The organism is Kitasatospora sp. NPDC051164, assembly GCF_044455625.1.
Classification (GTDB): domain Bacteria; phylum Actinomycetota; class Actinomycetes; order Streptomycetales; family Streptomycetaceae; genus Kitasatospora.
The window spans coordinates 199,177-246,366 of the sequence record NZ_JBITFB010000004.1 but is presented as its reverse complement, the minus strand read 5'-3'; the positions used below and the strand labels follow the sequence as shown (position 1 = coordinate 246,366).

The 47,190-nt window shown below is 74.1% G+C and carries 43 protein-coding genes and 1 other RNA gene (1 of these 44 only partly in view); 21 read left to right on the top strand and 23 right to left on the bottom strand.

Going from position 1 to position 47,190, the window contains the following annotated elements:
• Positions 1 to 133: 133 nt before the first annotated feature.
• The 4 genes from ACIBEC_RS08160 to ACIBEC_RS08145 form a co-directional block, all read right to left on the bottom strand.
• Positions 134 to 1,036 carry a hypothetical protein gene (locus tag ACIBEC_RS08160; protein ID WP_360492746.1) on the bottom strand — a complete coding sequence of 301 codons (903 nt, stop codon included), beginning with the start codon at positions 1,034 to 1,036 and terminating at the stop codon, positions 134 to 136.
• A gap of 215 nt (positions 1,037 to 1,251) precedes the next feature.
• The gene (locus ACIBEC_RS08155) at positions 1,252 to 2,271 is read right to left on the bottom strand and encodes an N-acetylmuramoyl-L-alanine amidase (protein WP_360492743.1); all 1,020 of its coding nucleotides are present in this window, start codon (positions 2,269 to 2,271) and stop codon (positions 1,252 to 1,254) included.
• A 7-nt stretch (positions 2,272 to 2,278) separates the two neighbouring features.
• Positions 2,279 to 3,586: a hypothetical protein gene (locus ACIBEC_RS08150; RefSeq protein WP_360492740.1), complete on the bottom strand. Its 1,308-nt coding sequence runs from the start codon at positions 3,584 to 3,586 to the stop codon at positions 2,279 to 2,281.
• Between the two features lie 198 nt (positions 3,587 to 3,784).
• On the bottom strand, positions 3,785 to 4,438 hold the full coding sequence (locus ACIBEC_RS08145) for a class I SAM-dependent methyltransferase (RefSeq protein WP_360492737.1): 654 nt from the start codon (positions 4,436 to 4,438) through the stop codon (positions 3,785 to 3,787).
• 298 nt (positions 4,439 to 4,736) lie between these two features.
• Here ACIBEC_RS08145 and ACIBEC_RS08140 point away from each other — a divergent pair, with 298 nt between their 5' ends.
• On the top strand, positions 4,737 to 5,819 hold the full coding sequence (locus ACIBEC_RS08140) for a Zn-dependent alcohol dehydrogenase (RefSeq protein WP_360492734.1): 1,083 nt from the start codon (positions 4,737 to 4,739) through the stop codon (positions 5,817 to 5,819).
• 152 nt (positions 5,820 to 5,971) lie between these two features.
• On the opposite strand, the gene ACIBEC_RS08135 is transcribed toward ACIBEC_RS08140, so the two are convergent.
• The 4 genes from ACIBEC_RS08135 to lanL form a co-directional block, all read right to left on the bottom strand.
• Positions 5,972 to 6,142, bottom strand: coding sequence for a hypothetical protein (locus ACIBEC_RS08135; protein ID WP_360492731.1), 171 nt, complete (start codon positions 6,140 to 6,142; stop codon positions 5,972 to 5,974).
• Between the two features lie 617 nt (positions 6,143 to 6,759).
• Entirely contained in the window at positions 6,760 to 6,903 is a 144-nt protein-coding gene (locus tag ACIBEC_RS08130) for a VenA family class IV lanthipeptide (protein WP_350630852.1), read from the bottom strand.
• 141 nt (positions 6,904 to 7,044) lie between these two features.
• A complete protein-coding gene (locus ACIBEC_RS08125) occupies positions 7,045 to 9,033 on the bottom strand; it encodes an alpha/beta fold hydrolase (RefSeq protein ID WP_360492727.1) in 1,989 nt (662 codons plus the stop codon).
• Positions 9,030 to 12,059 (bottom strand): class IV lanthionine synthetase LanL, encoded by a 3,030-nt coding sequence (lanL, locus tag ACIBEC_RS08120; RefSeq protein ID WP_360492724.1) that lies wholly within the window; start codon positions 12,057 to 12,059, stop codon positions 9,030 to 9,032. Before lanL ends, ACIBEC_RS08125 begins: the two co-directional genes overlap by 4 nt.
• A 435-nt stretch (positions 12,060 to 12,494) precedes the next feature.
• On the opposite strand from lanL, the gene ACIBEC_RS08115 reads away from it, so the two are divergent.
• From ACIBEC_RS08115 to ACIBEC_RS08105, 3 genes are read left to right on the top strand one after another with little or no spacing between them, the layout of a single operon-like run.
• Positions 12,495 to 13,358, top strand: coding sequence for a Nif3-like dinuclear metal center hexameric protein (locus ACIBEC_RS08115; RefSeq protein ID WP_360492722.1), 864 nt, complete (start codon positions 12,495 to 12,497; stop codon positions 13,356 to 13,358).
• Positions 13,355 to 14,098 (top strand): C4-type zinc ribbon domain-containing protein, encoded by a 744-nt coding sequence (locus ACIBEC_RS08110; RefSeq protein WP_360492719.1) that lies wholly within the window; start codon positions 13,355 to 13,357, stop codon positions 14,096 to 14,098. Before ACIBEC_RS08115 ends, ACIBEC_RS08110 begins: the two co-directional genes overlap by 4 nt.
• A gap of 4 nt (positions 14,099 to 14,102) precedes the next feature.
• A complete protein-coding gene (locus ACIBEC_RS08105) occupies positions 14,103 to 15,239 on the top strand; it encodes a bifunctional RNase H/acid phosphatase (protein ID WP_360492716.1) in 1,137 nt (378 codons plus the stop codon).
• An 87-nt stretch (positions 15,240 to 15,326) separates the two neighbouring features.
• On the opposite strand, the gene yaaA is transcribed toward ACIBEC_RS08105, so the two are convergent.
• Together yaaA and ACIBEC_RS08095 are read right to left on the bottom strand one after the other, a co-directional pair.
• Positions 15,327 to 16,112, bottom strand: coding sequence for a peroxide stress protein YaaA (gene yaaA / locus ACIBEC_RS08100; RefSeq protein ID WP_360492713.1), 786 nt, complete (start codon positions 16,110 to 16,112; stop codon positions 15,327 to 15,329).
• Between the two features lie 10 nt (positions 16,113 to 16,122).
• A complete protein-coding gene (locus ACIBEC_RS08095; RefSeq protein ID WP_360492710.1) occupies positions 16,123 to 16,575 on the bottom strand; it encodes a DUF3995 domain-containing protein in 453 nt (150 codons plus the stop codon).
• Between the two features lie 172 nt (positions 16,576 to 16,747).
• Here ACIBEC_RS08095 and ACIBEC_RS08090 point away from each other — a divergent pair, with 172 nt between their 5' ends.
• The 5 genes from ACIBEC_RS08090 (at position 16,748) to rnpB (ending at position 20,991) form a co-directional block, all read left to right on the top strand.
• Positions 16,748 to 17,086 (top strand): hypothetical protein, encoded by a 339-nt coding sequence (locus ACIBEC_RS08090; RefSeq protein ID WP_360492707.1) that lies wholly within the window; start codon positions 16,748 to 16,750, stop codon positions 17,084 to 17,086.
• Positions 17,083 to 17,463: a type II toxin-antitoxin system death-on-curing family toxin gene (locus ACIBEC_RS08085; RefSeq protein WP_360492705.1), complete on the top strand. Its 381-nt coding sequence runs from the start codon at positions 17,083 to 17,085 to the stop codon at positions 17,461 to 17,463. The genes ACIBEC_RS08090 and ACIBEC_RS08085 overlap by 4 nt, the downstream gene beginning before the upstream one ends.
• Positions 17,464 to 17,504: 41 nt before the next feature.
• Entirely contained in the window at positions 17,505 to 19,001 is a 1,497-nt protein-coding gene (locus tag ACIBEC_RS08080) for an RNB domain-containing ribonuclease (RefSeq protein WP_360492702.1), read from the top strand.
• A gap of 73 nt (positions 19,002 to 19,074) precedes the next feature.
• Positions 19,075 to 20,580, top strand: coding sequence for an MFS transporter (locus ACIBEC_RS08075; RefSeq protein ID WP_360492699.1), 1,506 nt, complete (start codon positions 19,075 to 19,077; stop codon positions 20,578 to 20,580).
• A 13-nt stretch (positions 20,581 to 20,593) separates the two neighbouring features.
• Positions 20,594 to 20,991, top strand: an RNA gene (gene rnpB / locus ACIBEC_RS08070) — RNase P RNA component class A.
• Positions 20,992 to 21,053: 62 nt separating this feature from the next.
• Here rnpB and ACIBEC_RS08065 read toward each other — a convergent pair.
• Both ACIBEC_RS08065 and ACIBEC_RS08060 read right to left on the bottom strand, forming a co-directional pair.
• Positions 21,054 to 21,311, bottom strand: a complete 258-nt coding sequence (locus ACIBEC_RS08065; protein ID WP_360492696.1) for a Prokaryotic metallothionein — start codon at positions 21,309 to 21,311, stop codon at positions 21,054 to 21,056.
• A gap of 124 nt (positions 21,312 to 21,435) precedes the next feature.
• Entirely contained in the window at positions 21,436 to 21,828 is a 393-nt protein-coding gene (locus ACIBEC_RS08060; RefSeq protein ID WP_360492694.1) for an ACT domain-containing protein, read from the bottom strand.
• A 213-nt stretch (positions 21,829 to 22,041) separates the two neighbouring features.
• On the opposite strand from ACIBEC_RS08060, the gene ACIBEC_RS08055 reads away from it, so the two are divergent.
• The gene (locus ACIBEC_RS08055) at positions 22,042 to 22,719 is read left to right on the top strand and encodes a PadR family transcriptional regulator (protein WP_396287791.1); all 678 of its coding nucleotides are present in this window, start codon (positions 22,042 to 22,044) and stop codon (positions 22,717 to 22,719) included.
• A 67-nt stretch (positions 22,720 to 22,786) separates the two neighbouring features.
• On the opposite strand, the gene ACIBEC_RS08050 is transcribed toward ACIBEC_RS08055, so the two are convergent.
• Both ACIBEC_RS08050 and ACIBEC_RS08045 read right to left on the bottom strand, forming a co-directional pair.
• Complete coding sequence (locus ACIBEC_RS08050) at positions 22,787 to 22,984, bottom strand: hypothetical protein (protein WP_360492688.1); 198 nt, start codon at positions 22,982 to 22,984, stop codon at positions 22,787 to 22,789.
• Between the two features lie 56 nt (positions 22,985 to 23,040).
• Positions 23,041 to 23,271, bottom strand: coding sequence for a hypothetical protein (locus ACIBEC_RS08045; protein ID WP_360492685.1), 231 nt, complete (start codon positions 23,269 to 23,271; stop codon positions 23,041 to 23,043).
• Between the two features lie 473 nt (positions 23,272 to 23,744).
• On the opposite strand from ACIBEC_RS08045, the gene ACIBEC_RS08040 reads away from it, so the two are divergent.
• The gene (locus ACIBEC_RS08040) at positions 23,745 to 24,446 is read left to right on the top strand and encodes a bifunctional DNA primase/polymerase (protein WP_360492683.1); all 702 of its coding nucleotides are present in this window, start codon (positions 23,745 to 23,747) and stop codon (positions 24,444 to 24,446) included.
• A 191-nt stretch (positions 24,447 to 24,637) separates the two neighbouring features.
• Here ACIBEC_RS08040 and map read toward each other — a convergent pair whose 3' ends face one another.
• Complete coding sequence (gene map / locus ACIBEC_RS08035; protein ID WP_360492680.1) at positions 24,638 to 25,483, bottom strand: type I methionyl aminopeptidase; 846 nt, start codon at positions 25,481 to 25,483, stop codon at positions 24,638 to 24,640.
• A gap of 119 nt (positions 25,484 to 25,602) precedes the next feature.
• Here map and ACIBEC_RS08030 point away from each other — a divergent pair, with 119 nt between their 5' ends.
• Positions 25,603 to 25,830: a hypothetical protein gene (locus ACIBEC_RS08030; RefSeq protein WP_360492677.1), complete on the top strand. Its 228-nt coding sequence runs from the start codon at positions 25,603 to 25,605 to the stop codon at positions 25,828 to 25,830.
• 45 nt (positions 25,831 to 25,875) lie between these two features.
• Here the strand turns inward: ACIBEC_RS08030 and ACIBEC_RS08025 are convergent, their stop codons facing one another.
• Positions 25,876 to 26,634 (bottom strand): hypothetical protein, encoded by a 759-nt coding sequence (locus tag ACIBEC_RS08025; RefSeq protein WP_360492674.1) that lies wholly within the window; start codon positions 26,632 to 26,634, stop codon positions 25,876 to 25,878.
• A gap of 91 nt (positions 26,635 to 26,725) precedes the next feature.
• Positions 26,726 to 27,331 (bottom strand): hypothetical protein, encoded by a 606-nt coding sequence (locus ACIBEC_RS08020; RefSeq protein ID WP_360492671.1) that lies wholly within the window; start codon positions 27,329 to 27,331, stop codon positions 26,726 to 26,728.
• 47 nt (positions 27,332 to 27,378) lie between these two features.
• Between ACIBEC_RS08020 and npdG the strand changes: the two genes are divergently transcribed.
• Positions 27,379 to 28,071, top strand: a complete 693-nt coding sequence (gene npdG, locus ACIBEC_RS08015; RefSeq protein ID WP_360492668.1) for an NADPH-dependent F420 reductase — start codon at positions 27,379 to 27,381, stop codon at positions 28,069 to 28,071.
• A gap of 130 nt (positions 28,072 to 28,201) precedes the next feature.
• On the top strand, positions 28,202 to 28,396 hold the full coding sequence (locus tag ACIBEC_RS08010; RefSeq protein ID WP_360492665.1) for a hypothetical protein: 195 nt from the start codon (positions 28,202 to 28,204) through the stop codon (positions 28,394 to 28,396).
• 38 nt (positions 28,397 to 28,434) lie between these two features.
• On the opposite strand, the gene ACIBEC_RS08005 is transcribed toward ACIBEC_RS08010, so the two are convergent.
• Positions 28,435 to 29,250 (bottom strand): site-2 protease family protein, encoded by an 816-nt coding sequence (locus tag ACIBEC_RS08005; protein ID WP_360492663.1) that lies wholly within the window; start codon positions 29,248 to 29,250, stop codon positions 28,435 to 28,437.
• A gap of 249 nt (positions 29,251 to 29,499) precedes the next feature.
• On the opposite strand from ACIBEC_RS08005, the gene ACIBEC_RS08000 reads away from it, so the two are divergent.
• Positions 29,500 to 32,937 (top strand): BTAD domain-containing putative transcriptional regulator, encoded by a 3,438-nt coding sequence (locus ACIBEC_RS08000; RefSeq protein ID WP_360492660.1) that lies wholly within the window; start codon positions 29,500 to 29,502, stop codon positions 32,935 to 32,937.
• A 175-nt stretch (positions 32,938 to 33,112) separates the two neighbouring features.
• Here the strand turns inward: ACIBEC_RS08000 and ACIBEC_RS07995 are convergent, their stop codons facing one another.
• From ACIBEC_RS07995 to panB, 3 genes are all read right to left on the bottom strand, one after another.
• Positions 33,113 to 33,925: an ABC transporter permease gene (locus ACIBEC_RS07995; RefSeq protein WP_360492657.1), complete on the bottom strand. Its 813-nt coding sequence runs from the start codon at positions 33,923 to 33,925 to the stop codon at positions 33,113 to 33,115.
• The gene (locus ACIBEC_RS07990; protein WP_360492654.1) at positions 33,922 to 34,941 is read right to left on the bottom strand and encodes an ATP-binding cassette domain-containing protein; all 1,020 of its coding nucleotides are present in this window, start codon (positions 34,939 to 34,941) and stop codon (positions 33,922 to 33,924) included. Before ACIBEC_RS07990 ends, ACIBEC_RS07995 begins: the two co-directional genes overlap by 4 nt.
• 159 nt (positions 34,942 to 35,100) lie before the next feature.
• A complete protein-coding gene (panB, locus tag ACIBEC_RS07985; RefSeq protein ID WP_360492651.1) occupies positions 35,101 to 35,970 on the bottom strand; it encodes a 3-methyl-2-oxobutanoate hydroxymethyltransferase in 870 nt (289 codons plus the stop codon).
• A gap of 288 nt (positions 35,971 to 36,258) precedes the next feature.
• On the opposite strand from panB, the gene ACIBEC_RS07980 reads away from it, so the two are divergent.
• From ACIBEC_RS07980 to ACIBEC_RS07970, 3 genes are all read left to right on the top strand, one after another.
• A complete protein-coding gene (locus ACIBEC_RS07980; RefSeq protein ID WP_360492648.1) occupies positions 36,259 to 37,875 on the top strand; it encodes an MFS transporter in 1,617 nt (538 codons plus the stop codon).
• A gap of 198 nt (positions 37,876 to 38,073) precedes the next feature.
• Positions 38,074 to 38,745, top strand: a complete 672-nt coding sequence (locus tag ACIBEC_RS07975) for a TetR/AcrR family transcriptional regulator (protein WP_360492645.1) — start codon at positions 38,074 to 38,076, stop codon at positions 38,743 to 38,745.
• A 260-nt stretch (positions 38,746 to 39,005) separates the two neighbouring features.
• Positions 39,006 to 40,058, top strand: coding sequence for an endonuclease/exonuclease/phosphatase family protein (locus ACIBEC_RS07970; RefSeq protein WP_360492642.1), 1,053 nt, complete (start codon positions 39,006 to 39,008; stop codon positions 40,056 to 40,058).
• Between the two features lie 8 nt (positions 40,059 to 40,066).
• On the opposite strand, the gene ACIBEC_RS07965 is transcribed toward ACIBEC_RS07970, so the two are convergent.
• Entirely contained in the window at positions 40,067 to 41,821 is a 1,755-nt protein-coding gene (locus tag ACIBEC_RS07965) for an NAD+ synthase (protein WP_360492639.1), read from the bottom strand.
• Between the two features lie 242 nt (positions 41,822 to 42,063).
• Between ACIBEC_RS07965 and glnA the strand changes: the two genes are divergently transcribed.
• Together glnA and ACIBEC_RS07955 are read left to right on the top strand one after the other, a co-directional pair.
• Positions 42,064 to 43,425 (top strand): type I glutamate--ammonia ligase, encoded by a 1,362-nt coding sequence (gene glnA, locus ACIBEC_RS07960; protein WP_360492636.1) that lies wholly within the window; start codon positions 42,064 to 42,066, stop codon positions 43,423 to 43,425.
• A gap of 256 nt (positions 43,426 to 43,681) precedes the next feature.
• Positions 43,682 to 44,755, top strand: coding sequence for a hypothetical protein (locus tag ACIBEC_RS07955; RefSeq protein WP_360492633.1), 1,074 nt, complete (start codon positions 43,682 to 43,684; stop codon positions 44,753 to 44,755).
• Between the two features lie 187 nt (positions 44,756 to 44,942).
• On the opposite strand, the gene ACIBEC_RS07950 is transcribed toward ACIBEC_RS07955, so the two are convergent.
• Positions 44,943 to 45,689, bottom strand: coding sequence for a class E sortase (locus ACIBEC_RS07950; protein WP_360492631.1), 747 nt, complete (start codon positions 45,687 to 45,689; stop codon positions 44,943 to 44,945).
• 232 nt (positions 45,690 to 45,921) lie between these two features.
• Here ACIBEC_RS07950 and ACIBEC_RS07945 point away from each other — a divergent pair, with 232 nt between their 5' ends.
• Positions 45,922 to 47,190: the beginning of a bifunctional [glutamine synthetase] adenylyltransferase/[glutamine synthetase]-adenylyl-L-tyrosine phosphorylase gene (locus ACIBEC_RS07945; protein ID WP_360493026.1), read on the top strand. The gene runs 1,755 nt beyond the window's last position; only the first 1,269 of its 3,024 coding nucleotides appear in the window; its start codon is at positions 45,922 to 45,924; the stop codon falls past the right edge of the window.

Sequence of the window (47,190 nt, the reverse complement as noted above, 5' to 3'; positions counted from 1 at the left end):
CCCCGGCGGGGGGGGGGGTCCCTCAGGGGTGCTCCGCCACCGCTGCCCGGCACGCCGGGGCGGGCCGCCCCCCCGCGCCGGGGGGGGCCCGGCACCCCGGGCCCCCCCCCTTCCGTGTGCGCGTCCGAGGACGTCAGCCGCGCTGGAGGCCCGTGGTGTCGGTCAGCACACCCTGGGTGCCGTCCGCCAGCTGCGCGACCAGCGCGGCACCGCGCTGCTCGACGGCCAGGTACCAGGTACCGGGCACGACCTCGCCGATCGGGGCGCCGGCCGGGTTGTCCTTCGGGGCCAGCTGGCGCGGGGACGGGACGGCGAACCAGAACGGCTGGAAGTCCGCCGCCGGGGCGGCCTGCGCGGCCGGGGTCGGCTGCGGGGCCGGCACGCCGGCGTCCTGCGGCTGACCGAGCTGACCGGGCTGCGGCTGGCCGGCGGCCGGGAAGCCGTAGCCGCCCTGGGCGCCGAACGCCGGGTCGTGGCCCTGGGCCGGGTAGCCGTACTGGCCGGGCTGACCGGGCGCACCCGGGTGGCCGGGCTGACCCGGGGCCGGGTAGCCGCCCTGGTACGGGGCGGCCGGGCGGTCGGAGACCAGCGGGGCCTTCAGCGCGGGCACCAGCGGGCTCGCCGCGGCCGCGCCGGCGAGCACGATCAGCGCGATGAAGCCGAGCCAGGCGCCGAAGCCGTGGCTGATGCTGCCGCCGGACGGGCCGCCGCCGAGCGACCAGATCGAGGTCCACAGCGCCGCGACGGCGAACGCGATGCCCCACTGGTCCAGCCGCAGGCCGAGCACCTGACGGTTGGCCGCGTCCTTGCCCTGGAAGCGCTGCACCAGGATCAGCACTGCGGCGGCGATGCCCAGCAGGTAGATCGAGGGCAGGATGGGGAACAGCTCCGTGCTCCACGCGTTCTGCGAGGCGTCGGGTCCGCAGTACCGGCCGGCGCAGCTCACGGTCCAGTAAGGCAGGAAGGAGGCGATGAAGAGCAGGACGGCCGCGCCTGCGACGGCGGCGTCTCCCCTGGTGAGAGCGCGCAGATTCACTAACGTTCCCCTCGTTGACGTGTCGTGGACGGTGGTTCGTGCGGTCAGGCTGACCGGCCGAAACTCCCGAACGGACCAGAAGCCTAGGCCCAACCGTCCTGCCGGTGCACGGCGGGACCGGGAATGGGGCGAAGTCGTTGCAAACCACGCGGGCCGGGCGGAGCACCGTCCGCCGGGGTGTGCGGCTCAACTTCCCTACTGGGACTTCGAGTCTTCTATTGAGTCGTCAGGAACGCGGTCAGCGCGTCGGCGATACCCTGGGCGGCCTGCTGGCGCCACTGAGGGTCCGTCATCCGCTTCGCGTCCGTCGAGTTGCGCATGTTACCGCACTCGATGAACACCTTGGGGACGGTGGACAGGTTGAGGCCGCCCAGGTCGGAGCGGGTGTCCAGGCCCTGGCTCGCGATGTAGTCGGCGTACGGCTCGCCGGTCGCGGTGTGGAAGTGGTCGCGCAACAGCAGCCCGAGCCGGTGCGAGGGTTCGACGATCGACGAGTTGTCCGCTTTCCCGGCCACCACCTTGGCGGGCATGATCACGTGGAAGCCGCTGCCGCTCGCCGGGCCGCCGTCCCCGTGCACCGAGACCGCGACGTCGGCGTGCGCGTCGGCGCCGGCCCGGGCGCGCTCGTCGATGCACGGGCCCCAGGGGCGGTCGCCGTCCTGCACCAGCACCACCTTGGCGCCCCGGGCGGTCAGGATCGCGCGGGCCCGGCGGGAGACGTCCAGTGTGTACTCGGCCTCGGTGTAGCCGGCGTTGGTCTCGGTCCCGGTGGTGTCGCACTCCTTGCGGGCGTTGCCGATGTCCACCTGACGGTTGATCTCGGCGGAGTGCGCGACGTTGCCGGGGTTGTGACCGGGGTCGAGGAGGACGGTGCGACCGGCGAGGCTGTTCGCCTGGGCAGGGGTGCCGGTCGGCGCGGCGGCCGGCGGCTGCGACGGCGTCGCGGCGGGCGCGTCGGCCGCCGGGGCGTCGGGGGTCGGGGCGTCGGGGGTCGGCGGCGGCGCCACGGGTGGGGTGAGGGGCGCCGAGGCGGAGTCGGCGGCGCCCGTCGGCGCGCCGGTGCCCTGCGGGTCGGCCGGGGCGGAGGCGGCGGCTGTGGCGCCCGCCGGACCGGAGTGGTCGAGGGCCTGCCAGCCCAGCCAGCCCGCCGTGCAGAGCGGAACGGCCGCGGCCACCACGGTGGTGACGCGCAGCAGGGTGGAACGGCGGGGCGGTCGGGGGGCGGTGCCGGTCACGGGTCGGTCAGATCCTGTCCTGGGTTCGCGGGGTCAGGCCGTAGCTGATCGCGATCGGGTTCCACTTGGTCATGAAGTCCGTCTTCGCCTGGGTGGCCTGCGGGTTGAGCTCGTCCGCGTGCTTCTTGTCCTGGGTGGTCGGGGCCCTGCCGGAGCAGCCCTGGGTGGCGACGGCGCGCGCCCAGGTCGCGTACGCCTTGTCGATGTCGGCGGACAACTGCCAGGCGGACTTCAGCGAGTTCAGCGCGTCCGTGCCGCCCGGCACGTCCGTGAGGGTCAGCTTGCCGAGCTTGGTCAGCAGGGCGGTGCGCTGGTTGGCGCCGCCGTCGAAGACCTGGGCCGCGCTCTCGATGTCGGCCTTCGACGGGCAGCTGATCACCTTGGCGACGGCGCTGCCGATCGGGGCCTTGGCGCTCTCGCCCTCGCTGAGCAGGCCGTCCAGCGCCTGCGCCTGGGCCTGGGCGTTGGGCCCGGCGCCGGTCGCGGTCGGGGACGGCGCGGCGGTCGGCGAGGCCGGGGTGCTCGCGGCGCCGCTCGGCGCGGCGTCCGTGCCGGTGGGCGCGGAGGCGGGCGGCGGATTGCCGGAGCCGGCCGTGGGGGCGGCCGTCGGGGCCGGTGCGGCCTGGCCGTTCTTGTCGCTGCCCCGGGCGGCGAACAGCAGGCCGCCGCCGATGGCCAGCACCAGGAGCAGGGCGAAGCCGATCAGCAGCGGGGCCTTGCGGTTGGCCGGGCGGTCCCCGTCGTCGTCCGGGTAGGCGGTCGGGTAGTCGGCCTCGTGAGGGGCCGGGTAGCCGGGCTGGGCGCCGTACGGGGGCTGCGGCGGGGCGGCGGGGGGCTGGGGGTAGCCGTAGCCCTGCGGGGGCTGCTGCTGCGCGGTCGCGCGGGAGGGGAACGGCGAGGCCGCGGGAGGGGCTGCCGGGGGCTGCGCGGCGGCGGCGCGGGGGATCGGGGCGGTCGGCGGGTCGTAGCCGGGCGCGGTGGCCAGGTACGGGCGGGCGCCCAGCGGCGGGCCCTGGTCGCCGACGGCGCCGGGCACGGGCGGCGGGACGGCCCGGTCGGCCCGGTCGAGGCGGGGGTCGGCGGGGGACTGCGGCGCCGCCGCCGGCTGCGGTGCGGTGGGTGCGGCGGTGTACGGGGTGGTGGGTGCGGCGGTGTACGGGGTGGTGGGTGCGGCGGTGTACGCGGTGCCCGGCGCGGGGGCCTCGGGGGCGGGCTCGGTGCCGGCAGGGCGCTGCGGGCCGCGCACCCAGCCGCCGGCACCGCCGCGCGCCGTCGGGTCCCAGACCGCCGGAGCGGTGTTCTGCTGGTCCGTCATGTCGCTGCTGGCCCCCACCGTCCGCCGATGCTCTGCCTGGTGCTGCGCGGCCACCGTACCGTTCGAATCCGCGCCGGACAGCCCCGGCACGACGTTAGAGCATCGGTGCGGGGCCGTGGGGCGGCTTGGGGGATCCGAGGGGCCGTGGGGGGTGTGCGGGGGTTTGGAGGGGGTCTGCGGGCTGTCGAGGGGCCCGGGTCAGCGGGCGGAGCGGCGCAGGACGCGCAGGGAACCGGTCACCGAGACCTCCTCGAAGCCCTCGGCGAGCGCCCGCAGGTACACCCGGTACGGGGCCTGGCCGCCGTCCGCCGGGTCCGGGAAGACGTCGTGCACCACCAGCAGGCCCTCCGGCGCCAGGTGCGGCACCCAGCCCTCGTAGTCACCGGTCGCGTGCTCGTCGGTGTGCCCGCCGTCGATGAACACCAGGCCCAGCGGGCGCCCCCAGAGCGCGGCGATCCGCGGCGAGCGGCCGACCAGCGCCACCACGTGCTCCTCCAGCCCGGCGGCGTGCAGGGCGCGGCGGAACCGGGGCAGGGTGTCCATCAGCCCGACCTCGGGGTCGACCAGGGTCGGGTCGTGGTACTCCCAGCCGGGCTGCTGCTCCTCCGAGCCGCGGTGGTGGTCCACGGTCAGCGCCACCGTCCCGGCCTCCCGGGCCGCCGCCGCCAGCAGGATCGCCGAGCGGCCGCAGTAGGTGCCGATCTCCAGCACGGGCAGGCCGGTGTCGCGGGCCACCGCCACCGCCGCCGCGTACAGCGCGAGCCCCTCGTCCACCGGCATGAACCCGGTGGCCGCCTCGAACGCCGCCAGCACCTCGGGCGCCGGGCAGGCGCTCTGCAGCAGGTCGGACATGCGATGCTCCTCGGGTCGGGACGGGGACGGACGTGGTCGGACCCTACTGGACGGTAGCGGTGGCGGTGTCGGCGGGCCCGGACGCGGGCCTGGGTGTGGGCCCGGACGTGGGCCTGGACGCGGGCCTTGGCGGGGGCCTGGACGCGGCCTTGGCGGGGTCGGAAACGGCGAGCCCGGGCTTTCGGCTCTTTGCCCACCCTTTTGAAACCTGTTCTCCTGATATTGCGGAGGCCATGTCAGAATCGGCCCCGTCCTAGGATCCACTCCGCGTCACGCGATGCACACAGGGAGCAGCCCCATGCGCGCAGCCGTCCTGCACAAGACCGGCCAGGACACCCTCGACGTCCGCGAGGACGTGACCGCGGTCGGCTTCGGAAAAGGCAGCGTCCGGGTCCGGATGCGTGCCGCCAGCCTGTGTCACTCCGACCTCTCCGCGATGAGCGGCGTCCTGCCGCAGCCCGCGCCGTTCGTCCCCGGGCACGAGGGCGCCGGAGACGTGCTGGAGGTCGGCGAGGGCGTGACCGGCCTCGCCGTCGGCGACCGCGTGGTGCTCTGCTGGATGGCCCCCTGCGGCCGCTGTGACCACTGCGCGCAGGATCGCGGCCACCTCTGCGTCACCAGCCTGCGCCGGCTCGGCGCGCCGGGCTTCCGGATCGAGGAAGGCGGCCTGAGCGCCTCCGGCTTCTACGGCACCGGTGCCTTCGCCGACGAGGTCGTGGTCTCCGCCGACGCCCTCATCAAGGTGCCCGCCGACCTCCCGTACGAGGTCGCCGCGCTGATCGGCTGCGGGGTGACGACCGGCATAGGCGCGGCGGTGAACACCGCCAAGGTCGAGCCCGGCGCGTCCGTCGCGGTGATCGGGGCGGGCGGCGTCGGCGTGGCCACCGTGCAGGGCGCCCGGGTCTGCGGCGCCGGCCGGATCACCGTCGTCGACCCGGTCGCCTCCCGCCGCGAGCGCGCCCTCTCCTTCGGTGCCACCGAGGCGATCGCCCCCGAGGAGCTGAAGGCGGTGGCCAAGAAGCTGCCCGGCGGCGGCTTCGACTACGTCTTCGAGGCGGTCGGCCGCGCGGCCACCGTCCGGGCCGGCTACGACGCGGCCCGGCGCGGCGGCGCGGTGGTCGTCATCGGCGCGGGCGCCCAGGACGACCTCGCGCAGTTCACCATGGGCGAGCTGTTCTTCAACGAGAAGCGCCTGCTGCCCTCGCTCTACGGCGGGGCGACGGTCCGGCGCACCATCGCGCTGGTCGTGGACCTCTGGCGGGCCGGACGGATCGACCTCGACGGCATGATCACCCACCGGGTCGGCCTGGCGGACGTCAACGAGGCGATCGCGCAGATGCGCAGCGGCGAGGCGCTGCGGACCGTCGTGACGATGGACTGACGTACGGCCCGGCGCGCGGACTGGCACGTGGACTGACGCAGGAACTGACGCACGGACTGATGCTCCGACGGACGAGGGCCCGCCGGGGAGCGTTGCTCTCCCGGCGGGCCCGGTGCGCGTCGCGTGCTGCCCGGGGCGTGACGCGGGTGGGATCAGCCCCGCGCCGCGGCCGCGCGGTGGCGGCCGTGCGGGTCGGACTCCGAGCTGTCGTCGGCGGCGGAGCGGCCGCGGTGACGGCCGTGCGCGGAGTCCCCGGCCGTCTTCTCGTCGGCGTCGGTCCCGTTGAACGCGTGGCCGGTGATGTCGGTGAGGGTGTCGGACATGAGAAATCGTCTTCCGTGCGGAGGGTGCTGGTCATCGGCGCCCGGCCGACGCCGGTGGCGCGCGGTCGGGTCCCCGATCGGGCACTCGGTACGCGCCCGTAGCCGGTGATCGCGGCCCGGCCACCATAACGGCCGGAACGGGCGAGATCCTATCGAGATCACGACGCGAGACCCGCCCTGGTCCGGGGCCCGGAACCGAGCCAGTGACCGACCAGCTCGCGGTAGAGCGGGGACAGCACCTGAAGATCGCCGTGCCGGGCCGACAACCCCCGCCCGCCGTCCAGGCCGCCCGGCCAGGAACCCCTGGTCGACGGCGGCCGCGACGAACAACCCGGACACCAGCGGCGGGCCGGAGCCGGAGCGTCCGACCAGGGCGACCGTACGGCCGCCGGGGATGGTGAGGTCGAGCGGGCCGAGCAGCACCCGGTCGCTGTCGCGCACCACCACGCCCCGCAGTTCGACCTGCAACCGGGGGCTTCCGTCGGAGAGTCGGAACGTACGGGGACGTGTCGGAACGCAGGGGGAAGAAGAAGACGGGTGCCGTCCCTGCCTGTCCGGACAGGCAGGGACGGCACCCGGTGACTACCGCCCGATCAGCGGTCGGCCGAGCCGGTGGCTCAGCTGACGGTGAAGAGCAGACAGGTCAGGATGAGGCAGGTGTACTGGCAGCCGTTGCCGTGGCCGGTCAGCTCGACGGACTCGGTCTCCGGCAGATCCTGCAGCGCCGCGAGGTCGGTCTCGAAGTCCACCATGTTCTCCATGATCGTTTCCTCCCCTTGAGGTCACGCCCGCCGCGCTCTGCGTGCGGGGCGTCGGGTGTCGCACCCCGGGCGGTCTCCATCCACCGCGTCGGGGTGTGCCCGGGCCTCGGCGGGCCCGGGAGTCTGTGGGATGCGGGCGGCTCAGCCCGGTCGGCCGGTCCGCAGGAACGCGGCCAGCAGCTCGTGCAGGACGGCGGCGCCCTCCTCGGCGAGCACCTCATGCCCGGACCCGGCCGCCTCGACGTACCGGAAGTCCTCGCCCTCGACCCGGCCGATCCGCAGCAACTCATGCCGCAGTGACCGCGATTGGCTGACCGGTACCACCTCGTCCCGGTTGCCGTGCACCACCAGCAGCGGTGCGCTCAGCCGGTGCGCGAGCTGCAGCACGTCGCGCGGGCCGCGGGCGTCGGCGATCGGCTCGCCGCCGCCCAGCCGGGTGGTCAACGCCCGTACGGGGGGCGCCGCTTCGGCCAGCAGTCGGGCGCCGGACAGGAAGGGGGCGACCACCGCGCAGCGGGCGACCTGCCCGGCCGGCGCGTGCGCGGCCGCCAGCAGCGCCAGGAACGCGCCGTAGCTGACCCCGAACAGCGCGGGCGGCTCCAGGCCGAGTGCCGCGCGCTGCCCGGCGATGCCGTCCAGCAGGTACAGCACGTCGTCCAGGTCGGACCCGCCCCAGGCGCCCCGGATGGCCAGCGCGTGCGCGACGCCGTAGCCCGTGGAACCGCGCTGGTTGGGTGCGACCACCGCCAGGCCCTCGGCGGCCATCCGCTGCAGTGCCGGGTCGAACTCCAGCCGCCAGGCGTCGGCCGGGCCGCCGTGTAGCGCCAGCACCAGGTGGGGGCTGCTCAGCCAGGTGTCGCCGCCGTACACCACGGCCTCCAACGGACCTGCCGGGCCCGCCAGTTCGAGGCTCTGCGCGGGATGCCAGCGGCCGCCCTCGCCGGGCGGGGTGCTGCCGTCCAGTCGCCAGCCGGGCGGTGGGATCCGGACGCCGGGCGCCGCGCCGGGCTGCCAGGGCAGTACGGTGCCCCGCCACGGGCCCGGCAATCCCGAGGTCAGTGGCGCGAGTTGCAGGGGCAGCGGCATCGGGCCACTGGTCGGCGCCGGGCCGTGCGCCAGCAGCGCGTCCACGTCCAGGGTGGCCAGCGCCGCCGGGTGGTCGGGGGAGGAGTACGGCAGCCGCAGCCCCGCCGCGTCCCAGTGCCCGACCGCGCCGAGCCGCCCGGGCGGCACCGGCAGCGGGTCCAGCCGCCCGGTGGACGGCCGCCACAGGGCGAGCGCCGACCCGGCACCGTGGTCGATCTGCACCGCGACCCGGGGGCCGTCCGCCCCCCGCCGCAGTGCCACCGGCCGCAGGAACATGCCCGCGACGTGCAGGCACTCCGGGAACCGCAGCGGCTCGCCGCCGCCGAGGACGCCCCAGCCGAGCCGGTCGGTGCCGGGGGCGTCGCTGCGCACGATCGCGAACCGGCTGTCCGGGTCGAACAGCACCAGGCGGTCGTTGCTGCGCTCGCCGATCTCCAGCAGCGGGGTGGTGGTGCCGCTGCGCAGGTCGAGCACCACGCTGCGGACCAGGCCGCCGTTCACCCGGTCCAGCGCGAGCAGCGCGCCGGTGTGGTCCAGCCAGGCGCCGCCGCCGTGCAATCCCGGGATCTCGGCGACCCGTTCGGGCTCGCTGCCGTCCGTCCGGACCAGCCAGGCGGTGGTCGCCGGTCGGGTGTCGGTGCCGAGGGCGATCGCCACCGGCGTCCGGAGGTCGGCGCCGGCCGCCACGGGGAGCGGCAGCAGACGCAGCCCGGCCATCCGGAGGGAGGCCAACGGCTGCTCCACGGTGGCGGTTTCGCCGTAGTGAAGGCGGACCAGGTCGTGCCGCTCGCCGTCGTGCCGGCAGACCAGCACCGAGCCGTCCGGCACCGCGACCAGCTGCGAGCGCAGGCTCTCCGAGCGGTTGCCGGACAGTGGCAGCGCGAGCGGCGCGGCCGGCGTGCCGTCCTGTGGCAGTCGCCAGCTCTCCACGTACCAGCCGCTGTCGGCGGAAGCGGCCAGGCAGGCGGCGTGACTGCCGTCGGCGGCGAAGGTGAAGCTCAGCCGGCGCAGGGCCTGTGTCATGGTCCGGATGGCCACGTTCATGCTCCGCTCACCCCGCCTCCAGCGGACGGGAGTTGGCGTACGACGGGTGGCGCCGGGTCCAGCCAGAGCCGGGGGCCGCCGTGGCGCAGTCGCAGCAGGAAGGCCAACGGGCCTGCCGTGCCGGTGCCGTAGGCGGGGGCACAGCCGGTGCCGGTCTCGTCCGGGAGGACCAGCAGACCGTCGCGCAGGGCCGCCCGGGCGGCAACGAGGGTGGCCAACTGCTCGACGCCGGTGCGGAATCCGGGCTCGCCGGTGGCCTCGGCGAGGTCCAGCAGGAACTCGCCGTCGCCGGCCAGCCCGTGGCAGGCGCTCACCCCGCTGTGCCAGCGGGCGGCCAGCACGGCACGGCCGGCGGCGCGGGCCAGGCCGAGCGCTTCGGCGTCGCCGGTGGCGCGCCAGAGCCGCAGCAGGAAGCTGCCCGTGCCGGAGGAGCCGCTGCACCAGTGCGCGAGCCGGATGTGCTCCGGATCGGCCGCGCTCTGCGGCCACCAGGCGGTCCCCTGCCCGTCGACCTGCGCGGTGCCCTGCTCGCTGTTCTGCCGCTCGCCGTTCTGCCGATCGCTCCACCGTACGGTCGCGGCGAGCGTCCGCCCGGCCTCGGCGGCACCGGTGAGCAGGGCCTGGTCGCCGGTCGCCTCGGCGGCGGCCAGGAGGAAGGCGCCCACGCCGGCCACGCCGTGGGCGAAGCCGAGATGGGTGATCCCGGCGAGCGCCGAGTCGAAGTCCCTCGGCACCGGCCAGACCGTCCCGTACGGCTCGCGGCGGGCGGCGGCGAGCAGGGCGCGGGCGCCGCGAGCAGCCCGGTCGAGGAAGTCCGGAGTATCGAAGTCTTCTGCGGCGAACCGTAGTTGGGTGAATCCGGCGCCGGCAGCGCCGTGACAGACATCGGGGTTGGGCCACTCGACGGCGATCCGGCGAACGAGCCCGGCGGCGCGGTCGGCCAGCGCGGTGTCGCCCAGCACGCGGGCGGCGTCCAGCAGCGCCCAGGCCGTCCCCGACCGCCCGAAGTGCAGCCCTGGCAGTACCACCGGCTCGGCCGCGATGCGCCGCTCGATCCAGCTCACAGCGGTCCGGGCCGTCCGCGCCGCCTCCGCCCGTACCGCGTCCGGCAGCGCGTCGGCGGCGACCGCCCGCGCCAGCACGGCCAGCACCCCGGCGGCGCCGTGCTGCACATTGCACGGATCGGTGCGTTCACCGGCGGGCACCACGGTCCACAGCCGGTCCCGCCGCTCCGGCGTGGCGGTGGCGGCGAGGTGCCGCAGGCCGTCGTGCAGGAGGCGGTCGAGCAGGAGGCGGTCGGGCGGCGGGGCGTCGTCAGCGGTGGCCCCGGGAGCGGCGGCGGCACGAGCGGCGCCCTGCCGGGCGGACGCGTGCCGGGCGGAGGCGTGCCAGAGCGACGTGACGGCGGTGGGTCGCGCGGCGCGGCCCCCCGGGCCCGCGTCCTCGCGCAGCGACTCCCGCACCCGCGCGACACTCCACCGCTGCTCCGGTTCCTCGGCCCGCAGCCCGAGGATCGTCGGAGCCAGGCGGCGCGCGGTCGTTCCCGTCCGCGCCGCGAGGGCGAGCCAGCGGCCGAGGCGTTCGGCGACCGGGCGGGCCTGCGGGAGGTCGTCCGGCAGGAGCGGGTCGTGGCCGGTGGCCAGGAGGAAGAGCAGCCCGCCGAGGGCGTACAGGTCGACGGCCGGGTCGGCGACGCAGCTGCCGGCGGGGGCGAGCCGGCCGGGCCCGTGCTCGGGGGCGCGGTAGCCGGGGGTGCCGGCCGATCCGGCGGCCCGGCCGACCTCGGCGGCCAGTTCGAGGTCGACCAGCCGCAGCGTGCCGTCCGGGCGGACCATGACGTTGCCGGGGGAGAGGTCGCGCAGCACCAGGCCCTGGGCGTGCACCCGCTCGACGAGGTCGAGGAGGGCATGCGCGACCGGCCCGGCCTCGGCCCAGTCGACGTCGGGGCTGCCGTCGCGTCGCAGTCGGGCGGTGACCCAGCTGCCCAGCGGCTGTCCGGCAATTCGTTCCTGCACCAGGAAGACGGAGTCGTCCTGCTCGATCAGTTCGACCGCGTGCGGCGCCAGGTCCTGCCCGTCCAGGCGGTCGAGCAGCGCGGCCTCGTGACGCAGCGCGTCGCGGGCGTCGGTGCCCGCGCGGTCGACCTCGATGTGCGCCCGGGCCTGCTTCACCACGACCTCGGCGCCGCTCGACGCCTCCCGGCCGAGGAACACCCCGCCCTTGGCGCCGTGCCGCACGGCGGCGGTCACCGCGTACCGCCCGGCCAGCAGCACGCCGCCCTTCCGCCTGCCCGAAGCCGAACCCGCAACCGAAGCCACGCCCGAAACCGCACCTGCAGCCGCACCCGCACCCGAAGCCCCGGCCGAACCGGCCTCGGCGCGCAGCGGATCCCGCGCCCACCCCGGCGCCCGGTACGATCCCCCGCGCACGTCCTCGGTCCGCTCCCCGCCCGGCCCGCGCAGCACCGACCGGTACTCCCCGTCGTTGCCCAGCTCCGCCGGCAGCGCGAACGCGCCGTACCGGTAGTGCACCCGGCTCCCGGGCCGGTACGGGCGGTCGGAGAGCACCACCGGCCCCGGCAGCCCGGCGGTGGCCCGGTCGAGCTCGGCCGCCAGCCGTTGGAACTGCGCGTCGTCCGCCGGATAGACGGTGATGAACTTTCCCGCCGAACCACGGTCGCTGTTACGGGAGTTGAGCTGGCTCAGCCGCTCCTGCGCGGCGGCGAACTTGAAGCTGCACGGGTCCTCGGCGAGCACCCGGACGACCGCCGAGAGCACCTCCTCGCCCACCACCGACGCCGCGCTCACATGGAGCTTCCACCCCTGTTCGGGCAGGGGTGAGGACGCGGACGGCCTGGCCGTGCACCAGAAGCCGCCGACGGTGACGTTCCAGCCGCCGTCGCCTCCCCGGCCGCCGGCACCGGCCAGCGCCGTCCGCGTCGTCTCCGGCCACGAACCGGCCGCATCCGGTCCGCGCCCCGCCGACCCCTGGCCCCCGGCAGTACGCAGCGATGTGCCCGCGCTCATTCGCCACCACATCCCTTCGTCTGTTGCCGCCCCTCCGGGGGCGATGAGGCCGCGCCTCTTGACCGGCGGGGCCCAGGCCCGCGCCGACGGGGTGCCCGCCCCGCCCGTCAGCCGGGGCGACTGGGGCAACTCCCTTTCGCAGGACTGAAGTTAGTTTCGAGAAAACCGGCGGTTCAACGCCGAGCCGGTCACTTCACTCGTAAGGGTGGTCCAAAGGCGGTTTCGAATTCGTACGAGAGCCCCGATGTGAGCAGTGGGCGCCGGGCGCACCGGCGCGCACGGCCCGCGCGGGGCGGCCCGCGCGCCTCCGCCGCAGGTTGACGCGTATCCGTACGCCGGCGGCACCCCCGTCCGAACAGCCGCGACGGGGCGCGCCGACCGGTGCGGCGAACGGCCGAGGCCCGACCGCCCCCGCGCGCACGGTAGTCTCGACAGGTGCCGAAACTGTCCGACGTCATCACCGCGCTCGAAGAGGTCTACCCGCCGCAGTGGGCGGAGTCCTGGGACGCCGTCGGCCTGGTCTGCGGAGACCCTCAGGCCGAGGTCAACCGCGTCCTGTTCGCCGTCGACCCCGTCCAGGCGGTCGTCGACGAGGCCGTGGAGTGGGGCGCCGACCTGGTGGTCACCCACCACCCCCTCTACCTGCGCGGCACCACCAGCGTCGCCGCCACCACCTTCAAGGGCCGGGTGGTGCACACGCTGATCACCAACGGCATCGCCCTGCACGTCGCCCACACCAACGCCGACCACGCCGACCCGGGCGTCTCGGACGCGCTCGCCGAGGCGGTGGGCCTGCGGGTGACCGGCCCGCTGGTGCCGGACCCGACCGACCCGCTGGGCCGTCGCGGCACCGGCCGGATCGGCCTGCTGGAGCCCCCGCTGACCCTGTCCGCGTTCGCCGCGCAGGTCGCCAAGGGCCTGCCCGCCACCGCCGCCGGCGTCCGCGTCGCGGGCGACCCGAACCGGCTGGTCAGCCGGGTCGCGGTGTGCGGCGGCTCGGGCGACAGCCTCTTCGCCGACGTACGGGCGGCCGGTGCCGACGCCTACGTGACCGCCGACCTGCGCCACCACCCGGCCTCCGAGGCCGCCGAGGCGGCGCCCGTCGCGCTGGTCGACGCCGCCCACTGGGCCACCGAGTGGCCCTGGCTCGGCCTGGCCGAGCGCGCCCTGCAGTCCGCCGCCGACAAGGGCGGCTGGGCCGTGGAGACCAAGGTCTCCCACCGGGTCACCGACCCGTGGACCGCGCACGCCCCCATGTCCTTCACCGCCTGCCCCGATTCACAGGAGCTCTCCGCTTGAACGCCGCGCCCGCCGACCAGACCCGCCTGCTCGACCTCCAGGCCTTCGACTCGAAGCTCGACCAGCTGGCCCACCGGCGCCGGACGCTGCCCGAGCACGCCGAGATCGACAAGGCCTCCGCCGACCACACCGCGCTCAAGGACCTCGTCGTCGCCGCCGAGGCCCAGAAGGGCGACACCGCCCGCGAGCTGACCAAGGCCGAGCAGGACGTCGAGCAGGTCCGCACCCGCGCCGCCCGCAACCAGCAGCGCCTGGACTCCGGCGCGATCACCTCGCCGAGGGACCTGGAGAACCTCCAGCACGAGATCGGCTCGCTCGCCAAGCGCCAGGGCGACCTCGAGGAGGTCGTGCTGGAGATCATGGAGCGCCAGGAGAGCGCCCAGACCCGGGTCGAGGAGCTGTCCGCCCGCCTGGAGCACTCCACCGTCGTCCTCACCGAGGCCGAGGGCCGCCGCGACGCCTCCTTCGCCGAGATCGACGCCGAGGCCGACAAGGTCAAGCGCGACCGCGAGACCATCGCCGCCGTCATCCCGGCCGACCTGCTCAAGCTGTACACCAAGCTGCGCGAGACGCAGGGCGGCGTCGGCGCGGCCCGCCTCTACCAGCGCCGCTGCGAGGGCTGCCGCACCGAGTTCTCGATCACCGAGCTGAACGCCATCAAGGCCGAGCCGGCCGACAAGGTCGTCCGCTGCGAGAACTGCTCGCGGATCCTGGTCCGCACCGCCGACTCGGGCGTCTGATTCGGTGGCGGCGCGCTTCATCGTCGAGGCGGACGGCGGGTCCCGGGGCAACCCGGGGCCGGCCGGCTACGGCGCGGTGGTCCGTGACGGGGACACCGGGCAGATCGTCGCGGAGGCCGCCGAGTTCATCGGCCACGCCACCAACAACGTGGCCGAGTACAAGGGCCTGATCGCCGGGCTCAAGGCGGCCCGTGAGCTCGACCCGGACGCCTCGGTGGACGTCCGGATGGACTCCAAGCTCGTCGTCGAGCAGATGTCCGGGCGCTGGAAGATCAAGCACCCCGACATGCAGCCGCTCGCCGCCGAGGCCCGGACCGTCCTCCCGCGCGGCCGGGTCACGTACACCTGGATCCCCCGCGAGCGGAACAAGGACGCCGACCGGCTGGCCAACGAGGCGATGGACGCGGGCAAGGCCGGGCGCCAGTGGGAGCCCAGGCCGAAGGCCCCGGCCGTCGCCGACGAGCCGCCGCTGGAGACCGCCGCCCCCAAGGCCGGCTGGGCCGCCCCCGCCGACCTCGGCACCCCGACCACCTTCGTCCTGCTGCGCCACGGCGAGACCCCGCTCACCCCGGAGAAGCGCTTCTCCGGCAGCGGCGGCAGCGACCCGGAGCTCTCCGACAGGGGCCGCTGGCAGGCCGAGCGGGCCGCCGAGGCGCTCGCCGCGCGCGGCAGCATCCAGGCCGTCGTCGCCTCCCCGATGCGCCGCACCCGGCAGACCGCCGAGACCGTCGCCGCCCGGCTCGGCCTGGAGGTCCGGTACGAGGAGGGGCTGCGCGAGGTCGACTTCGGTGACTGGGAGGGCCTGACCTTCGCCGAGGTGCAGGAGCGCCACCCGGAGGACCTGGCGGCCTGGCTCGGCTCCGCCAAGGCCAAGCCGACCGGCAGCACCGAGAGCTTCACCACCCTCACCCACCGGGCCGGCGTCGCCCGGGACAAGATCATCGCCCGGTACGCGGGGAAGACCGTGCTGGTGGTCTCGCACGTCAGCCCGATCAAGACGCTGGTCCGGCTGGCGCTCGGCGCACCGCCGGACTCGATGTACCGGATGGAGCTGAGCGCCGCCTCGCTCTGCGCCGTCCAGTACTACGCGGACGGCAACGCCTTGCTGCGGCTGCTCAACGACACCTCGCACCTGCGCTGATCACCGCGCTCCGGTGCCGACCGCCGCGCTCCGGTGCCGACCGGCCGCGCACCCGCGTCGGCCCGGGGTGCACCGGGTCGGCGCCGCTCAGTGCACCTCGGTGACCACCACGTCCAGCTGCCACGGCTTGCGGGCCGTGCCCTCCGCCGCGAGCTCCACCCGGTGGCCCAGCTCCTGCAGCGCGTCCATCAGCTCGCCGGGCGTCTTCGGCTCGGCCCCGGCGACCAGCAGGTCCCGGACGAGTCGGCCCTTGGTCGCCTTGTTGAAGTGGCTGACCACGGTGCGCTTGCCGCCCCGCTCCTGCAGCACCCGGACGGTCGCGGTGCGGGCGACCACCTCGCCGGCCGGCTTCCAGGCCGCCGCGTATGCGGAACTGCGCAGGTCCAGCACCAGCCCGTCCGCCACCTCCGGGAGCGCGGCGGCCATCGGGCTCCGCCAGTACGCCCCGAGCGCCCCCGGCCCGGGGAGTTTCACGCCCATCGAGCAGCGGTAGGACGGGATCCGGTCGGAGATCCGCACCGCGCCCCAGAGGCCGGAGAAGACCAGCAGTGAGCGCTCGGCCCGGTCGTACGCGGCGGAGTCCAGGGTGGCCAGGCCGAGGTTGTCGAACAGCACCCCGGTGTACACCTCGCCCGCCGGGCGGGCCCCCGCCGTCGGCAGGCCGGCGTTCTTGGCGATCTCGCCGCGCAGGCCGGGGGAGAGGCCCAGCACCTCGGCGGCGGTGGACTCGTCACCCCGGCAGAGCTCCACCAGCGCGTCCAGCACGGCCCCGCGCGCCGCCGTCAGCCCGGGCAGCGACAGCCGGTCCAGCGCCACCGGCCCGCCGTCCCCGGACCCGGCCTTGCCCTCCGAGGGCGGCAACAGCACCAGCACAGCGGACTCCTCAACAGTTTGTGGCGGACGAACCCCGCCACCCTACTGCGGCCGCTCCGGCTCCCAAGGCCACGCACAGGGGCGAGTAGTACCGGCGGTTCAGCCGCGTGAACCGCTCCGAGCGCTCGATCACGGTGCCGAACAGCGCCACCCCGCCGATCCCGCGCGCCAGCATCACCCCGGCCACCGTCCGCACCCCGGCCCGCCGCAACCGCCGCGACCCCGCCTCCGGCAGCACCCCGGCCTCCGCCCCCACCAGGTACGCGGCCGCCCCCAGCAGCCCCGCCACCGCGACACAGGCCGCCGCCGGCGGCACCCCCTCACCCGCGCCCACGACGGTGTCCGCGAACTCCTCCGGCGTCTTCAACGGCCACGGCGTGACCGCCCACACCGCGTGCAACGCCCCCGTCGCCGCCAACGCCCCCGACACCACGACCCCGGTCGCCCTCACCACACCGCTCATCGCCCGAACCCCCTTCGCGCAGTTCCCTGTGCGTCCACCGTACGAGCCCTTACACCGGGCCCCACCCGCCCCGCCGGGCCGCCACCCCCTGAAGGAGACGGTGGCGGCGGGGCAAACCGGTGGGAACATCCCGCGCCCGCCACTACCGTGAGCAGCGAGGAGAGTGATCGAGATGACCCTGCGACCCCTGGACCTGGTACCCGACGACGGCGACGCCGTGGAGGAGTCCCTGTCCGTGCGGCTGCCCGCAGGCCTGCCGGAGGAGACGCGGCGGGCGCTGGAATTCGCGCTGCGGGCGACGGCGCAGGCGGTGATGGCCGGGCGGGTGCGGGTGACGGAGGCGCCGGGCGGGTCGGACACCGCCGAGCTGGCCTTCGAGGTCCGCCAGTCCGAGGTGCCGGAGGCGCTCACCGAGCAGGCCCGGCCGAGCAAGGACGAGCGCCGGGCGGCCATGGTGGCCCGGATCCGCGCCGCCAACGCGGAGACGCTGGAGAGGCTCAGAGACCTGTGACGACGCACACCGAGTACCTGGACCTGGAGGACGTCACCTACCTCGCCGGCGGTCCGGAGAACATCCGCGACCTCGGCGGCCTGCTCTCGGCGATCGCCCGTCCCCAGGCGAGCCTGTTCGGCGGCGACGCCTACCCGGACCTGTGGTCCAAGGCAGCCGCCCTCGGGCAGAGCCTGGCCCGCAACCACCCCCTGATCGACCGCAACAAGCGCACCGCCTTCGAGGCGATGCTGCTGTTCCTGGACTACAACGGCGAGCCGTACACGGACCCGCACCCGGACGACGCCGTGGCGTTCATGCTGCGGCTGGCCACCGGCGGGTACGACGACGCGGTCGCGCTCGCGGCAAAGGACCTGAAGTCCCTGCTGGGACGCTGAGCCTCCGTCCGGAATCACCCGATTCGCCCTACGCTGCCTCCATGCCTCGCCGAAAACTGCGCGTCAAGGCCGCCGACTCCGCCCGGATCAACACCGAGCTGACCGAACTCCGCACCCGCCTGGAGATCCACACCGAGTGGCCGGAGGCGGTGCTGGCCGAGGCGGAGGAGGCGGCCGAGCGCCCCCGGCTGCCCGAGTACGACGCCACTGACCTGCCGCTGTTCACCGTCGACCCGCCCGGCTCCCGCGACCTCGACCAGGCCATGCACCTCACCCACCGCGCCGGCGGCGGCTACCGGGTGTACTACGCGATCGCCGACGTCGCCGCCTTCGTGCGCCCCGGCGGCGCGATCGACGCCGAGGCCCGTCGCCGGGTCGAGACGCTCTACTTCCCCGACCACCGGATCCCCCTGCACCCCACCCGGATCTCCGAGGACGCCGCCAGCCTGCTGCCCGGCGAGCCCCGGCCCGCCCTGCTCTGGCAACTGGACCTGGACGCCGACGGCGCCGTCGTCCTCGCCGACCTGCACCGCGCCCTGGTCCGCTCGCACCGCCGCCTGGACTACGCCGCCGTCGAGCGCGCGGTGGACCTCGGCGGAGCCGACGAGCAGCTCGCCCTGCTCGCCACCGTCGGCCGGCTGCGCGAGGAACAGGAACGAGCCCGGGGCGGGATCAGCCTGCCGGTGCCCGAACAGGAGGTCGAGGAGACCCTGCACGGCTACGTCCTCGGCTACCGCGCGCCCGGCCCCGCCGACGGCTGGAACGCCCAGATCTCGCTGCTCACCGGCATGGCTGCGGCCGAGCTGATGCTGGACGCGGGCGTCGGCCTGCTGCGCACCCTGCCCGTCGCGCCCGCCGCCGGGTACGAGCGGCTGCGCCGGATCGCCGCCGCGCTGGACGTGGACTGGCCGCAGGCGCTCCCGTACCCGGAGCTGATCCGCTCCCTGGACCCGGACGTGCCGCTGAACGCCGCCTTCCTGAACGCCTGTACGAGCCTGCTGCGCGGCGCCGGCTACCACGCCTTCGACGAGTCCCGCGGCCTGCCCGCGCCCGCCGAGCCGGGCCACGCCGCGCTCGCCGCCCCGTACGCGCACTGCACCGCGCCGCTGCGCCGGCTCGGCGACCGCTTCGCGCAGGAGGTGTGCGCGGCGGTGGCGGCGGGGGAGGACGTGCCGGAGTGGACGCGGGAGGCGCTGCCGTCCGTGCCGGCGCTGATGGCGAGCGGGGACCGCCGCGCGGGCGAGGTCGAACGCGCCTGCGTGGACCTGGTGGAGGCGGAGCTGCTGGCGGGCCGGGAGGGCGAGGACTTCTCCGCGGTGGTCATCGACGTGGACGAGAAGCGGCCCGCCGTCGGCACCGTGCAGCTGCGCGACCCCGCCGTCCGGGCCCGCTGCGACGCCCCGGGCGCGGAGGCGGGCCCGGGCACAGCCGAGGGCCCGCACGGCGCCGTCGGCCGGCTGCCGCTCGGCCGGGTGATCGACGTCCGGCTGACGAAGGCCGACCCGACCACCCGGACCGTCCGCTTCGCAGCGGTATGACCGGGTTGTTGTCCGCCACCCGTACGGTCCGTCCCGCCACCCCGCCCCCGGGTCTGGGTGGGAGGATCGGTGCGTGCTTGATGCCCCCCAGTCCTCCACCCTCGCGCCCGCGCCCGCGTCCGGGCGGCGCCGCCGTCTGCTCGTCCTGGCGATCTGCTGCCTGAGCCTGTTCATCGTGGGCCTCGACAACACCGTGGTGAACATCGCCCTGCCCGCGATCCAGCGGGACCTGAACGCCCCGGCGTCCGGGCTGCAGTGGATCATCGACGCCTACACCCTGGTGCTGGCCTCGCTGCTGATGCTGTTCGGCTCGGTGGCCGACCGGTTCGGCCGCCGCCGGGTGTTCCAGACCGGGCTGGTGTGCTTCGCGCTCGGCTCGCTGCTGTGCAGCCTGGCGCCGAGCCTGGAGTGGCTGGTGGCGTTCCGGGCGCTGCAGGCGGTGGGCGGCTCGATGCTCAACCCGGTGGCGATGTCGATCATCACCAACACCTTCACCGACCCGAAGGAGCGGGCCCAGGCGATCGGCGTCTGGGGCGGCGTGGTCGGGATCTCGATGGCGCTCGGCCCGCTGCTCGGCGGCTTCCTGGTGGACGGCGCGGGCTGGCCGTCGATCTTCCTGATCAACGTCCCGGTCGCGCTGGCCGCCATCGTGCTGACGGCCCGCTACGTCCCGGAGTCCCGCTCGCCCCGGCCGCGCCGACTCGACCCGGTGGGGCAGCTGCTGATGGTCGTGCTGCTCGGCTGCGGCACCGCCGCGATCATCGAGGGCCCGGGCAACGGCTGGACCTCCCCGCTGATCCTCGCGCTCGCCGCGGCCGCCGTGGCCGCGTTGGTCGCCTTCCCGCTGTGGGAGCGGCGGGTGGCCGAGCCGCTGGTGGACCCGCGGTTCTTCGCCAGCGCGCCGTTCGCCGGGGCGACCGTCACCGCGGTCTGCGCCTTCGCCGCCCTCGGAGGCTTCCTCTTCCTCAACACCCTCTACCTGCAGAACGTCCGGCACTACGGCCCGGTCGAGGCCGGCCTGTGGACGCTGCCGATGGCCGGGCTGATGCTGGTCTGCGCGCCGCTGTCCGGACGGATCGTCGGCAGCCGGGGCCCGCGGCTGCCGCTGGTCGCGGCCGGGCTCGGCCTCGCCGCGAGCGGGGTGCTGCTCACCCGGCTCTCCGCCGACTCCCCGGCGGCGCTGCTGCTGGTCGCCTACGCGCTGTTCGGCTTCGGCTTCGGCATGGTCAACGCGCCGATCACCAACGCCGCCGTCTCCGGCATGCCGCGCGCCCAGGCGGGCGTGGCGGCCGCGGTCGCCTCGACCAGCCGTCAGATCGGCCAGTCCCTGGGCGTCGCGGTGATCGGCACGGTCGTCACCTCGGCCGTGGTCGGCCCGGTCGCGACCGGCTTCGCCCCGGCCAGCCACGCCGGCTGGTGGATCCTGGTCGGCCTCGGCGGCGCGATCCTCCTCCTCGGCCTGGCCACCACCACCGCCTGGGCGAGCGCGACGGCCGCCCGGGTGGCCGCACGCCTCGGCGGCGAGCCCCCGGCCGTCCGGTCCGATGTACGGGAGGCGCCGCCCGAGCGGCTACGATGACCACTACGGCGGAAGAGTCGGCCGGGCGGTCGCGACGGGTCACCAGACCCGCCGAGGAACGTCCGGGCTCCACAGAGCAGGGTGGTGGGTAACGCCCACCCGGGGTGACCCGCGGGACAGTGCCACAGAAAACAGACCGCCCACCGCTTTCGTGGTGGGTAAGGGTGAAACGGTGGTGTAAGAGACCACCAGCGACCGGGGTGACCCGGCCGGCTAGGTAAACCCCACCTGGAGCAAGGTCAGGATCGGCGCCCTCGGGCGCCGTGCGCGGACGATTGAAGGCTGCTCGCCCGAGTCCGCGGGTAGACCGCACGAGGCTGTCGGCAACGGCAGCCCTAGATGGATGGCCGCCTCCCCGGGCCGCGCAAGCAACCCGGGAGACAGAACCCGGCGTACAGGCCGACTCTTCCGCCCCTTCCCCGCCCCCTGTGCGGGGGGACGACCCCGCCTCCTGGGCGGGGAACGCCCCGCGACTACGCGGGATGCGCGCCCACGGCGTCGCGGATCTGCTCGCCGAGGCCGCCGTTGACCCGGGCGCAGTTGGCGCAGCAGAAGAACATCCCGGCCACTTCGACGCCGTGGCCCACGATCCGGACGTTGCAGTGCTCGCAGCGCGGCGCGAGCTTCTCCATCGCGCACTCGAAGCTGTCGAACGTGTAGGTGTCGCCGGTGACCGTCTTGATCTCGAAGGCCAGCCAGTAGTCGTTGCCGCAGGTCACGCAGATGGCCATGGCGGCCGTCTCCTTCCGGTGGGGCCGCCCCCGGCGGGGCGGCTGTTCCCAGTGTCGAAGGCCCGGTCGGTGGCGGCCACCCGGCGGGACTGTCGGGCGGACGGCGGGAGTCCCAGGAAGGGCTCTAGCGTTCGGCGAGCTCCGTCAGGGCCTGGACGGCGCGTTCCGCGTCGTCGGCGGCGACGAACAGGTGGTCGTGGTGGAAGCCGGCCACCACGTTGCAGCTGATCCCGTCCTCGGCGAGCCGCCCGGCCACGGCCGCGGTCAGGCCGACGGCCTCCAGGGCCGAGTGGATCTGCAGGGTGATCCAGGCCGCCACGTACTCGTAGCGCAGCCCGAGCGCGTCCGCCTCCTCCTGGGTGACCACCACCGTCACCCCCTCGGGCTCGGCGACGGTCACCACCGGCCGCATGCCTGCGGGCACCTTCGCGGGGAGCGTGCAGTAGACGTACCGCCCCGGGTTGAGCTGCGGGCGCATTCCGCGCAGCAGCGTCGCAAGATCTCGTTCTCCGGCCATGCCCGCCACCGTAGCGGCTGGGTGGTGGACGCGCCCGGGGCGTGGCGGCCGTGTCGGGAACGGCGCAAGGGGGCTGTCGGGGAATCGTCGGGGGAACTGTCGGCGGGCTGTCGGCGGCTATCGGTCAATCGTTGACGAGCGACAGTCACCGATATATCGTCGAACTATCGAGACAGTAACTCGACTGTTTCGGCGAACCAGGAGGTGGGCGCCATGCGCTCAGGAATGCGATTTCGTGGAGAGGGCCCGCGCGGCGGCGGTCGCCGGCGTGGGCCGGGGCCCGAGTTCCGGGAGATGCCCGGGGAGGGCTTCGAAGGCCGGGAGGCGTTCGGCGGGTTCGGTCCGCCGTTCGGCGGCGGCGGCCCCGGGCGGCCGATGGGCGGCCCCTTCGGGCACGGCTTCGGCGGACACGGCGGCCGGCGGGGCGGCCCGCACGGGCGGCGTGGCGGCCGGGCGCGACGCGGCGACGTCCGCGCCTCGCTGCTCGCGCTGCTCAAGGAACGGCCGATGCACGGCTACGAGATGATCGCCGAGATCACCGAGCGGACCGGCGGGGCCTGGCGGCCCAGCCCGGGCTCGATCTACCCCAACCTCCAGCTGCTGGAGGAGGAGGGCCTGATCACCGCCGAGGAGGTCGGCGGCAAGCGGCTGGTCTCGCTCACCGATTCGGGCCGGGCCGTGGCCGAGGCCGGACCGGCGGAGCCGTGGGCGGAAGCCGGCCGGGAGGTCGACTGGGAGGCCGTCCAGGAGGTCGGCCAGGCGCTCGCCGCGGTCGACCAGGCGGTCCAGCAGGTCATGCGGACCGGCACCGAGGCGCAGCGCGCCAAGGGCCTCGCCGTACTGACCGAAGCCCGCAAGAAGCTGTACCTCATCCTCGCCGAGGATGACTGACCGGCGCGGGGGGAAGCGGGCCGGCGTGACGGGCGGTGCCGCTGCTCACCGGCGGGCCACGAGCTGCCTACGGGCGGACCACGAACAGGGCCACGCAGACCAGCAGCAGCACCGCCCAACCGAACCAGAGCCAGCCGTTGGGCCCGATCGTCACCGTGTAGAGGCTCACCGCCAGCAGCAGCACCCCGGTGACCCCGGCGACCTGCCGGTTGTGGTGCGCGACCGCCGCCCGGGCACTGCGCGGGTGTCGTACCGTCCTGGCCATGCCGACCTCCCGGGAAGGCGATGGGGGAGCGGGCGGCCCGCCGGCCGGAGGCTCCGTCAGCCGGAAGCCTTGGCGGAGGCCGCCTCGTCGTACTCGTAACGCCAGAACCAGCTCAGGCCCCGAACCTGCTTGGCCCGGACGTACACCAGTGTGCGCGCGGCGACCTCACCGTGCGCGGGGACCGGGACCTTGTACTTCTTGGGCACGCCGAGCATCGGCCCCAGCGGGATCGGGAGGATCTTCCCGTCCAGGGGGCCGCCGACGAATGCGGTGTCCGCGCTCTTCACCCCTCCAGGGTCTCACCTCCGCGCGGGTGACCGGGGTCCCCCCGAGGTGACCGGGAACACCCCGGTGGGAGGGGGAACGGGAGGCCTCGTGAGGGCGGAGTGCCGGGAGTGTGCCCGGGGTGCGTGCGGGAGTGTGACCGGAGAGGCACCGCCCCCGGTCATCCGGAGGGCCCGCGCACCCCTATCCTTTCCTGTACGCCCTCGGGGTTCACCCGGGTCAGCGGGCCCCGTACGGGCCGGGCGAGGCGCGAATCCGCGTGCTCTCCGGCCGATCCGGCGCGGACAGCGTGCTGCCGCGACTTCGTACCGTGACCCGGGCGTCGGCCGTCCGGTGACCCCGGGCCGCGGTCGACAGGGCGCGGACGGCAAGGTCGAGCACCCCGGGGAAGCAGCGGGGGGCGCCGTGCGTTGCGTCGAGTGGTACGTCGAACGCTGTGCCGCACCAGGCACGGCAGTTGCGCGGAAGGGGCCCGATGGAAGCCGGCGGCAGGTGGACGACCTGGTGGCAGAAGCGTGAGCGTCAGCGGGCCCGGGCGGGGGACCCGGACGGCCCGGCCGTAGGACTCGATCAACTGCTCGGCGCGGCACGCGCCGGATTCCCGCTCGCCCCGGCCGCTCACCCGGCCGGCTACCGCTGTTCCTGTGACCGGGTGGCCTGTCCGGCCCCGGCCCAGCACCCGGTCTCCTTCGCCTGGCAGACCCAGGCCACGACCGACCCCGAACAGCTCTCCCGCTGGCTCGCCCGCGACCCGCAGGCCAACTTCATCACCGCCACCGGCCGGGTGCACGACGTCCTGGACGTCCCGGCCGAGGCCGGACGGCTGGCGCTGGAACGACTCACCGCGGCGGGCGTCGAAGGCCCGGTCGCCGCCGTCGGCGAGGACCGCTACCTGTTCTTCACCGCCACCCGCGGCACCCCGCAGGACGAGGACGAGTGGTGGCCGAGCGCGCTCGACTCCACCCCGGACACCATGTCCGAACACCCCGGCCTGCGCTGGCACTGCCGCGGCTCGTACACCCTGCTCCCGCCGGCCGCACTGCCGGACGGCTCCCAGGTGCGGTGGCTGCGCGGGCCCGAGCAGCCACTGCCGGACCCGCTGCGCGTCCTGGACGTGCTGACCGACGCCTGCACCGAGGTGGGCGCCGTCGCCGAGGAGCAGTGGCTCATCGGCTGACGGGCCGTTATTCGCCCGCTCGCCTCCGGGGCGCTCTGACCCGGTGCCGACGGTCGGCGCTCCGATGCCCTCGTTCCTCGGGCCTCCTCGCTTCTCCCTTTCGGCGCCGGCGCGCCCCTTCGGCTCGGGGCGTGGGCTCGCCCGCTCGCCTCCGGGCCGAAGGGGCGCGGGGCGGCTGCCCCGACGCGGGGTCACGGCAGGGTGAGGATCTCCGCGCCGTCCGCCGTGACCACCAGGGTGTGCTCGAACTGGGCGGTGCGCTTGCGGTCCTTGGTGACGACCGTCCAGCCGTCCGGCCACATCTCGTAGTCGTAGGTGCCCAGGGTCAGCATCGGCTCGATGGTGAAGGTCATGCCCGGCTTGATCACCTCGGTGGCCCGCTCGCTGTCGTAGTGCGGGATGATCAGGCCGGAGTGGAACGACGTGTTGATGCCGTGTCCGGTGAAGTCCCGCACCACGCCGTAGTCGAAGCGCTTGGCGTAGGACTCGATGACCCGGCCGATGACGTTGATCTGACGGCCCGGCTTGACCGCCTTGATCGCCCGGTTGAGGGATTCCCGGGTGCGCTCGACCAGCAGCCGGGACTCCTCGTCCACGTCGCCGACCAGGTAGGTGGCGTTGAGGTCGCCGTGCACCCCGTGGATGTACGCGGTGGCGTCGATGTTGATGATGTCGCCGTCCTGCAGCACGGTCGAGTCCGGGATGCCGTGGCAGATCACCTCGTTGATCGAGGTGCACACCGACTTGGGGAAGCCCCGGTAGCCGAGGTCGGACGGGTAGGCGCCGTGGTCGCACATGTACGCGTGGGCGACGGCGTCCAGCGCGTCCGTGGTGACGCCGGGGGCGATCAGCTTGGCCGCCTCCTCCATCGCCCGGGCCGCGATCCCGCCCGCGATCCGCATCTTCTCGATCGTCTCGGCGGTCTGCACCTCGGGCCCGGTGTACGGCGTCGGGGCGGGCCGCCCGACGTACTCGGGGCGCGCGATGTGTGCCGGGACCTTGCGGGTGGGGGACTGGATGCCGGGTACGAGAGCCATGGCCGCGAGTCTAGTCGCCGGGCCCCGGCCGGACGGGCGGTGTGCGGAGCCCTCCGGGCCGGGGAATGATCGGTATCGACCCCAGCTGTGAACGCCGACCGACTGAACGGGAGAACACCATGCCCCTCGGATTCCACCGCAAGCCGACCGGGAAGCCCGGCGAGTGGTTCTACTGCATCAAGCACGCCAAGGTCGAGGAGGGCCCGGAGTGCCCGGCCAAGGACCGCCTGGGGCCGTACGACAGCCCTGCGGAGGCCGCTCAGGCGCTGCAGATCGCGGACGAGCGCAACCGGGAGTGGCGCAACGACCCGCGGTGGACCGACAAGCCGAAGGACGGGGCCGAGTAGGCCGACACCGGGCAGGTCGGTGCCGGGTGACCGACGCCGGGCAGGTCAGCGCGGCTCGGGGGCGGTGAAGTACTCCTCGTCCACGCTCAGCACGACGAGGCGCCGCCCGCCCGCGAGCGCCTGGGCGGCGGCCTGGTCCACGGGCATCGCGGGCCTGGACTCCCGGTCGGCCCAGGCCTTCGTGGCGGCGTTCGGCGCGGAGAGCGTCCAGGGGAAGCCCACACCCGGGGTCGGGGGGCCGCCCGCGTCCTTCCGTTCGTCGAAGGCCAGGCTCACCCCGAGCAGGTCGTGCTCGCCGTCGCTGCGCGGGAAGCCGTACCAGAGTCCCTCGCCCGGCCGGGGCGAGGCGTTGGAGTCGACGGTTAGGGCGCCCTGGGCGGTCATCGCCTGCTCCCAGCGCGATCGGGCCTGCTGCGGATCGCCGCTCACCGCGAGGTACTTGACCACCTGTCGACGGCACTTCGGGGCCGGCCAGTGCGCCCCGAACCCGTCCGACCGGCTGGGATCGACCCCGCAGCCGTCCTGGACGCCCTCGCCGATCACCTGGGCGCCGGAGAGCGCCGGGAGCAGCGTGGCCAGCCGCCGGTCGATCTCGGCGGTGAGGGCCTGGTCGGCGGCGGCCACCTCGGAGGAGGCGGCCAGGGCCGCGACGTCCGGCACCGGCGAGTCGAGCGTGGTGCCGACCGCCGGACGGGCCTGATCCGCCACCTTGTTTCCTCGCGACAGCGCCCAGCCGAGCGAGCCGACCACGGAGGTCACGACGACCACCACCGCCGCCCACTGCTTCCAGCCCCCGGTCTTCATGCCCGGCAGTCTAGGGCGCGGCCGTCGCCCGCGTGGCTGCCGAGCTCCAAGCACCTGAACAGCGTCCACGCCGCCGGATTCGGCGACGGGCCTACCAGCGGCTGATCGTGGGGGCCGCGGTGAGTCGGGCGGCCAGGTCGGCCAGGCGGTCGAGGGTGGTGCGGCGGCCGGGGGGCTGTCCGGCGGCGGTGCTGACCAGGTGTTGGGCGAGGTCGAAGGGTTCCTCTGCGGCGGTGCCGACGGCCAGTCGCTCGTGCGCGAGCCCGTCGAGGTCGCTCGGGGTGGTGGGGGCGGCGCCGTCGACGGCGAGGACGGTCGCGCCGTGCCGTCGGGCGTCGTGCACCCGTTCCAGCAGCGGAGTGCCGGCCGCCTCCGGGGCGACCACCAGGACGGTGGCGCCGCGTCCGGCGTCGGTGAGCCGCCGCAGGCCGTGCGCGAGGTGGGGTGGGGCGCCGGCCGGTGGGCGGTGCCGCAGCAGGGTGGGTGCCAGCCGGGGGACGGCTGACCAGGCGGCCTCGTCCTCGAGGTGGGCGGCCAGGTGCCAGGGCTCGTACGCCTCGGTGCCGACCAGCAGCAGCCCGCCGGCCCCGCGCCGTTCCACCGAGTGCCGCAGTGACGCGGCGAAGTCCCCGACCGTCTCCCACCAGCCCGTGCCGGACAGCCGTTCACGGAGTGCCGAAACTCTCACCGCGTCCATGCGGGCCAGGATGTCGCGCCGGGCCGGGGATTTGGCAGGATCGGCCCATGACTTCCCTCGATTCAGCGACAAACCCGGCCCATGAGCTGCCGGACGTCTCGCAGCTGGTGGTCGGTGTCCTCGGCGGCACCGGTGACCAGGGGCGTGGTTTGGCCCTGCGGCTGGCCAAGGCCGGCCAGCAGGTGATCATCGGTTCCCGGGATGCCGCCCGGGCCGAGGCCTCGGCCGCCGAGCTGGGCCTCGGCGTGCGCGGCGCCGACAACGCCACCGTCGCCCGGGAGAGCGACGTGGTGATCATCGCGGTTCCGTGGGACGGCCACGCCGCGACGCTGACCGCGCTGCGCGAGGACCTGTCCGGCAAGATCGTCGTCGACTGCGTGAACCCGCTCGGCTTCGACAAGCAGGGCGCGTACGCGCTGAAGCCGGAGGAGGGCAGCGCCGCCCAGCAGGCCGCTGCGCTGCTGCCGGACTCCCGGGTCACCGCCGCCTTCCACCACCTCTCGGCGGTGCTGCTGCAGGACGAGTCGGTGGAGTCGATCGACACCGACGTCATGGTGCTGGGCGAGGACCGGGCCGCCACCGACATCGTGCGCGCCCTGGCCGCCCGGATCCCCGGCATGCGCGGCATCTACGCGGGCCGGCTGCGCAACGCCCACCAGGTCGAGGCGCTGGTGGCCAACCTGATCTCGGTCAACCGCCGCTACAAGGCCCACGCGGGCCTGCGGATCACCGACGTGTGACCGATGGACGCCGTGTCGACCTCACCCCTGGACCCGCTCCGGAGGTGAGGTCGGCGACAATGGGTGCGGCCGCAACCCGGCCCGGCCGCACCCGTTTCGCCGGCCGCACCCGTTCGAGGAGCCTTCCGCCATGCCCCGCACGTCCCTGCTCGCCCTGATCGTCGTCGTCCTCGCGCTGGCGGCCGCCGTCTTCTCGCTGACCCAGGGCCTGTGGCTGGGCCTGATCTGGGTGCCGCTGGCCGGCGTGGCCAGCAACGTGCTGTGGCTGAACCGCCGCCGGGCGAAGATCGCCGAGGCCGCCGCCTCGGCCGCCGAGCGGGGCTAGCAGGAGCTGGCGCCGGGCTGGTTCGGGCTGGTTCCGGGCTAGTTCTTCCAGAAGCTGAACAGGTACCGGCCGAGCGTCGCGTAGTCCTGGTCCACGCCGAAGAGGTTCATCATGTCGTGGACGATCCCGAAGAAGAACGAGTTCACCGAGGGCTGCCACAGCAGCGCGAAGATCGCGAGCATCCCGTACGGCGCGAACGGCTCGACGGCGCGTCGCGTCTTGTACGACAGCCAGGGCTCGACGATGCCGTATCCGTCCAGGCCGGGCACCGGCAGCAGGTTCAGCACCGCCGCGCTGAGCTGGAGGAAGCCGAGGAAGCCGAGCGCGCCGGAGAACGGCGAGATGGTCAGCTCGTAGCCGTTCCAGAACGCGTGCACCGTCGGGTCGTCCAGCCAGCCCGCGCCGATCGGGATCAGCAGCGCCGCCGCGATCACCAGGTTGACCAGCGGCCCGGCCGCCGAGATCAGGCTGTGCTTGAGCCGGCCCTGGATGCGGTGCCGCTCGATCCACACCGAGCCGCCGGGCAGGCCGATGCCGCCGAGGATCACGAAGACGATCGGCAGCACGAAGCTGAGCAGCACGTTGGCGTACTTCAGCGGGTTGAGCGTGAGGTAGCCCTTGGCGCCGACGGTGATGTCGCCGCCGTGCAGCGCGGTGCGCGCGTGGGCGTACTCGTGCAGGCAGAGCGAGACCATCCAGCCCGCGACCACGAACAGGAACACCCCGAACGAGGCGTTGCCGTAGCCCGAGTACACCGCCCAGCCGGAGGTGCCGAATATGGCGAGGAGTACCCAGAACACCGGGCTGATCCGGCGGTCCTCGCTGCGGGAGCGCGGCGTGGCGGCGAAGGTCATGGTGTGGATGCTCCGTGGGCAGGGGGAGGGCGGGATACGGGCCGGGGTCGATCATGCCGGGCGGGCCGGTGAGCGGACAAGCCGCTCCGGGTGAACGTCCCAACACCCGGCCGCGTTCCGTCGCGGGCAGGGGTCGCAGGGCGGCGGGCAGGGGTCGCAGGGCTGCGGGCATGGGGCAGGGGCAGCGGGTGCCGGGGCCGCCAGCACAATTGTGCGGCCGTACCCCCGCCGATCGACCAGAATGGTCCGGTGCACTACGGCATCCTCGGGACGACCACGGCCCACCACGACGACGGAACCCCGGTGCCGCTCGGCGGCGCCCGGCTCCGGGCGCTGCTCACCGCACTGACCCTGCGGCAGGGCCGCCCGGTGCCGGCCGACCTGTTGGTGGACGAGGTGTGGGACGCCGACCCGCCGCAGGACTCCTCCGCCGCGCTGCAGACCCTGGTCGGCCGGCTGCGCCGCACCATCGGCCGGGACGAGATCGGCTCCGGCCCGGCCGGGTACTGGCTGACCGGCCCCGGCACCGACCTCGCCGACTTCCAGCGGCTGAGCGCCGAGGGCCGCCGCGCCCTGGACGCCGGGGACCACGCGGCCGCCGCCGAGCGGCTGCGCGCCGCCCTGGCGCTGTGGCGCGGCCACGCCCTCGCCGACCTGCCGGACCGCACCGGGCCGGCCGCCCGGCTGGAGGCCCAGCGCGAGGAGGCCCGCCGGCACCGGATCACCGCCGATCTCGGGCTCGGCCGGGCCGCCGACCTGGTCGCCGAACTCGCCGAGCTGTGCGAGCGGCAGCCGCTGGACGAACCACTGCAGCTGTTGATGATCCGGGCGCTGCGCGAGAGCGGCCGGACGGCCGACGCGCTGCGCCACTACGAGCGGACCAGGCGCGCCCTGGCCGATGAGCTCGGCGTCGACCCGGGTCGACAACTCCAGTCCGTGTACGCCGAGTTGCTCGCCCCCGCCGTGGAGAAGGAATCGACGCCGGCGCCGGAGCCGGCCAGGGCCGCCGCGACGCCCCAACCTCCGCGCGCCGGCGGCAACCTGCGCAGCCGGCTGACCAGCTTCGTCGGCCGGGAGGCGGATCTCGCCGCGCTGCGCGACCTGCTGGCGGAGCGTCGGCTGGTGACGCTGACCGGCCCCGGCGGCTCCGGCAAGACCAGTCTCTCGGTCGAGGCCGGCCGGGCCGAACAGTCCGCCGGGGCCTGGCCGGACGGCGTCTGGGTGGCCGAACTCGCCCCGCTGGAGAGCCCGGACGCGGTGCCCGCCGCCGTGGTCTCCGCGCTCGGCCTGCGCGAGATCGTGCTGCACAGCACCAGCATGGTCGCCGAGGTGATCGAGAAGCGGGTCGAGAACCCGGTGCGCCGGCTGGTCGAGCACTGCGGCCACCGCCGGATGCTGCTCGTCCTGGACAACTGCGAGCACCTGATCCAGGCCGCCGCCGACCTCGCCGACGTGCTGCTCGCCGAGTGTCCCGGGCTGACCGTGCTCGCCACCAGCCGCGAGCCGCTCGGCGTGCCCGGCGAGACGGTGCTGCCGGTCGAGCCGCTGCCCGACCCGGTCGCGCTGCGGCTGTTCGCCGAGCGCGCCGCCACCGCCCGTCCCGGCTTCGACCCGCAGGGCGACCCGGCGGCCTGCGCCGAGATATGCCGCCGACTGGACGGGCTGCCGCTGGCCATCGAGCTGGCCGCCGCCCGGCTGCGGGTGATGACGGCCCGCCAGATAGCCGACCGGCTGGACGGCCGGTTCGCGCTGCTCACCGCGGGCAGCCGCACCCTCCTGCCGCGTCAGCAGACCCTGCGCGCGGTGGTCGACTGGAGCTGGGACCTGCTGGGCAAGCGGGAGCGCGCGGTGCTGCGCCGGCTCTCGGTGTTCTCCGGCGGCTGGCAGCTGGAGGACGCCGAGGCGGTCTGCGCCGACGGCCTCGACGTGGCTCCCGGGGAGGTCGCCGACCTGCTGTTGTCGCTGGTCGACAAGTCGCTGCTGGTCGCCGACCTGGACGGCGCCAGCCTGCCGCGCTACCGGATGCTGGAGACCATCCACGAGTACGCGGACGAGCGGCTCGCCGGGTCCGCCGCCGAGCGCGCCGCCACCGAGGCCCGCCACCTGGCGCACTTCCGTGCCCTGGTCGCCGAGGCCGACCGGTACATCCACGGCCCCCAGCAGCTGCACTGGCTGACGGTGCTGGATCGCGAGCAGGACAACATCCGGGCCGTGCTGCGCCGCGCGGTCGACCTGCGGGACGAGGAGCAGGCGCTGGTCCTGTGCCTCGGCATGAGCTGGTACTGGTCGCTGCGCGGCTACAGCATGGAGGCCCGTAACTGGTACAACGCGGTCGCCGCCCTGGGACCGGACCCGCTCGCTCCGGACGTCCCGCCGCCGGTGCCGTTGGAGCGCGGCGTGCTCGCGTACGGCGTGCCGATGCCCGACGGCGTGGTGGAGGAGGCCCGCCGGCTGCTCGCGATGTACCAGCTGATCGGGCTGTTCGAGGGGAACCTGGACGTGATCGGCGACCAGGACGCGGTCGCCGTCGCCCAGGGGCTGCTGGACGTCTACACCCCGGAGCTGCCGCAGGGCTACCGGTTCCCGGCGCTGATGCGGGTGTTCGGCGCCTTCCTGTCCGGCCGGCCGGAACTGATGAAGGACCTGCTGGACGACGCCGTGCGCGGCTGCGAACAGTACGGCGGGTCGAGCGACCTGGCGTTCATCCTGCAGGTCCGGGCCCGGATGCTGAACGACTGGCCGAGCGGTGCGGATCAGAGCGTCGCGGACGGCGAGCGCTCGCTGGAGCTGTACGAGCGGGCCGGCAACCTCTGGGGGGTCTCCCAGGCGCTGGCCGCCCACGGCGAGAGCCTGGCCAATCGGGGCGAGTCCGAGGCCGCCGCGGCCGCGTACGCGCGGGCGATCGAGCTGGCCGAGGAGCTGGGGGCGCCGCAGGAGATCCCGATCCTGCAGGTGCACCTCGGCACCGCCCTGCTGGAGTACGACATGGAGCGCGGCGAGCGGGTGATCCGGGAGGCGCTGGCCTCCATCGTCTCCCCGGCGGGCACCGACCAGTCCACCACCGGCGCCCTGATGTTCGGCCACCTGACGCTCAGCGGCATCCACGCCCAGCGCGGCGAGTACGGGCCGGCCCTGGCCGAGCTGGACAGGCTCGAGGTGGTCAACGTGGGCGGCTTCGCGCCGAGCGTCGTGGCCGGGCTGTTGACCAGCGCCCGGGGCTGGATCACGGCCCGGGCCGGCGACCCGGACCGGGGCCTCGCCCTGCTGCGCGAGGGCCGGCGGCTGCTGCGCTCGCTCACGGCCGCGAGCGGCTTCGCCGAGCACATGACGGTGATGGTGGTTCCCGCCGTCATCGCGGTGCTGTGCACCTTCGCCGAGCGCGACGGGGACCTGGCGCGGGCCGAGGTGGCAGCCGTGCTGACCGGTGCGTACGGCGGGCTGCACGGCCCGAAGGGCGGCTACCTCGACCGGGTCGAGCGCGAGCGTTCCGTCGGCGTCCTGCGGGAGCTGCTCGGCACCGAGGCGTTCGAGAAGGCCCGCGCCCGCGGTGACGAGATGACCCAGCAGCAGACCCACGAGCTGCTGGAGGAGTTGATCGGTGAGCAGTCAGGCGAGCAGTCAGGCGAGCAGTCGGGCGAGCAGTCGGGCGAGCAGCCGGTCGACCTGGCGGGCGAGCAGTCGGGCTAGCGGCCGGGCGAGCGGCCGGGCGAGCGGTGAGGGCCCGGCCGGCCGGTGACCGTCCCCTGGTCACCGGCCCGCCGGGCCCGGACGACGGCCGGCGCCTGTCCCGGGCAGCCGGCCGCCCTGCCCGCCGCCCCTCCTTCCGAGGAGGGCCGGCGGAGGCCTTCTTCGCGAAGAGGGGTCAGGTCCGCTTGCGGAACCGGGCCACCGCGAGCGGGGCGAAGACCGCGGTGATGGCGGCGGACCAGATCATCACGATCATCACCGGGTGGGCCACCGGGCCCTGGCCGTTGAGCAGCGCCCGGGAGGCGTCGGCCAGTGCGGACAGCGGGTTGACCTTGGTGAAGGACTGCAGCCAGCCCGGCATCGTGCTGGTCGGGGCGAAGATCGAGCTGCCGAACTGCATCGGCATCAGGACCAGCATGGCCACGCCCTGGACGGCCTGGGCGCTGCGCAGCGCCATGCCCAGCAGCATCGATATCCAGACGATCGACATGCCGAACACCAGGGCCAGGCCGATCGTGGCCAGTACCTCCAGGAGGCCGGTCTTCACCTCGAAGCCGATGCACATCGCGAAGCCGATCAGGATCGCGAAGGAGAGCAGCCCGCGGAGGGTCTCGGCGGCGATCTTGGAGAGCAGGACGGAGGCCCGGCCGATCGGCAGGGTCCGGAAGCGGTCCATCACGCCGGTCTGGAAGTCGCTGTTGAGGCCGGTGCCGACGGCCATCGCGAGGGTGAGGCCGGTCTGCCCGAGCAGGCCGGGGACCAGGTACTGCCGGTAGGTGTCCTGGTCGCCGGCCATCGCCCCGCCGAAGACGTAGACGAACAGCACGGTGAAGATCACCGGCATCAGCACGGCGTCGAACATCGACTCCGGGTCGGCCTTGATCCGCATCAGGTTGCGCCGGGTCAGCGCGCCGACGTGGCGCAGTGTCCCGGACAGGCCGATCCGGGAGTCCTCGACCCGGGCGGGGGCGAGCGTGGCGGTGGTCATGCGACGGGCTCCTTGGCGAGGATGGGGGCGGGCGCCGCGTCGGCGGGCTTGCCGGTGATGGCGAGGAAGACCTCGTCGAGGCTGGGCACCTTGGTGTCGATGCCGGCGATCGCGAAGCCGCGGCCACCGAGCACGCCGATCACCGCGGTCAGCTGCTCGTCGCCGGTGATCGGCACCGCGAGCAGGCCGGTGTCGGCGGAGTAGGTGGCGGTGCTGACGCCGTTGTCGCGCAGGCAGCGGGCCATCCCGGGCAGATCGGCCGGGTCGGCCGGGCGGACCTGAAGGGTCTGGCCGCCGACCTTGGCCTTGAGTTCGGACACCAGGCCGTTGGCGATGACCTTGCCGCGGTCGATGACGGTCAGCTCGTTCGCGAGCTGCTCCGCCTCCTCCATGTACTGGGTGGTCAGCAGCACGGTGGTGCCCTCGGCGACCATCCGCTGCACCTCGTCCCAGACCTCGTTGCGGGTGCGCGGGTCCAGGCCGGTGGTGGGCTCGTCCAGGTAGAGCACCCGGGGGCGGCCGATCATGCTGGCGGCCAGGTCGAGGCGGCGGCGCATGCCGCCGGAGTAGGTCTTGGCGGTCCGCTTGGCGGCCTCGGTGAGCGAGAACCGCTCCAGCAGCTCGTTCGCGCGGGTCCTGGCCTCACGGCGGGAGAGGTCGAGCAGGCGGCCGATCAGGTAGAGGTTCTCGTACCCGGAGAGGAGCTCGTCGACGGAGGCGTACTGGCCGGTGAGGCCGATCGTGCGGCGCAGCTGCTTGGGCTGGCGCAGGACGTCGTAGCCGCCGACGTAGGCGGTGCCGGCGTCCGGCTTGATCAGGGTGGAGAGGACCCGGACCAGGGTGGTCTTGCCCGCGCCGTTGGGGCCGAGCACGCCGAGGACGGTGCCCTCCCGCACGGTGAGGTCGACCCCGTCGAGGGCCTTGGTGGTGCCGTACTGCTTGACGATGCCGCGGACCTCGACGGCGTTGCCGGCGGCGGCTCCCCGGTCGTTCGGGGCGGTGGCGATTCGTGTCATGCCACCAGGTTGTCCGCCCCGGCTGTCAGCCCCCTGTCAGCGTGGCGGCGGCCGCGGCGGTCCGCTGCCAGGCGGCTGTCACGCCGCTGTCAGCGCAGTCCGGGCATGACAGCGGCCCCGCTCCGAGCCCTTCGGTTCGGAGCAGGGCCGGACGGCCGGTCAGTGGAAGCTGTGCTCCTCCGCGGGGAAGGCGCCGCCGCGGACGTCCTCGTCGAAGGCCCGGGCTGCGTCGCCCAGAACGGCTCGCAGGTTGGCGTACTGCTTGACGAACTTCGGCACCCGGCCGGCCGTCATGCCGGCCATGTCGGTCCAGACCAGCACCTGGGCGTCGGTGTCGGGGCCGCCGCCGATGCCGACGGTCGGGATCGCGAGCTGCTCGGTGACCTGGGCGGCCAGTTCGGCCGGCACGGCCTCCAGCACCACCGAGAAGGCGCCCGCCTGCTGGACCGCCTTGGCGTCGCGCAGCAGCTGGTGCGCCGCCTCGTCGCCGCGGCCCTGGACCGGGTAGCCGCCGAAGGCGTGTACGGACTGCGGGGTGAGGCCGATGTGCGCCATCACCGGGATGCCGGCCTCGACCAGCAGCTCGATCGAGCGGGCGCTGCGCTCGCCGCCCTCCAGCTTGACCGCGCCGACCCCGGCCTCCTTCATCAGCCGGGCCGCGTTGTGCATGGCCTGCGCGGGGGACTCCTGGTACGAGCCGAACGGCAGGTCGGCGACGATCATCGACCGCTTGGTGCCGCGGACGACGGCGGCGGAGAGCATCACCATCTGATCCATGGTCACCGGGACGGTGGTCTCGTAGCCGAGGTGGCAGTTGCCCGCCGAGTCGCCGACCAGCAGCACCGGGATGCCGGCCTCGTCGAACACGCCCGCGGTCAGGGCGTCGTAGGCGGTGAGCATCGACCACTTCTCGCCGCGCTGCTTGGCGGAGGCGAGGTCGCGGACGGTGATGCGGCGGCTGGTGACCCCACCGTAGAGGGTGGCGGTCGACGCCTGGTTCTGGGCAGGCGAAGGCGAAGAAGCGTTCATGGAACGGACTCCTGAAGGGTTGTCGTCTCGTGGCGCCGTGCGGCGTCCCCGGATCACCTCCATGCTTGCACGCCCCGGCGCGCGCGCAAAGAGGGGTGCGTTCGTCCCGGTGCGATCCGTGACACACCCGGGCCCGTCGCCTCGGACGGCGGCCTCGGGCTTTGCCTCGTTTTTACGAAACGGGGTCGTCTCGTATCGTATTCCCCGCTACTCTGGTGCGGGGGGTTACGAGACGTTTCCGACTCGGAATTGCCCGCCAGTGCCACGCCAACACGGACGGGAAGACCAATGACCACCGCAGCCGCGCCACCCCGTGTGCCGGAAGCCATCCACCGTCGGCGCTGGGCGATCCTCTGCACCCTCGTGCTCGCCCTGCTCGTCGTCGTGCTCGACAACTCGATCCTCAACGTCGCGATGAAGACCATCGCGACCCCCGCTCCGGTCGGCCTCGGCGCCACCCAGAGCGACCTGGAGTGGTCGATCAACTCCTACACCCTGGTGTTCGCCGGGCTGCTCTTCACCTCGGGCCTGCTCGGCGACCGCTTCGGCCGCAAGCTCGCCCTGCTGGCCGGCATGGTGGTCTTCGGCATCGCCTCGCTGCTGTCCTCGATGGCCGGCTCGCCCGGTGAACTCATCGGCTTCCGCGGCCTGATGGGCGTCGGCGCCGCGCTCGCGATGCCCGCCACGCTGGCGATCATCATGAACGTCTTCGAACGCTCCGAGCAGCCCAAGGCGATCGGCATCTGGGCGGGCGCGGTCGGCCTGGCCATCGCCATCGGCCCGATCACCGGCGGCCTGCTGATCGAGCACTTCTGGTGGGGCTCGGTCTTCCTGATCAACGTCCCGATCGTGATCGTCGCGGTGATCGCGATGGTGATCCTGGTGCCCGAGTCCAAGGACCCCAACCCGGGCAAGCTCGACCCGGTCGGCGTGCTGCTGTCGATCATCGGCCTGGTCGCGCTGATCTACGGCATCATCAAGGGCGGCGAGCTGGCCGACTTCACCGCCGTCGAGGCCTGGGCGCCGACCCTGACCGGTGTGGTCGCGCTGGTCGCCTTCGTCTGGTTCGAGCGCCGCACCGCGTTCCCCGCGCTGGACGTCTCCTGGTTCCGCAACAAGGTGTTCAGCGCCTCCGTGGTGGTCGTCGGCGTGATCTTCTTCGCGCTGATGGGCGTCTCCTTCTTCGGCGTCTTCTACATCCAGAGCGTGCGCGGCTACAGCGCGCTGCAGGCCGGTCTGCTGATGCTGCCGCTGGCCGTCGCCCAGCTGCTGTTCGCGCCGCGGGCCCGGCTGGTGGTCGACCGTTTCGGTGTCGCCGCCACCGCCGCGACCGGCATGGTGCTGGTCGCGCTCGGCTTCGTCGGCTACATCGTGCTGACCGCCACCACCCCGATCTGGGTGCTGATCGTGCTCGGCCTGGTGATGGGCGCCGGCATGGCGCACGTCATGCCGCCGGTCACCGTCGCGATCATGGGCTCGCTGCCCCGCGAGAAGGCCGGCGCCGGTTCGGCCGTCAACAACACCTTCCGTCAGGTCGGCGGCTCGCTGGGCGTCGCCGTGCTCGGCGCGGTGCTCTCCACCGTCTACCGCGACGGGATGTCCGACACGCTGAACCAGCTGCCCGAGAACCTGCGCGACAAGGCCGGCGAGTCGCTGGAGGCCACCCTGGCCATCGCCGACCGGATCCCCGGCGGCAAGGCCCTGATCGCCCCGGCGAACGACTCCTTCATCCACGCCATGCACGTGGTCGCCTCGCTCTCGGTGGGCATCTCGCTGGTCGGCGCGCTGGTCGCCTGGTTCCTGCTGCCGCGCCGCATCGCCGCCCCCGGCGCTCCGGCCGCCCCGGCCGGTCCGGCGGGCGAGCAGGCGGACGCGAGCCGGGAGACCGCGGCCGCGGAGGCCTGACCGGCGGCCGGGTCGCAGGACGGCTCGGGCCGGACCACGGCTCGGGCCGCAGGACAGTCGAGAGACAATGGCCCTGCCGACCGGTGCACCCGGTCGGCAGGGCCTCGGCCCGGCGGCGGGCCCCCGCCCGCCGTACGGACCGCCCATGACACGGACGGCGCCCGCGCGCCCCGGGGACAGCGAGGGAGAACAACGGGGATGAAGACGGACACCCCGACCGCCGACACCGAGCAGGACTGCGCCGCCGACGCCGACGCCGACGCCGACGCCGGCCAGGCCTGCGCCGCCGCACGCCGCGGCCGGCCGCGCAGCGAGGCCGCCGAACAGGCCATCTTCACCGCGGTGGTGGACCTCATGGCGAGCGGCACCACGATGTCCGAGCTCACCATCGAGGGCATCGCCACCGCCGCCGGCGTCGGCAAGGCCACCATCTACCGGCGCTGGCCCAACAAGGAGGCCCTGCTCGTCGACGTGGTCGGCAAGCTGGAGGCCCCGATGCCGGAGCCGAGCGGCGGCGGCGTTCGGGCCGACCTGATCGAGATGGTCGACTACATGCGCCGGCGCGGCCTCGCCAAGCGCACCCGCTGGGTGCTCAAGGCCGCCATGGGCCAGATGCAGAGCCTGCCCGAGCTGCACAACGTGTACCGCGAGCGGGTGGTCAAGCCGCGCCGCGACGCGGGGCTGGACCTGATCCGCCGTGCCATGGACGAGGGCGTGCTCCGCTCCGACCTCGACCTGGACCTGCTCGGCGACCTGCTGATGGGCCCGATCCTCTACCGCAGCATCCTGTGGGACGACTCCGACCTGGAGGACCCGGACCTGGCCCGCAAGATGGTCGACGCGCTGCTCCAGGGCCTCGCGCCGCGCTGACCCCGGGCCGCCGTCGAGCCGTCCTCCAGCAGCCGTCGGGCCGTCGTCGGGCCGCACCGGACTGCCACCGGAGCGTCCTGACGGGACGTGGCCTAACTCACCAAACCGGGCCACGCCGGAACCCGCTCCGGGAGCGTGACGTCTGTCCCGGCATAGGCTGAGCCGGGAATCCGATCGAACCGGCACCGGTCCGGTGCTGCGCCGTGGGAACGGGCCCGGCACCAGACTGGCGGACGGCACGAGCGAACGGGAGCCACGGAATGGCGCAGGCGGACAGGACCGAACGGATCGCGGCCCCCGGAGGTGCCGACGACTCGGCCCCGGCGGTCCGGTTCGGCGGCCTCCTCGGCCTGCGGGACTGGGGCAGGGACGCCCGCGGCGCCACCACCTGGCGGCGCGGCCTGGTGGTCGCCGTCCTGGCCGGGCTCACCGCCGCGCTGCTCGCCTTCCACGCCGAGGTGCCCAACAGCGTCGGCAACCTCGGCAGCCTGCTGGAGACCTTCCTGCCCTGGCTGGGCCTGGCCGTCCCGGTGCTGCTGGTGCCCGCGCTGCTGCGCCGCTCCGCCACCGCGCTGCTCGCCCTGCTGTTGCCCGTCGTGCTCTGGGTCAACCTGTTCGGCGGCCTGCTGACCGACAAGAGCGGCGGCAAGGGCGACTGGACGGTGGTCAGCCACAACGTGGCCGCCGCCAACACCGACGTGCCGGGCACCATCCGGGGGCTGGTCGCCTCCGGCGCCCAGGTCGTCGCCCTGCAGGAACTGGCGGGCAGGGCGATGCGCTCGTACGAGACCGGGCTCGCCGAGGCCTACCCGTACCACACGGTGGAGGGCACGGTCGGGCTCTGGTCGAAGTACCCGATCAGCGGGGTCGCGCCGGTGGACCTCAAGATGGGCTGGACCAGGGCGTTCCGGGCCCAGGTCGGCACCCCGCAGGGCCCGGTCGCGGTGTACGTCGCGCACCTGCCCTCGGTGCGGCTGAAGGCCGAGGGCGGCTTCACCGTCAACCAGCGGGACGCCAGCGCGCAGGCGCTCGGCGACGCGATCGAGGCCGAGCCGCTCAAGAAGGTGCTGCTGCTCGGCGATCTCAACGGCACCATGAACGACCGCAGCCTGGCGCCGGTCACCTCGCAGATGCGCTCGGCCCAGGGCGCCGCCGGGGACGGCTTCGGCTTCAGCTGGCCGGCGGCCTTCCCGATGGCCCGGATCGACCAGATCATGAGCAAGGGCGGGCTCGAACCGGTCGACTCCCGCACCCTGCCCCGGGACGGCAGCGACCACCTCCCGGTGGTCGCCACCTACCGGTACGACGCGTAGCGCTCGTCTCAGCCGCGCCGCCAGCGGTTGGTGATCGGCAGTCGGCGGTCCCGGCCGAAGTTCTTGACCGAGATCTTCGGGCCCGGCGGGTACTGGCGCCGCTTGTACTCGGCGGTGTCGACGAGCCGCACCACCCGGTCCACCACGGCCGGGTCGAAGCCTGCCGCCACGATCGCGTCCCGGCCCTCGTCGCCCTCGATGTAGCGCGCCAGCACGCTGTCCAGCAGGTCGTAGTCGGGCAGCGAGTCGCTGTCCACCTGGTCCGGCCGCAGCTCGGCGGACGGCGGCTTGACGATGGTGTTCTCCGGAATCGGCGCCACCTCGCCGCGCCGCTCGGCCTCCTCGTTGCGCCAGCGGGCCAGCCGGAAGATCAGGGACTTGTAGACGTCCTTGATCGGCCCGAACGCGCCCACCGAGTCGCCGTACAGGGTCGAGTAGCCGACGGCCAGCTCGCTCTTGTTGCCGGGCGCGAGCACGATGTGCCCCTCCTGGTTGGAGATCGCCATCAGCAGGGTGCCGCGCAGTCGGGACTGCAGGTTCTCCTCGGCCAGGCCGGTCAGCTCGGTGGCGGCCAGGTAGGCGTCGAACATCGGGGCGATGGAGACGGTCCGGAAGTGCAGCCCGGTGCGGCGGGCCAGCTCGGCCGCGTCGTCCTTGGAGTGCTCGGAGGAGTAGCGGCTGGGCATCGAGACGCAGTGGACGTTCTCGGCGCCGATCGCGTCCACCGCGATCGAGGCCACCAGCGCCGAGTCGATGCCACCGGACAGGCCGATCAGCACCGACCTGAAGCCGTTCTTGGCGACGTACGCCCGGGTGCCGGAGACCAGCGCGGCCCAGATCTCGGCCTCGTCGGACAGCCGCGGCGCGACCTCGGCGGTCAGCTGCTCGGTGGGCACGGGCTGCGGCTCGCCGTCCAGCTCGGTGCGGACCAGGTGCAGCCCGTCGCTCAGCAGCAGGCCGTCGGTGTGGTCGCTGCTGGCGGCCGGCAGGTCGAGGTCCAGCACCAGCAGGTGCTCCTCGAACTGCGGGGAGCGGGCGAGGACTTCGCCGTCCGCGCCGACCACGATCGAGTCGCCGTCGAAGACCAGCTCGTCCTGGCCGCCGACCATGTTGACGTACGCCAGGGCGCAGCCCGCCTCGGCGGCCCGGCGCCGGACCAGCTCCAGCCGCTGGTCGTCCTTGTTCCGCTCGTACGGCGAGCCGTTGATCACCAGCAGCAGCCCGGCCTCGGCCTCGCGGGCCGCGGTGACCCGGCCGCCGTCCTGCCAGATGTCCTCGCAGACGGCCAGCGCGACGTCCACCCCGTGCACCCGGACCACCGGCAGCTGGTCGCCCGGGACGAACCAGCGGAACTCGTCGAACACGCCGTAGTTGGGCAGGTGGTGCTTGGCGAAGCGGGTCACGACCTCGCCCCGGTGCAGCACGGCGGCGCAGTTCTGCGGCGACCCGGCCGGGCGGTTGAAGCGCGGCGAGGCGTGCTCGGAGCGCCCGAGGTAGCCGACCACCACCGGCACCTCGCCCAGCCCGTCGGCCGCCAGCCGGCCGGCCAGCTCGACCAGCGCGCCGCGGGAGGCCTCGACGAAGGAGCGCCGCAGGGCGAGGTCCTCGACCGGGTACCCGGTGAGGGCCATCTCGGGGAAGGCGACCAGCTGCGCGCCGGCCTCGACGGCCTGCCTGGTCCAGCGCACCACCTCATCGCTGTTGCGGGCGAGGTCACCGACCCAGGGGTCGATCTGGCTCAGGGCGAGACGGAGATTGGGCATGCCCCCGAGTGTAATCGTCTATCTGACGCAATGTCCCGCGAGGGGGGTCGGTCCAGGGTCGGTCCGAAGCCGGCCCGGGGTTGTTCCGCGGTTGTTCCGGGGCTGTTCCCGGGCCGATCCAGGGGGTCGGCACTGCCGGACCGGGCGGTGATCGGCCATGATGGGGGCATTCGCCGCCAGGGGTCTTCCGGAGGCCGCCCGGGCGTAACACGAGCGTAAAGAGCAGAGGTGAGACTGTCCCCATGGGCAAGCAGCAGCAGTTCGTGCTTCGGACGCTCGAAGAGCGTGACATCCGGTTCGTCCGGCTGTGGTTCACCGACGTGCTCGGGTTCCTCAAGTCGGTCGCGGTGGCGCCGGCCGAACTGGAGCAGGCCTTCGAGGAGGGCATCGGGTTCGACGGCTCCGCGATCGAGGGCTTCGCCCGGGTGTACGAGTCCGACATGATCGCCAAGCCGGATCCGACCACCTTCCAGATCCTGCCGTGGCGCTCGGAGACCCCGGGCACCGCCCGGATGTTCTGCGACATCCTGATGCCGGACGGCTCACCGTCCTACGCCGACCCCCGGTTCGTGCTCAAGCGCACCCTGGAGAAGGCCTCCGAGCAGGGCTTCACGTTCTACACCCACCCGGAGATCGAGTTCTTCCTGCTGAAGAACCTGCCCGGTGACGGCACCGCGCCGATCCCCGCCGACCAGTCCGGCTACTTCGACCACACCCCGCGCGGGGTCGGCCACGACTTCCGCCGCCAGGCGATCACCATGCTCGAGTCGATGGGCATCTCGGTCGAGTTCTCGCACCACGAGGGCGCCCCCGGCCAGCAGGAGATCGACCTGCGCTACGCCGACGCGCTGTCCACCGCCGACAACATCATGACCTTCCGGCTGGTCATGAAGGAGGTCGCGCTGGAGCAGGGCGTGCACGCGAGCTTCATGCCCAAGCCCTTCTCCGAGCACCCCGGCAGCGGTATGCACACCCACCTCTCGCTGTTCGAGGGCGACCGCAACGCCTTCCACGAGTCCGGCGCCGAGTACCAGCTCTCCAAGGTCGGCAGATCCTTCATCGCCGGCCTGCTGAAGCACGCCGCCGAGACCGCCGCCGTCACCAACCAGTGGGTGAACTCCTACAAGCGGATCTGGGGTGGCTCCCAGCGCACCGCCGGGGCCGGCGGCGAGGCGCCGTCCTACATCTGCTGGGGCCACAACAACCGCTCGGCGCTGATCCGGGTGCCGATGTACAAGCCGGGCAAGCAGGGCTCCACCCGGATCGAGGTCCGCTCCCTCGACACCGGCTGCAACCCCTACCTCGCCTACGCCGTCACCCTCGCGGCCGGCCTGAAGGGCATCGAGGAGGGCTACGAGCTCCCGCCCGGCGCCGACGACGACGTGTGGGCGCTGTCCGACTCCGAGCGCCGCGCCCTCGGCATCCAGCCGATGCCGCAGAACCTCGGCGAGGCCATCGACCTGATGCAGCGCAGCGAACTCGTCGCCGAGACGCTGGGCGAGCACGTGTTCGACTTCTTCCTGCGCAACAAGCGCCAGGAGTGGGAGGAGTACCGCTCCGAGGTCACCCCGTTCGAGCTGCGGAAGAACCTCCAGGTGCTCTGACGGATCCGTCGGTCATCGCGTGGGCCTGGTCCGGTCGGACCAGGCCCACGCCGCTCGTGTGGCCGACCGGACCGCGGTCGGATCCGCGCCTCGGCCGCCTTGAGCGAACCGTCAGGCGGTGTGGGCGGCGCGGGCGGCATCCCCCGCGCACGTTAATCCGTTGGGCCAATGCGGTTACTCTGCAGCGATGCGAGTCGTGACCGGGTGACGGAGAGGCGTATCCAGAAGGTCCGTTTGCGGATCATCCTGGAGTGTCATGCGTATTCGAATCACCACCCTGGTCCTGTCCGGACTGACCTCGGCCGCCCTCGTGTGGGGTGCCGGCTCCGCGGCCTACGCCTCGCCCGTCGTCGACCACAGCGCGTCCTCCGAATCGGCCGGGGCCCGGGGCGAATGGGTCGACAGCCTCCTTCGTCAGGCCGAGAGGGACAACGGCGACGCCACCGGCACCTTGGCCTTCAGCGGCCGTGGTGCCCTCAAGTCCGGGCCGGTGTTCAGCCAGACCTACCGAACCGACGGTGGCACCGAGATCGACGGAACCTCGGCCGACATTCCGGCGGCGGACAGCGCGAAGCCGGTCGACCTTCCGGCGGTGGACGGCGCGAAGCCGGTCGACCTTCCGGCGGTGGACGGCGCGAAGCCGGTCGACCTTCCGGCGGTGGACAGCGCGAAGCCGGCCGACGCCCCCGAGCGGGACAAGGCGGGCGAGCCGGGCGAGGAAGGAACCGAGCAGGACGAAGTGGGTCAGCCGAGCGAGGAAGGAGCCGAGCGCGGTCGGCCCGTGGCCCAGCCGTCGACGCTCGCGCTCCCCGAGGGCCTGTCGGCCGGTAGCGGCAAGCGCTGCGACGAAGGCAAGCACGGCCACGGCGTCCACCACGGCCCCGGCTGCTCCTGCCACCCCTGCGAGCACGTCAGCCATGGCGAGCACGGCGAGCACGGCGAGCACGGTGAGCACGGCGGGCAGGAGCAGGGCCAGCACGGCGAGCAGAACCAGTCCCAGGGCCAAGGCCAGCACGTCGACGTGACCGTCACCGTGCAGAACAACCTCAACAACAGCGCCAGCAACTCGAACAAGCAGGCCTCGCACAACGTGAACAAGGTCAAGTTCGTCGCGGAGGAGCGAGCGCCGTACAAGACGGTCCACCTGGGCGGCCACGAGCACGAGGCGAAGGGCGGGCACCACAACGCGGGCGAGCAGCGCCCGGCCGGGCACAGCCACGAGGAGCTGGCCCAGACGGGGAGCCAGGAGGCGCCGGTGCTGATCGGCCTCTCGGCGGCGTTCCTCGCGGCGGGCGCGGCAGCCATGCGGGTCAGCCGACGGCGTGCATGACCGGGACCGTCCCCCGGGGCGCCGGGTAGCGCCCCGCCCGGCCGGTCAACGGCCGGGCACGACGGCGAACCAGGGGCTGGTGCGCCGGCGGTTGCCGAGTATCGAGTGACGGACGGGCGGTGCACTGGGGGCGCACCGCCCGTCGGTCGTGCGTCGGTGTCACCGCCTCCGCCCTTCGAGGGCCCCGCTAGCGCAGCTCGGGGGGCGGCGTACGGCCCGGGTCCACCGGCTGTTCCCGGACCAGGCTGCCCCAGACGGCCATCCGGTACAGCGACGTGTAGACCGGCGTGCAGGTCGTCAGGGTGATGTAGCGGCCCGGCTCGGTGTACGGGGAGCCGGTGGGCACGGGGGCGATGACCCCGGTGTCGTACTTGGAGGTCTGGGGCAGCGTGGCATCGACGCGGTAGACGTACCAGCGGTCGCGGGTCTCCACGACCAGCGGGTCGCCCGGCTTCAGCCGGTCCAGGTCGTGGAACTTGGCGCCGTGCCCGTCGCGGTGGGCGGCGAGGGCGAAGTTGCCTTGGGCTTCCCAGGGCATGGCCGAGGGGTACGGCTCCGTGTAGGCGCCGGCGACCCCGTCCGCGAGGGTGTCCTCGTCGGCACCGACCTTGATCAGCACCTGGTAGCCGGTTCCGAGGGCCGGCACGTGAAGGAAACCGATGCCCCCGCCCGCGTCGAACGGGGGCGGCGCGGCGGTCCCCGCGGCGCCGGTCGGTGCGGGCGTCGGGGCCGTCGCCGACCAGGACTTGCGCAGCTGCTCGGCGGCGAGGCCGGCGTGCCGGGCGGCCGTGAGGTTCGTCCACCACAGGGAGTAGACGACCAGCAGGGCGAGCAGCACACCGATGGTGAACAGCACGTCGCCGAGCACGCCGACCACACCCCGGAGGGGGCGTCGGCGTGCGGTCGGCTCCCCGGCCGGGTGCTCGGTCGCCATGGGTCGTCCCTTCGGATGGGGGAGCGCAGGGGCGGACCCGGGCGGGGAGGCACCCGGCGCGGGAGCCGCCGCCGGGGGCGTCCCGGCTGGTCATGCGCGTACTCCACCGCGCCCGCGAGTCGGCGGGCAAGCCGACACGCCATGCGGCCATCGGGCGGGCCGCTCCGCGGTCGCGTCCGGCGGTGGGCCGCGCAGGCGCGTAACCTGCTGGAGCGGACGGATGGAGGGGCCGATGGCGGTGGACGAGCAGCGGGCCGGGAGCCGGGTCAGCAAGCCGGAGAACCGGCTGGTCCGGCGCGGGTTCGGCGACCCGGCGCGGGCGGTGCGGCTGTTGGAGGGCCCCGGGCTGGAAGGCCTGGCCGACGACCCCGTGCTGCTGGACGCGCTCGGCGCCACCGCCGACCCCGACCTCGCGCTGCTCGGCCTGGCCCGGCTGATGGAAGCCGCCGACGAGGCCGACCGGCACACCCTGCGCGACACCCTCACCACCTCCAAGCCGCTGCGCGACCGGCTGCTCGGCGTGCTCGGCGTCTCCACCGCGCTCGGCGACCACCTGGCCCGGCACCCGCACGACTGGCACACCCTGGTCACCTTCGAGCTTCGCGACATGCACCCCGGCCCGGAGGACTTCCGCCGCGCCCTGTCCGAGGGCGTCCGCGGCGGCGGCCCCGGTCCGGCGGACGCGCTGCGGATCGCCTACCGCCGCTGCCTGCTCGCCATCGCCGCCCGCGACCTGACCGGCACCAGCGACCTCGCCCGGACCGCCGCCGAACTCGCCGACCTGGCCGGCGCCACCCTGCAGACCGCCCTCGACCTCGCCGCCGAGCATGACCCGGAAGCCGCCGCGGCCTGCCGGCTCGCGGTGATCGGCATGGGCAAGTGCGGTGGCCGCGAACTCAACTACGTCTCGGACGTGGACGTCATCTTCGTCGCCGAGCCGCGCGAGGGCGTGGAGGAGCACGAGGCGGTCCGGGCCGCGACCCGACTGGCCGCCGCCCTCACTCGGCTCTGCGCGGACACCACCGGCGAGGGCACCATCTGGCCGGTGGACGCCAACCTGCGCCCCGAGGGCCGCAACGGCCCGCTGGTGCGCACCCTGGCCAGCCACCTCGCCTACTACCAGCGCTGGGCCAAGACCTGGGAGTTCCAGGCGCTGCTCAAGGCCCGCCCGGTCGCCGGGGACGCCGAACTCGGCGCCGCGTACATCGAGGCGCTCGCCCCGCTGGTCTGGCAGGCCGCCGCCCGGGACAACTTCGTCACCGACGTCCAGCAGATGCGCCGTCGGGTGATCGACTCCATCCCGGTCACCGAGCTGGACCGCCAGCTCAAGCTCGGCCCGGGCGGGCTGCGCGACGTCGAGTTCTCCGTCCAGCTGCTCCAGCTGGTGCACGGCCGCACCGACCCGGCGCTGCGCAGCGGCAACACCCTGGAGGCGCTGGCCGCGCTCTCCCGGGGCGGGTACGTCGGCCGGGCGGACGCCGCCTCGCTGGACACCGCGTAC

Excerpts from the sequence above, each read along its gene's own strand:
- ACIBEC_RS08150 (WP_360492740.1), bottom strand. The coding sequence starts at position 3,586 with ATGACGGACCAGCAGAACACCGCTCCGGCGGTCTGGGACCCGACGGCG.
- ACIBEC_RS08145 (WP_360492737.1), bottom strand. The coding sequence starts at position 4,438 with ATGTCCGACCTGCTGCAGAGCGCCTGCCCGGCGCCCGAGGTGCTGGCG.
- ACIBEC_RS08140 (WP_360492734.1), top strand. The coding sequence starts at position 4,737 with ATGCGCGCAGCCGTCCTGCACAAGACCGGCCAGGACACCCTCGACGTC.
- ACIBEC_RS08135 (WP_360492731.1), bottom strand. The coding sequence starts at position 6,142 with ATGTCCGACACCCTCACCGACATCACCGGCCACGCGTTCAACGGGACC.
- ACIBEC_RS08130 (WP_350630852.1), bottom strand. The coding sequence starts at position 6,903 with ATGGAGAACATGGTGGACTTCGAGACCGACCTCGCGGCGCTGCAGGAT.
- ACIBEC_RS08125 (WP_360492727.1), bottom strand. The coding sequence starts at position 9,033 with ATGAACGTGGCCATCCGGACCATGACACAGGCCCTGCGCCGGCTGAGC.
- lanL (WP_360492724.1), bottom strand. The coding sequence starts at position 12,059 with ATGAGCGCGGGCACATCGCTGCGTACTGCCGGGGGCCAGGGGTCGGCG.
- ACIBEC_RS08095 (WP_360492710.1), bottom strand. The coding sequence starts at position 16,575 with ATGAGCGGTGTGGTGAGGGCGACCGGGGTCGTGGTGTCGGGGGCGTTG.
- ACIBEC_RS08090 (WP_360492707.1), top strand. The coding sequence starts at position 16,748 with ATGACCCTGCGACCCCTGGACCTGGTACCCGACGACGGCGACGCCGTG.
- ACIBEC_RS08080 (WP_360492702.1), top strand. The coding sequence starts at position 17,505 with ATGCCTCGCCGAAAACTGCGCGTCAAGGCCGCCGACTCCGCCCGGATC.
- ACIBEC_RS08065 (WP_360492696.1), bottom strand. The coding sequence starts at position 21,311 with ATGGCCATCTGCGTGACCTGCGGCAACGACTACTGGCTGGCCTTCGAG.
- ACIBEC_RS08060 (WP_360492694.1), bottom strand. The coding sequence starts at position 21,828 with ATGGCCGGAGAACGAGATCTTGCGACGCTGCTGCGCGGAATGCGCCCG.
- ACIBEC_RS08055 (WP_396287791.1), top strand. The coding sequence starts at position 22,042 with ATGCGCTCAGGAATGCGATTTCGTGGAGAGGGCCCGCGCGGCGGCGGT.
- ACIBEC_RS08050 (WP_360492688.1), bottom strand. The coding sequence starts at position 22,984 with ATGGCCAGGACGGTACGACACCCGCGCAGTGCCCGGGCGGCGGTCGCG.
- ACIBEC_RS08040 (WP_360492683.1), top strand. The coding sequence starts at position 23,745 with ATGGAAGCCGGCGGCAGGTGGACGACCTGGTGGCAGAAGCGTGAGCGT.
- map (WP_360492680.1), bottom strand. The coding sequence starts at position 25,483 with ATGGCTCTCGTACCCGGCATCCAGTCCCCCACCCGCAAGGTCCCGGCA.
- ACIBEC_RS08030 (WP_360492677.1), top strand. The coding sequence starts at position 25,603 with ATGCCCCTCGGATTCCACCGCAAGCCGACCGGGAAGCCCGGCGAGTGG.
- ACIBEC_RS08025 (WP_360492674.1), bottom strand. The coding sequence starts at position 26,634 with ATGAAGACCGGGGGCTGGAAGCAGTGGGCGGCGGTGGTGGTCGTCGTG.
- ACIBEC_RS08020 (WP_360492671.1), bottom strand. The coding sequence starts at position 27,331 with ATGGACGCGGTGAGAGTTTCGGCACTCCGTGAACGGCTGTCCGGCACG.
- npdG (WP_360492668.1), top strand. The coding sequence starts at position 27,379 with ATGACTTCCCTCGATTCAGCGACAAACCCGGCCCATGAGCTGCCGGAC.
- ACIBEC_RS08010 (WP_360492665.1), top strand. The coding sequence starts at position 28,202 with ATGCCCCGCACGTCCCTGCTCGCCCTGATCGTCGTCGTCCTCGCGCTG.
- ACIBEC_RS08005 (WP_360492663.1), bottom strand. The coding sequence starts at position 29,250 with ATGACCTTCGCCGCCACGCCGCGCTCCCGCAGCGAGGACCGCCGGATC.
- ACIBEC_RS07995 (WP_360492657.1), bottom strand. The coding sequence starts at position 33,925 with ATGACCACCGCCACGCTCGCCCCCGCCCGGGTCGAGGACTCCCGGATC.
- ACIBEC_RS07990 (WP_360492654.1), bottom strand. The coding sequence starts at position 34,941 with ATGACACGAATCGCCACCGCCCCGAACGACCGGGGAGCCGCCGCCGGC.
- panB (WP_360492651.1), bottom strand. The coding sequence starts at position 35,970 with ATGAACGCTTCTTCGCCTTCGCCTGCCCAGAACCAGGCGTCGACCGCC.
- ACIBEC_RS07980 (WP_360492648.1), top strand. The coding sequence starts at position 36,259 with ATGACCACCGCAGCCGCGCCACCCCGTGTGCCGGAAGCCATCCACCGT.
- ACIBEC_RS07975 (WP_360492645.1), top strand. The coding sequence starts at position 38,074 with ATGAAGACGGACACCCCGACCGCCGACACCGAGCAGGACTGCGCCGCC.
- ACIBEC_RS07970 (WP_360492642.1), top strand. The coding sequence starts at position 39,006 with ATGGCGCAGGCGGACAGGACCGAACGGATCGCGGCCCCCGGAGGTGCC.
- ACIBEC_RS07965 (WP_360492639.1), bottom strand. The coding sequence starts at position 41,821 with ATGCCCAATCTCCGTCTCGCCCTGAGCCAGATCGACCCCTGGGTCGGT.
- glnA (WP_360492636.1), top strand. The coding sequence starts at position 42,064 with ATGGGCAAGCAGCAGCAGTTCGTGCTTCGGACGCTCGAAGAGCGTGAC.
- ACIBEC_RS07955 (WP_360492633.1), top strand. The coding sequence starts at position 43,682 with ATGCGTATTCGAATCACCACCCTGGTCCTGTCCGGACTGACCTCGGCC.
- ACIBEC_RS07950 (WP_360492631.1), bottom strand. The coding sequence starts at position 45,689 with ATGGCGACCGAGCACCCGGCCGGGGAGCCGACCGCACGCCGACGCCCC.